Origin of the sequence: Streptomyces sp. PA03-3a, assembly GCF_033792735.1 — a bacterium.
Lineage (GTDB): Bacteria > Actinomycetota > Actinomycetes > Streptomycetales > Streptomycetaceae > Actinacidiphila.
The window spans coordinates 1-56,609 of sequence record NZ_JARAVM010000011.1 but is presented as its reverse complement, the minus strand read 5'-3'; the positions used below and the strand labels follow the sequence as shown (position 1 = coordinate 56,609).

The 56,609-nt window shown below is 72.4% G+C and carries 51 protein-coding genes; 30 read left to right on the top strand and 21 right to left on the bottom strand.

Features of this window, described 5'->3' with window-relative positions:
• Positions 1-110: 110 nt before the first annotated feature.
• The 3 genes from ilvA to PV342_RS15525 all read left to right on the top strand — a co-directional run bounded on the left by ilvA (position 111) and on the right by PV342_RS15525 (position 3,300).
• The gene (gene ilvA, locus PV342_RS15535; RefSeq protein ID WP_500317606.1) at positions 111-1,271 is read left to right on the top strand and encodes a threonine ammonia-lyase; all 1,161 of its coding nucleotides are present in this window, start codon (positions 111-113) and stop codon (positions 1,269-1,271) included.
• 212 nt (positions 1,272-1,483) lie between these two features.
• Entirely contained in the window at positions 1,484-2,446 is a 963-nt protein-coding gene (locus PV342_RS15530; RefSeq protein WP_360998523.1) for an ATP-binding cassette domain-containing protein, read from the top strand.
• Positions 2,443-3,300, top strand: a complete 858-nt coding sequence (locus PV342_RS15525) for an ABC transporter permease (RefSeq protein ID WP_018561351.1) — start codon at positions 2,443-2,445, stop codon at positions 3,298-3,300. Before PV342_RS15530 ends, PV342_RS15525 begins: the two co-directional genes overlap by 4 nt.
• A gap of 85 nt (positions 3,301-3,385) precedes the next feature.
• Here the strand turns inward: PV342_RS15525 and greA are convergent, their stop codons facing one another.
• Together greA and PV342_RS15515 are read right to left on the bottom strand one after the other, a co-directional pair.
• Positions 3,386-3,883 carry a transcription elongation factor GreA gene (greA, locus tag PV342_RS15520; protein ID WP_018561352.1) on the bottom strand — a complete coding sequence of 166 codons (498 nt, stop codon included), beginning with the start codon at positions 3,881-3,883 and terminating at the stop codon, positions 3,386-3,388.
• Between the two features lie 180 nt (positions 3,884-4,063).
• Positions 4,064-4,474, bottom strand: a complete 411-nt coding sequence (locus tag PV342_RS15515) for a DUF4307 domain-containing protein (protein WP_391577503.1) — start codon at positions 4,472-4,474, stop codon at positions 4,064-4,066.
• Positions 4,475-4,580: 106 nt separating this feature from the next.
• Here PV342_RS15515 and mca point away from each other — a divergent pair, with 106 nt between their 5' ends.
• Positions 4,581-5,453: a mycothiol conjugate amidase Mca gene (mca, locus tag PV342_RS15510; protein ID WP_386994237.1), complete on the top strand. Its 873-nt coding sequence runs from the start codon at positions 4,581-4,583 to the stop codon at positions 5,451-5,453.
• A 4-nt stretch (positions 5,454-5,457) separates the two neighbouring features.
• Positions 5,458-5,736, top strand: a complete 279-nt coding sequence (locus PV342_RS15505) for a hypothetical protein (RefSeq protein WP_400798864.1) — start codon at positions 5,458-5,460, stop codon at positions 5,734-5,736.
• A gap of 50 nt (positions 5,737-5,786) precedes the next feature.
• On the opposite strand, the gene PV342_RS15500 is transcribed toward PV342_RS15505, so the two are convergent.
• Both PV342_RS15500 and PV342_RS15495 read right to left on the bottom strand, forming a co-directional pair.
• Entirely contained in the window at positions 5,787-6,098 is a 312-nt protein-coding gene (locus tag PV342_RS15500; protein WP_018561356.1) for a hypothetical protein, read from the bottom strand.
• Between the two features lie 82 nt (positions 6,099-6,180).
• Positions 6,181-9,342, bottom strand: a complete 3,162-nt coding sequence (locus PV342_RS15495; RefSeq protein ID WP_400798861.1) for a tetratricopeptide repeat protein — start codon at positions 9,340-9,342, stop codon at positions 6,181-6,183.
• Between the two features lie 162 nt (positions 9,343-9,504).
• Between PV342_RS15495 and PV342_RS15490 the strand changes: the two genes are divergently transcribed.
• Positions 9,505-9,810 carry a hypothetical protein gene (locus tag PV342_RS15490; RefSeq protein ID WP_500317494.1) on the top strand — a complete coding sequence of 102 codons (306 nt, stop codon included), beginning with the start codon at positions 9,505-9,507 and terminating at the stop codon, positions 9,808-9,810.
• Positions 9,811-9,880: 70 nt separating this feature from the next.
• Here PV342_RS15490 and PV342_RS15485 read toward each other — a convergent pair whose 3' ends face one another.
• The gene (locus PV342_RS15485; protein ID WP_400798856.1) at positions 9,881-10,879 is read right to left on the bottom strand and encodes a helix-turn-helix domain-containing protein; all 999 of its coding nucleotides are present in this window, start codon (positions 10,877-10,879) and stop codon (positions 9,881-9,883) included.
• Between the two features lie 136 nt (positions 10,880-11,015).
• Here PV342_RS15485 and PV342_RS15480 point away from each other — a divergent pair, with 136 nt between their 5' ends.
• Positions 11,016-13,046 carry a thioredoxin domain-containing protein gene (locus tag PV342_RS15480; protein WP_400798853.1) on the top strand — a complete coding sequence of 677 codons (2,031 nt, stop codon included), beginning with the start codon at positions 11,016-11,018 and terminating at the stop codon, positions 13,044-13,046.
• 73 nt (positions 13,047-13,119) lie between these two features.
• Here the strand turns inward: PV342_RS15480 and PV342_RS15475 are convergent, their stop codons facing one another.
• Entirely contained in the window at positions 13,120-13,731 is a 612-nt protein-coding gene (locus PV342_RS15475; RefSeq protein WP_433423311.1) for an acyl-CoA-like ligand-binding transcription factor, read from the bottom strand.
• 97 nt (positions 13,732-13,828) lie between these two features.
• Positions 13,829-14,530 (bottom strand): PAQR family membrane homeostasis protein TrhA, encoded by a 702-nt coding sequence (trhA, locus tag PV342_RS15470; RefSeq protein WP_386994226.1) that lies wholly within the window; start codon positions 14,528-14,530, stop codon positions 13,829-13,831.
• A gap of 254 nt (positions 14,531-14,784) precedes the next feature.
• On the opposite strand from trhA, the gene PV342_RS15465 reads away from it, so the two are divergent.
• Positions 14,785-16,605 carry a phosphoenolpyruvate carboxykinase (GTP) gene (locus PV342_RS15465; protein ID WP_386994224.1) on the top strand — a complete coding sequence of 607 codons (1,821 nt, stop codon included), beginning with the start codon at positions 14,785-14,787 and terminating at the stop codon, positions 16,603-16,605.
• Positions 16,606-16,795: 190 nt separating this feature from the next.
• Here PV342_RS15465 and PV342_RS15460 read toward each other — a convergent pair whose 3' ends face one another.
• The 3 genes from PV342_RS15460 to PV342_RS15450 all read right to left on the bottom strand — a co-directional run bounded on the left by PV342_RS15460 (position 16,796) and on the right by PV342_RS15450 (position 20,146).
• Positions 16,796-17,197 (bottom strand): SCO4983 family protein, encoded by a 402-nt coding sequence (locus PV342_RS15460; protein WP_400798846.1) that lies wholly within the window; start codon positions 17,195-17,197, stop codon positions 16,796-16,798.
• A 92-nt stretch (positions 17,198-17,289) separates the two neighbouring features.
• Positions 17,290-18,501: a pyridoxal phosphate-dependent aminotransferase gene (locus PV342_RS15455; RefSeq protein ID WP_018561365.1), complete on the bottom strand. Its 1,212-nt coding sequence runs from the start codon at positions 18,499-18,501 to the stop codon at positions 17,290-17,292.
• Positions 18,502-18,577: 76 nt separating this feature from the next.
• Entirely contained in the window at positions 18,578-20,146 is a 1,569-nt protein-coding gene (locus PV342_RS15450) for an N-acyl-D-amino-acid deacylase family protein (RefSeq protein ID WP_500317490.1), read from the bottom strand.
• Positions 20,147-20,635: 489 nt separating this feature from the next.
• Between PV342_RS15450 and PV342_RS15445 the strand changes: the two genes are divergently transcribed.
• Complete coding sequence (locus PV342_RS15445; protein WP_400798840.1) at positions 20,636-23,026, top strand: hypothetical protein; 2,391 nt, start codon at positions 20,636-20,638, stop codon at positions 23,024-23,026.
• A gap of 349 nt (positions 23,027-23,375) precedes the next feature.
• Here PV342_RS15445 and PV342_RS15440 read toward each other — a convergent pair whose 3' ends face one another.
• The gene (locus tag PV342_RS15440; protein ID WP_500317488.1) at positions 23,376-24,626 is read right to left on the bottom strand and encodes an alanine racemase; all 1,251 of its coding nucleotides are present in this window, start codon (positions 24,624-24,626) and stop codon (positions 23,376-23,378) included.
• Positions 24,627-24,751: 125 nt separating this feature from the next.
• Here PV342_RS15440 and PV342_RS15435 point away from each other — a divergent pair, with 125 nt between their 5' ends.
• The 3 genes from PV342_RS15435 to PV342_RS15425 are packed head-to-tail and all read left to right on the top strand — an operon-like array spanning position 24,752 to position 26,819.
• Positions 24,752-25,663, top strand: coding sequence for a sugar kinase (locus tag PV342_RS15435; RefSeq protein WP_500317604.1), 912 nt, complete (start codon positions 24,752-24,754; stop codon positions 25,661-25,663).
• The gene (locus PV342_RS15430; protein ID WP_500317487.1) at positions 25,660-26,418 is read left to right on the top strand and encodes an IclR family transcriptional regulator; all 759 of its coding nucleotides are present in this window, start codon (positions 25,660-25,662) and stop codon (positions 26,416-26,418) included. Before PV342_RS15435 ends, PV342_RS15430 begins: the two co-directional genes overlap by 4 nt.
• A complete protein-coding gene (locus PV342_RS15425) occupies positions 26,415-26,819 on the top strand; it encodes a RidA family protein (RefSeq protein WP_386994214.1) in 405 nt (134 codons plus the stop codon). Before PV342_RS15430 ends, PV342_RS15425 begins: the two co-directional genes overlap by 4 nt.
• Positions 26,820-26,954: 135 nt before the next feature.
• On the opposite strand, the gene PV342_RS15420 is transcribed toward PV342_RS15425, so the two are convergent.
• Positions 26,955-28,454, bottom strand: coding sequence for a chitinase (locus tag PV342_RS15420; RefSeq protein ID WP_500317484.1), 1,500 nt, complete (start codon positions 28,452-28,454; stop codon positions 26,955-26,957).
• 231 nt (positions 28,455-28,685) lie between these two features.
• On the opposite strand from PV342_RS15420, the gene PV342_RS15415 reads away from it, so the two are divergent.
• The 12 genes from PV342_RS15415 (at position 28,686) to PV342_RS15360 (ending at position 38,661) form a co-directional block, all read left to right on the top strand.
• A complete protein-coding gene (locus PV342_RS15415; RefSeq protein ID WP_392610123.1) occupies positions 28,686-29,579 on the top strand; it encodes a hypothetical protein in 894 nt (297 codons plus the stop codon).
• A 12-nt stretch (positions 29,580-29,591) separates the two neighbouring features.
• Positions 29,592-30,305, top strand: coding sequence for a Flp pilus assembly protein CpaB (cpaB, locus tag PV342_RS15410; protein ID WP_386994211.1), 714 nt, complete (start codon positions 29,592-29,594; stop codon positions 30,303-30,305).
• Positions 30,302-31,867 (top strand): CpaE/TadZ family protein, encoded by a 1,566-nt coding sequence (locus PV342_RS15405; protein WP_400798827.1) that lies wholly within the window; start codon positions 30,302-30,304, stop codon positions 31,865-31,867. The genes cpaB and PV342_RS15405 overlap by 4 nt, the downstream gene beginning before the upstream one ends.
• Positions 31,864-32,268, top strand: coding sequence for a TadE/TadG family type IV pilus assembly protein (locus tag PV342_RS15400; RefSeq protein WP_500317481.1), 405 nt, complete (start codon positions 31,864-31,866; stop codon positions 32,266-32,268). The genes PV342_RS15405 and PV342_RS15400 overlap by 4 nt, the downstream gene beginning before the upstream one ends.
• Positions 32,265-33,602 (top strand): TadA family conjugal transfer-associated ATPase, encoded by a 1,338-nt coding sequence (locus tag PV342_RS15395; RefSeq protein ID WP_500317479.1) that lies wholly within the window; start codon positions 32,265-32,267, stop codon positions 33,600-33,602. Before PV342_RS15400 ends, PV342_RS15395 begins: the two co-directional genes overlap by 4 nt.
• Positions 33,599-34,537 carry a type II secretion system F family protein gene (locus PV342_RS15390; RefSeq protein WP_500317478.1) on the top strand — a complete coding sequence of 313 codons (939 nt, stop codon included), beginning with the start codon at positions 33,599-33,601 and terminating at the stop codon, positions 34,535-34,537. The genes PV342_RS15395 and PV342_RS15390 overlap by 4 nt, the downstream gene beginning before the upstream one ends.
• Positions 34,538-34,556: 19 nt before the next feature.
• The gene (locus PV342_RS15385; protein WP_400799261.1) at positions 34,557-35,441 is read left to right on the top strand and encodes a DUF5936 domain-containing protein; all 885 of its coding nucleotides are present in this window, start codon (positions 34,557-34,559) and stop codon (positions 35,439-35,441) included.
• A 279-nt stretch (positions 35,442-35,720) separates the two neighbouring features.
• Positions 35,721-35,927: a hypothetical protein gene (locus PV342_RS15380; RefSeq protein ID WP_449707370.1), complete on the top strand. Its 207-nt coding sequence runs from the start codon at positions 35,721-35,723 to the stop codon at positions 35,925-35,927.
• The gene (locus PV342_RS15375) at positions 35,924-36,511 is read left to right on the top strand and encodes a pilus assembly protein TadG-related protein (RefSeq protein ID WP_500317602.1); all 588 of its coding nucleotides are present in this window, start codon (positions 35,924-35,926) and stop codon (positions 36,509-36,511) included. Before PV342_RS15380 ends, PV342_RS15375 begins: the two co-directional genes overlap by 4 nt.
• A gap of 14 nt (positions 36,512-36,525) precedes the next feature.
• Positions 36,526-37,092, top strand: coding sequence for a hypothetical protein (locus PV342_RS15370; protein WP_449707369.1), 567 nt, complete (start codon positions 36,526-36,528; stop codon positions 37,090-37,092).
• Between the two features lie 3 nt (positions 37,093-37,095).
• Positions 37,096-37,749 carry an OmpA family protein gene (locus tag PV342_RS15365; protein WP_500317476.1) on the top strand — a complete coding sequence of 218 codons (654 nt, stop codon included), beginning with the start codon at positions 37,096-37,098 and terminating at the stop codon, positions 37,747-37,749.
• Positions 37,750-38,160: 411 nt separating this feature from the next.
• A complete protein-coding gene (locus PV342_RS15360; RefSeq protein WP_400798811.1) occupies positions 38,161-38,661 on the top strand; it encodes a DUF3592 domain-containing protein in 501 nt (166 codons plus the stop codon).
• On the opposite strand, the gene PV342_RS15355 is transcribed toward PV342_RS15360, so the two are convergent.
• Positions 38,658-39,092: a DUF192 domain-containing protein gene (locus PV342_RS15355; RefSeq protein ID WP_500317475.1), complete on the bottom strand. Its 435-nt coding sequence runs from the start codon at positions 39,090-39,092 to the stop codon at positions 38,658-38,660. The genes PV342_RS15360 and PV342_RS15355 overlap by 4 nt on opposite strands.
• 47 nt (positions 39,093-39,139) lie before the next feature.
• Here PV342_RS15355 and PV342_RS15350 point away from each other — a divergent pair, with 47 nt between their 5' ends.
• Positions 39,140-39,853 (top strand): prepilin peptidase, encoded by a 714-nt coding sequence (locus PV342_RS15350; protein WP_500317473.1) that lies wholly within the window; start codon positions 39,140-39,142, stop codon positions 39,851-39,853.
• A 32-nt stretch (positions 39,854-39,885) separates the two neighbouring features.
• On the opposite strand, the gene mgrA is transcribed toward PV342_RS15350, so the two are convergent.
• The gene (gene mgrA, locus PV342_RS15345) at positions 39,886-40,926 is read right to left on the bottom strand and encodes an L-glyceraldehyde 3-phosphate reductase (RefSeq protein ID WP_086020731.1); all 1,041 of its coding nucleotides are present in this window, start codon (positions 40,924-40,926) and stop codon (positions 39,886-39,888) included.
• 110 nt (positions 40,927-41,036) lie between these two features.
• On the opposite strand from mgrA, the gene PV342_RS15340 reads away from it, so the two are divergent.
• The 4 genes from PV342_RS15340 (at position 41,037) to PV342_RS15325 (ending at position 46,066) form a co-directional block, all read left to right on the top strand.
• Positions 41,037-41,810, top strand: a complete 774-nt coding sequence (locus PV342_RS15340; protein WP_018561388.1) for an isoprenyl transferase — start codon at positions 41,037-41,039, stop codon at positions 41,808-41,810.
• A gap of 438 nt (positions 41,811-42,248) precedes the next feature.
• A complete protein-coding gene (gene phoH2, locus PV342_RS15335) occupies positions 42,249-43,568 on the top strand; it encodes an RNA 5'-3' helicase PhoH2 (RefSeq protein WP_018561389.1) in 1,320 nt (439 codons plus the stop codon).
• 398 nt (positions 43,569-43,966) lie between these two features.
• Positions 43,967-44,635 (top strand): aggregation-promoting factor C-terminal-like domain-containing protein, encoded by a 669-nt coding sequence (locus PV342_RS15330; protein ID WP_360998471.1) that lies wholly within the window; start codon positions 43,967-43,969, stop codon positions 44,633-44,635.
• Positions 44,636-44,746: 111 nt separating this feature from the next.
• Positions 44,747-46,066 (top strand): AI-2E family transporter, encoded by a 1,320-nt coding sequence (locus PV342_RS15325; protein ID WP_018561391.1) that lies wholly within the window; start codon positions 44,747-44,749, stop codon positions 46,064-46,066.
• A gap of 341 nt (positions 46,067-46,407) precedes the next feature.
• On the opposite strand, the gene PV342_RS15320 is transcribed toward PV342_RS15325, so the two are convergent.
• Positions 46,408-46,944, bottom strand: a complete 537-nt coding sequence (locus PV342_RS15320) for an alkyl hydroperoxide reductase (RefSeq protein ID WP_361007384.1) — start codon at positions 46,942-46,944, stop codon at positions 46,408-46,410.
• A gap of 2 nt (positions 46,945-46,946) precedes the next feature.
• Positions 46,947-47,501 (bottom strand): peroxiredoxin, encoded by a 555-nt coding sequence (locus PV342_RS15315; protein WP_018561393.1) that lies wholly within the window; start codon positions 47,499-47,501, stop codon positions 46,947-46,949.
• Positions 47,502-47,799: 298 nt separating this feature from the next.
• On the opposite strand from PV342_RS15315, the gene PV342_RS15310 reads away from it, so the two are divergent.
• Positions 47,800-48,702 carry a hydrogen peroxide-inducible genes activator gene (locus tag PV342_RS15310; RefSeq protein ID WP_400798797.1) on the top strand — a complete coding sequence of 301 codons (903 nt, stop codon included), beginning with the start codon at positions 47,800-47,802 and terminating at the stop codon, positions 48,700-48,702.
• Positions 48,703-48,720: 18 nt separating this feature from the next.
• Here PV342_RS15310 and PV342_RS15305 read toward each other — a convergent pair whose 3' ends face one another.
• From PV342_RS15305 to PV342_RS15285, 5 genes are all read right to left on the bottom strand, one after another.
• A complete protein-coding gene (locus tag PV342_RS15305; protein WP_400798794.1) occupies positions 48,721-51,117 on the bottom strand; it encodes an FtsX-like permease family protein in 2,397 nt (798 codons plus the stop codon).
• A complete protein-coding gene (locus PV342_RS15300) occupies positions 51,114-51,779 on the bottom strand; it encodes an ABC transporter ATP-binding protein (RefSeq protein WP_400799255.1) in 666 nt (221 codons plus the stop codon). Before PV342_RS15300 ends, PV342_RS15305 begins: the two co-directional genes overlap by 4 nt.
• A gap of 17 nt (positions 51,780-51,796) precedes the next feature.
• A complete protein-coding gene (locus tag PV342_RS15295) occupies positions 51,797-52,321 on the bottom strand; it encodes a PadR family transcriptional regulator (protein WP_018561397.1) in 525 nt (174 codons plus the stop codon).
• Between the two features lie 236 nt (positions 52,322-52,557).
• Positions 52,558-54,006, bottom strand: a complete 1,449-nt coding sequence (locus PV342_RS15290) for a catalase (protein WP_386994192.1) — start codon at positions 54,004-54,006, stop codon at positions 52,558-52,560.
• Between the two features lie 162 nt (positions 54,007-54,168).
• Positions 54,169-56,364: an ATP-binding SpoIIE family protein phosphatase gene (locus tag PV342_RS15285; protein WP_500317469.1), complete on the bottom strand. Its 2,196-nt coding sequence runs from the start codon at positions 56,362-56,364 to the stop codon at positions 54,169-54,171.
• Positions 56,365-56,609 lie beyond the last annotated feature (245 nt).

Sequence of the window (56,609 nt, the reverse complement as noted above, 5' to 3'; positions counted from 1 at the left end):
GACTGGGGACCATGGAAAGCCCCGCAAGTCAGGCCCGTCGCACGACCCGCGCGACGATTGGCACGCGGCCGTGCCCGGTCACCATCGACGATGTGCGCGGCGCGCACAAGATGCTGTCCGGCGTGGCCCGTGTGACGCCGATGGAGGGCAGCCGGCAGTTGTCCCGTCTGGTGGCCGTGCCGGTGCACCTGAAGTGCGAGAACCTGCAGCGCACGGGCTCGTTCAAGGTGCGCGGCGCCTATGTGCGGATCGCCGGTCTGCGGCAGGAGGAGCGCGCGGCGGGCGTGGTCGCGGCGAGCGCCGGAAACCACGCGCAGGGCGTCGCGCTGGCCGCGTCGCTGCTCGGGGTGCGCTCCACCGTCTTCATGCCGTCCGGCGCCCCGCTGCCGAAGGTCGCGGCGACCCGCGACTACGGGGCGGAGGTGCGGTTGCACGGGCACGTCTTCGACGAGACGCTGCGCGCCGCCCAGGAGTACGCGGACGAGACGGGCGCGGTCTTCATCCACCCCTTCGACCACCCGGACATCGTCGCGGGGCAGGGCACGGTGGGTCTGGAGATCCTGGACCAGTGCCCGGAGGTGCGCACGATCGTCGTGGGGATGGGCGGCGGCGGCCTCGCGGCCGGTGTGGCGGTGGCGGTGGAGTCGGTGCGTCCGGAGGTGCGGGTCGTCGGCGTGCAGGCGGCAGGCGCGGCCGCGTACCCGCCGTCGCTGGCGGCGGGGCGGCCGGTGGCGCTGGACTCGGTGGCGACCATGGCGGACGGGATCAAGGTGGGCCGCCCGGGGGATGTGCCGTTCTCCATCGTCCGGGATCTGGTGGACGAGGTGCGCACGGTCACCGAGGACGAGCTGTCCGCCGCGCTGCTGCTCTGCCTGGAGCGGGCGAAGCTGGTGGTCGAGCCGGCCGGGGCGAGCCCGGTGGCGGCGCTGCTGTCGCGGCCGGAGTCCTTCGAGGGGCCGGTGGTGGCCGTGCTGTCCGGCGGCAACATCGACCCGCTGCTGATGGAGCGCACCCTGCGGCACGGCATGGCGGCCGCCGGGCGCTACATGTCCTTCCGGCTGCGGCTCACGGACCGGCCGGGGGCCCTGGCGGCACTGCTGGAGATCCTTTCCGCGAGTGACGCAAACGTGCTGGACATCGCACACGTCCGCACCGATCCTCGGTTGGGGCTGACCGAGGCCGAGGTGGAGCTGCACCTGGAGACCCGCGGTCCCGAGCACCGGGCGGCCGTGGCGGAGGCGTTGCGGACGGCAGGGTACGTGCTGCTCTGAGGCTGTTCGGGCCGGATTGTCAGTGGTGTGCGGCATGGTGGAGTCGGGTGTCGTGGACGCGGGACGGCGCGTGAGGGCGGAGCGCGAATAAATCCGCTTGACGCGATATATCGCGTCTGGGATGCTCGCGACACATCGTGGTGCGCTGCCGCATGGCCGTGTGCCGCACCCCATTGTCCCCATGCACCCCAGCCCCGAATCGGAGACATCGCATGCCAGGCGCCATCCATGCCGAAGGTCTGGTGAAGACCTTCGGCGACGTACGGGCACTGGACGGAGTGGACCTCGACGTCCCTGAGGGGACCGTCCTGGGCCTCCTCGGCCCCAACGGGGCCGGGAAGACGACCGCCGTGCGCGTCCTGACCACCCTGCTGCAGCCCGACAGCGGCAAGGCGGTCGTGGCCGGCATAGACGTGCTGAAGCACCCCAACGAGGTGCGCCGGCAGATCGGCCTGTCCGGCCAGTTCGCGGCGGTCGACGAGTACCTGACCGGCCGAGAGAACCTGCAGATGGTCGGCCAGCTGTACCAGATGAGCGCCCGGGACGCGAAGGCCCGTGCGGCGGAGCTGCTCGAGCGCTTCAACCTCGCCGAGGCCGCCGACCGCACGGCCAAGACCTACTCCGGCGGCATGCGGCGCCGGCTCGACCTGGCCGCCGCGCTGGTCGTCAGGCCGCCGGTGATGTTCATGGACGAGCCGACCACCGGCCTCGACCCCCGCAACCGCCTCGCGCTGTGGGAGGTCATCCAGGACCTGGTCGCCGGCGGCACCACGCTGCTGCTCACCACGCAGTACCTGGAGGAGGCCGACCACCTCGCCCACGACATCTGCGTGATCGACCACGGCAAGGTCATCGCCCGCGGCACCTCGGACGAGCTGAAGGCCCGGACGGGCGGCGAGCGCGTCGAGGTCGTCGTCCACGACCGCGACCACCTGGTGACCGCCACCGAGGTGCTGGACGGCTTCGGCAAGGGCGAGACCACCGTCGACAACCACACCCGGCGGATCACCGTCCCCGTCTCGGGCGGCGCCAAGCTGCTCGCCGAGGTCATCCGCGAGCTCGACACCCGCGGCATCGAGATCGACGACATCGGTCTGCGCCGGCCCACGCTCGACGACGTGTTCATGTCCCTCACCGGCCACGCCGCCGAGGAGAAGGAAGAGGAGTCCCAGTGACCACGGTGACCGACGCGGTCTCCACCAGCGCGCCGCGCACCTCCAACGCGATCGTGCAGTCCGTACGCGACTCGCTTGTGGTCGCCCGGCGCAATCTGATCCGCATGCTGCGCATCCCCGAGGTCGTGATCTTCGGGCTCGTGCAGCCGATCATGTTCGTGGTGCTGTTCAGCTACGTCTTCGGCGGCTCCATGAACGTCGGAGGCTCCACCAGCCCCGCGCTCTACCGCGAGTTCCTGATGGCGGGCATCTTCGCCCAGACCGTGACCTTCGCCACCGCGGGCGCCGGCGCGGGCATCGCGGACGACATGCACAAGGGCCTCATCGACCGCTTCCGGTCGCTGCCCATGGCCCGCGGCGCGGTGCTCACCGGCCGCACGCTGGCGGACCTGGTGCAGACGGCCCTCACGGTCGTGGTGCTCGCGATCGTCGCCGTACTCGTCGGCTGGCGCGTCCACGAGGGCCTGCCCAAGGCGATCGCGGCGTTCGGCCTGCTGCTCCTGCTCGGCTACGCCTTCTCCTGGATCGGCGCCCTGATCGGCCTGTCCGTCCGCACCCCGGAGGCGGCCACCTCGGGCGGTCTGATCTGGCTGTTCCCGCTGACGTTCATCTCGAACGCCTTCGTGGACTCCAACCAGATGACCCCCTGGCTGCGGCACATCGCCGAGTGGAACCCGTTCAGCGCCACCGTGCTGGCCTGCCGGGAGCTGTTCGGCAACCTCCCGCCCGGCTACCGGACGCCGGACGTCTGGCCGATGCAGCACCCGGTACTCGCCTCGGTGCTGTGGTCGATCGTGATCATCCTGGTCTTCCGGACCCTGGCGGTGCGCAAGTACCGCTCGGCGACCGCCTGATCCCCGGCCCGCGGGCGCACGCCCGCGGCACGCAACGAGCCCCCGGCCGTGAGGCCGGGGGCTCGTCCGCGTTCCGGGGGCGGCGTCAGCCGCTGTGCGGCTTGGCGTCGAGGATCTTCACCGAGGCCTTCCTGCCGTTCGGCAGCTCGTACGAAGCGTCCTCGCCGATCTTCTTGCCGTTCACACCCGCGCCGAGCGGGGACTGCGGGGAGTAGGTCTCCAGCTCGGAGGAGACGTACTCGCGCGAGCCGAGCAGGAACTTCAGGGTGTCGTCCGGGTCGCCGTCGAAGGCGATCGTCACGACCATGCCGGGCGCCACCACGCCGTTGTCCGCCGGGGCCTCGCCCACCTTGGCGTGCTGCAGGAGCTGCGTCAGCTGGCGGATCCGGAGCTCCAGCTTGCCCTGGTCCTCGCGTGCCGCGTGGTAGCCGGCGTTCTCCTTGAGATCGCCTTCCTGGCGGGCTTCCTCGATCTTGGCGACGATCTCGGCGCGTGCGGGACCCGACAGATGCTCCAGCTCGGCCTTGAGCTGGTCGTACGCCTCCTGGGTCAGCCAGGTGACGTTCTCGCTGGTCTGGGTCACAGGTGCTCCTCGTCGGTACTCGAACTCGCTTGCTTACAAATGAACGCCCTACCCAGAAAGATGCGTCTTCGCGGGAGGGCGAAACCACGAGCGTAACAATTCCCCCCGACAAAGGGCGAGAGGGAAAGCATCAGGAGGCCATAGACCCAGGTCACGGGGCGAATGGCCGGGCAGGTCGGATCAGTCGGCGGGTTGGCAGCCGACCAGTTCCGCGGAAGTGCCGCGACTCGTGGTGCGAATGGTGACGACGGTGTCGATGCGACTGGTGTGCTGATTGAGGCGAACGTCCTTACGGCCGACCTCGCCGTGGTCCTCGGCGAGCGAACGCAGGGTGCACACCGCCGTGACCCCGGCGTCCTTGCGCACCTCGATGTGGGCCTGGACCTCCTGGTCGGTCACGACCTTGAACTTGATCACCTCGGCGCTGACCTCGCTGCCGGTGAGCTTGTCCCAGCCGATCCAGCCGACGAACAGCAGCAGGACGACACCGAGCACCGAGCCGACCAGCCGCAGCCTGCGGTCCGCGCGCGCGTCGGCGTCGGCACCCCGCCCGTAGCGTCCCTCGGGCAGTCCGTCAGGCCCCGCGCTCATCATCCAGTCCTCCCGGGGCCCGCGGAATCCCGCCTTGGAATCAAACAGCCCCTCGCTTCGGTCACTATAGAAGCCGCTACTTACGACCCATGACTGAGGACCGACCTTGACCGAGCAGCTGCGACTGATGGCCGTGCACGCACACCCCGACGACGAGTCCAGCAAGGGCGCGGCCACCATGGCCAAGTACGTCTCCGAGGGCGTCGACGTCCTGGTCGCCACCTGCACCGGTGGCGAGCGCGGTTCCGTGCTCAACCCCAAACTGCAGGGCGACACGTACATCGAGGAGCACATCCACGAGGTCCGCGCCAAGGAGATGGACGAGGCGCGCCAGATTCTCGGCGTCCGGCAGGCCTGGCTCGGCTACGTCGACTCCGGGCTCCCCGAGGGCGACCCGCTGCCCCCGCTGCCCGAGGGCTGCTTCGCCCTCCAGGACGTGGACGAGGCCGCGGGCACCCTGGTGAAGCTCATCCGCGAGTTCCGCCCGCACGTGATCACCACGTACGACGAGAACGGCGGCTACCCGCACCCCGACCACATCATGACCTACAAGATCTCGGTGGTCGCCTTCGACGCCGCGGGCGACCCGGAGCGCTACCCCGAGGCCGGCGAGCCGTGGACTCCGCTGAAGCTCTACTACAACCAGGGCTTCAACCGGCAGCGGACCGTCGCCCTGCACGAGGCGCTGCTCGCCCGCGGGCTGGAGTCCCCGTACGGCGAGTGGCTGGAGCGCTGGCAGACCGCCGACCGCCCGGAGCGCAACATCACCACGCATGTGCCGTGCGCGGACTTCTTCGAGATCCGGGACAAGGCGCTGCTCGCGCACGCCACCCAGATCGACCCCGACGGCTCCTGGTTCCACGTCCCGATGGAGCTCCAGAAGGAGGTCTGGCCCACCGAGGACTACGAGCTCGCCCAGTCCCGGGTGGACACCTCCCTCCCCGAGGACGACCTCTTCGCGGGCATCCGGGAGAATTGAGCGCGTGAACGCGACATTCGGCTCTGCCGCAGCCCAGCTCGTCCCCCTGGCCGCCAAGGACCTGGACGAGAACAAGGTGACGCCCGGTCTCCTCGGCTTCGTCATCTTCGCCCTCATCGGCTTCTCCCTGTGGTGGCTGATGAAGAACATGAACAAGCAGTTCAAGAAGATCGACTTCGAGGAGCAGCCGCAGCGGACGGAGCAGTCGGAGCCGCACTCGGAGCGGGCCGAGGCCGCCTCCGCCGCCTCCGGCTCCGAGGGCCCGGGCAGCCGCAAGGGCTGAGGCACGCCGCCGCACCCCCTTCCCGCCCGGGAGGGGGTGCGGCGGCACGCTCACCGCGGCGCGGCGACCGTCACCCGTGTGAAGAGCAGCGGGACGCCCTCGTCGTCCGAGCGGGTGTACGAGGTCCGCACCGCGACCACCCGCACGTCGTGGCCGTGCACGGCGACGTGCCCGCCGACGGCGGGGACGGGGAGCATGCCGCTGGAGACGATCACGGCGAGGCCGTCGTCGGCGCCGTCCGGTGCCTCCCACGCGAAGGTGATCGTGTGCCGCACCGGGCTCTCGTGGTAGACGCTGGCCTCGCGCGGCAGCGCAAGCTCCCGGTCGCGGATGGGCTGGAGCTCAGCGGGCAGCCGGTCCATGGTTCGTCCTCTCGCGGTCGGTCCCCGTCGCGATTGTCGCCCGCGGGACGCCGCACGGCCGGTGACACGCTGGGCCGGGCCCTCAGCCCTCCACCGCCCGGTCCACCGGTACGGCCATCACCATGCGGGCGCCCCGCGACGGCGCCATGCCCAGCCGCCAGGCCTCCCACGGCGTGCCCGGCTCCACACCCCGCTCCAGCAGCAGGGCGTAGGCCTCCGCGTACTCCTGCAGGTCGAGGTCGCGCCCCACGTACACGTCGTCCGCCAGCCGGGCGAGCCGCTCTCGGGCCTCGGCGGCGCCCTCGCGCGAGAGCAGCGGCAGCAGCGTGCACTGCAGGAACCGCGCCCACGCCAGGCCGCGCCGGTCGTCGATGCCGGCGAAGAGCCGCTCCGCCTCCCGGACGAGTTCCAGGGCCGCCGGGACCCGGCCGTTGCCGGCGTCGATGACGGCGAGCTCCACACAGGACCAGCCCTCACCGTGCGGCACCCCGGCGCGGTGGAAGTCGGCGCGGGCGTCCTGCAGGAGCTGGCGGGCGAAGCCGCTGTTGCGCAGGTTGCCGGTGAGCGCCGCCCGCTGGTCGCGGGTGACGCGCGCCGAGTGGTGGCGGGCGCAGGCCAGCCCGTAGACGTCCCGCATCCGGCTGAACATGGTCCGGGAGCGCTCCAGGGCCCGCAGGGCCGCGTCCAGCTCGCCGCCCTCCTCCAGAGCCTGGCCGAGGTAGTACAGCGACCACGCCTCGCCGCGGGCGTCCTCGTTCGCCCGGTGGCGGGCCAGGGCCTCGCGCAGCAGGTGCTGGGCGGCGCCGGCGTCCCCGCGCAGCAGGCGGGCGCGGCCGAGCTGGGTGGCGGTCCAGGCCTCGCCGCGCGGGTCGCGGGTCGCGGCGTAGCACTCGCCCGCGGTGCGCAGCTCACGCTCGCCGCGCTCGGCGTCGCCGAGCCGCAGCAGCAGCTGGCCCAGTTGCAGGTGCGCCCAGGCCTCGCCGTGCACGCTCTCGCCCTCCCGGTGCAGCGTCAGCGACTCGGTCAGCAGCGCGTGCGCCTCCGCCAGCCGGCCGGCGTCGCGCAGTACCGCCGCCAGCGCGTGCTGCGTCCAGGCCCGGTCGGCCCGCAGCTCGTCGCCGGCCTGCAGCTCCAGCGCCTCCCGCAGTTTGGCCTCCGCCTCCCGCAGGCCGCCCTGCTGGTGCAGGGTGATGCCCAGGCTGCACAGGGCACGGGCCGCGCCCGCCGGGTGCTGCGCCTCGAAGTACAGATCGACCACCGACGACAGCGTGGAGCGGGCCTTGTCCAGCTCGCCGAGCTGCCGCGCGGCGATGCCGGTGCGCCACTGCACCGAGCGCACCAGCACCGACTGGTCCGCCTCCCGCTGGTGCGCCTGGGCCAGCTCGCCGATCTCGCCCAGCCGGTACAGGTCGCCGCGGAGCAGGCAGTAGTCGCACAGCGCGCCGAGCAGGTGCTGCACCACGCGCTGGTCGACGCCGTCGGAGTGCCGCAGCGCCGCGGTGATGAAGCTCGACTCCTCGTCCAGCCAGCGCAGCGCCTGGTCCAGCGAGGGGAAGCCCTGCGGGCCGAAGCGGTCGGCGCGGGTCGAGGTCCGGCCGTCGACCAGCCGGATGACCGCGTCCGCCAGTTCGGCGTAGCTGCGGATCAGCCGCTCCTGGGCGGCCGCCCGCTCGGCCGGTTCCTCCTCGTCGAGCAGGCGCGCGTGCGCGAAGCGCCGTACGAGGTCGTGCAGCCGGTAGCGGCTGCCGCGCACGTGCTCGATCAGACCGGCCGAGGCCAGTTCGCCCAGCCGCCGGGCCGCCTCCTGCTCCTCCGCCCCCAGCAGGGCCGCGGCGGCCGCCGCGCCGAGGCTGGTGCGCCCGGCGAGCGCCAGCCGCCGCAGCAGCCGGCGGGCCGGCTCGGGCTGGTCGTGGTAGCGCAGTGCCAGCGCCCGGTCGACCGGGCCGACCGGCCCGTACGCCGCCAGGTCGGCCGCCAGGCGCTCCGCGCCCCGGTCGGGCAGCGAACTGCCCGCGATGCGCAGCGCGAGCGGCAGGCCGCCGCACAGCCGCCGTACCGCGTCGGCGGGACCGGCGCCGTCCGCGGTGACGGCTCCGGGCGCGAGCCCGGCCAGCAGTTCCCGCGAGGCCTCCGCGCCGAGCGGGTCGACCGGCAGCGCGTAGACGCGGGCCGCCGGTACGTCGAGGTCGAGCGGTTCGGCGGACGTGACGAGGACCAGGCTGTCGGAGCGTTCCGGGACCAGGGCGCGGACCTGCTCGGGCCCGGCGGCGTCGTCGAGGACGATCACGACGGGTACGTCGGTGAGGTGCTTCTGGTACTGGTCGGCCAGGCGCCGCAGATGCTGCTCCTGGGAGGTGCGCTCACGGAACAGGAGCTGTTCACGGGGTGCGCCGAGCCGGTTGAGCAGGTGCAGCAGCGCGTCCCGCACGGGCAGCGGGCGCTCCCCGGGCGCGGCGCCGCGCAGGTCGACGACGCAGGCGCCGCGGAACTGGTCCCTGAGCTGCTGCGCGGCACGCACCGCGAGCGTGGTGCGCCCCGAACCGGCCTGGCCGTGCAGGACGACCACGACGGGCTCCGAGGCGGGGGAGACCCGCGCCTGGTGCACCCACTGGGCGATCTGCCGCAGCGGGTCCCGGCGTCCGGCGAACGGCCCCTCGATGGCGGGCAACTGGGCGAAGGACTGCTCCAGGACGCTGCGCCCCCGCGCGGCGGCGCTGCGGTCGGTGCGGCGCTGCGCCGGCACCTTCGCGGGGGCCGGTGCGGCGCGCCGGCGTTCCAGGAACGGCCGTACGCCGCGCTGTTCCACGGCCTCCAGCCAGGCCTGCCGCAGGTCCTGCGGCCGCGAGCCGCCCCCGCCCGTCGCCAGCGCGGCCGTCACGGCCGCCCCGGCGAGCGCCACCACGCCGCCCACGCCCAGCGCCGTGGACGTCGGGGTGCCCCAGCCGAGGTCCGCCACGCACGCCGCGACGGCGGCGACCGCGGTCACCAGCGCCGGGGTGACCAGCGACGACCGGCGGCCCGCGCGTTCCGCCGCCAGCGCGGCGGTGTACGCGGCGTATTCGTCGGCCGCCTCGGCCGCCAACTCGTCGACCGCCGCCCGTGCCTGCCGCAGCGCCTCCTCCGTCTCGCCGGAGCGGCCGCCCCGCGGCTCACCGGCGACGGCGCGTTCCAGCAGCCGTAACACCTCGGCGCGGTCGGACGTGCTCAGTTGCGTACGCCGTTGCGGCGTCTGCTTCGTCACCACTGGCCCCCTCGGTAGCCGCCCGCCCCCAAGTGTCCTGCCGAACACGCCACATCGCGACACCGCGTGCGCGGCCGGACGGGCCCGGACGGCCGGGTCCGGGGTCCGCGGACCCGACCGCCGTACGGGTTCCCGGCGGCTCAGGCGCCGTGGCGCAAGGGGCGCATGTCGCCCGGGCTGGACGAGTGGAACCGGGCCGAGACAGGACACCGCTTCGACATCCCGGTCCTGGTCCAGCGTCCGGTAGGCGCCGCCGAGTCGCCCGTCCGCACCTTCACCACCGAGGTCTCCTACGACGAGGGCAGGACCTGGCACCCGGCCGAGGTCAAGGGCTCCGGGGTGAAGCGCACCGTGACCGTGGACCATCCGCGCCGCTCCTCGGGCGGTTCGGTCGGCCTGCGCACCCACGTCGAGGACGCGGCGGGCAACTCCTTCCGGGAGACCGTGATCAAGGCCTACCTGCTCAAGTAGCCGCCGCACGGCGCGCACGGCATGGCGGGGCTCGCCGGATCCGTCCGGCGGGCCCCGTACCGCCGTCCGCTCAGAGCCAGTTGCGGCGCGCCGCGTGCCAGCCCAGCTGCATGCGGGTGGCGACGCCCGCGAGGTTCATCAGCCCCTGGACGCGCCGCTGGACGGTGCGCTTGCTCACGCGGAGCTGCCCGGCTATCGCCTCGTCGGTCATCCCGGCGACCATCAGGGACAGCAGGTGCCGGTCCTCCGCGACCGGCGCCGCGGGATCCGCCGGGCCCGCGCCCCCGATCTGCCCCTCCTCGGTCACCCGCAGCGGGGCGGCGACCTCCCAGTAGTGCTGGAACAGGTCGATGAGCGCCTCCAGCAGGCTGCTCTCCCGCACCAGCGCCGTCTTGAGCTGCCGGGGACCGGCCGGTGTGCCGGCGGAGGACAGCGGAAGGACGGCCAGCGACCGGTCGGCCACCGCCATCCGCAGGGGCAGCCGGGGCACCGCCCGGGCGACCTCGCCGGCGCGCACCCCCTTGACGACGTGGTCCACCGCGCCGGGGTCGTCGAAGTAGGCCTGCTCGTACAGGACCCGGTACAGCACGCCCCGCCCCAGCGCGTCGTACTCCTCCCGGTTGCTGCCCGCGGGCATCGCCACGTGGTGGGCCTTGCAGAACCACAGCATCTCGTGGCGGACACCGTCCTGGAGCTGCCGCAGACGCTGACGCAGCGCGGCGGCGCCGCTGATGACCTCGATCGCCTCCCCGGCCCCCCAGGAGCGCGCGCTGCGCCGGTAGGTCTCCACCAGCCCGAGCACCACCGCCCGGTCCTGCTCCAGGGCCTCCGCGTGGCGCTGCAACCGCGGTACGAGGGCCACCTCCGGAGGGATCACCGCGTACGCGCCGGGGCTCTCCTCCACCGCGTACGCCAGCCCCTTGGCCTCCAGGGCGAGCAGCAGGGCGCCGACCGCCGGGGGTCCGAGGCCGGTACGTCCGGAGACCTCCTCGGCCGAGGCCGACTCGGCGTCGAGCAGCAGCCGGTACACCTCGGCCTCGGCGGCCGTGAGACCCACCGTCTCCAGCATGTCGCCCTCTCCCCTCACCGTCCGGCGATCGATTCCATCAGCACGACCGGCCGCGGACAACGTCCGTTGCCGCGGGCAACCGGGATCGCCGCGCGGGTACGGGACGCCGGACGGGGCGATGTGTGAGGGTGGGGGCATGGCCAATCGACTGAGCGGATCCACGTCCCCCTACCTGCTGCAGCACGCGGACAACCCGGTGCACTGGTGGCCGTGGGGCGAGGCGGCCTTCGCGGAGGCACGCGAGCGCGGCGTGCCGGTGCTGCTCAGCGTCGGGTACAGCAGCTGCCACTGGTGCCATGTCATGGCCAGGGAGTCCTTCGAGGACGAGGCCACCGCCGCGTACCTCAACGAGCACTTCGTGCCGGTGAAGGTCGACCGCGAGGAACGCCCCGACGTCGACGCCGTCTACATGGAGGCCGTGCAGGCCGCGACCGGGCAGGGCGGCTGGCCGATGACGGTCTTCCTGACGCCGCAGGGCGAGCCGTTCTACTTCGGCACCTACTTCCCGCCCGCCCCGCGGCACGGCATGCCCTCCTTCCGCCAGGTGCTGGAGGGCGTCGAGGCGGCCTGGCGCGAGCGGCGCGACGAGGTCGGGGCGGTCGCGGCGAGCATCGTGAAGGACCTGGGCGGACGTTCGCTCGCCCTCGACGGGACGGCCGCCCCGGGGGAGGAGCAGCTCGCGGCGGCGCTGCTCGGGCTCACCCGGGACTACGACCCCTCGTACGGCGGGTTCGGCGGGGCGCCCAAGTTCCCGCCGTCGATGGCCCTGGAGTTCCTGCTGCGGCACCACGCCCGCACCGCCTCCGAGGGCGCGCTCCAGATGGTGCGGGACACCTGCGAGGCGATGGCCCGCGGCGGCATCTACGACCAGATCGGCGGCGGCTTCGCGCGCTACGCCGTGGATCGCATGTGGGTGGTGCCGCACTTCGAGAAGATGCTCTACGACAACGCGCTGCTCTGCCGGCTCTACGCCCACCTGTGGCGCGCCACCGGCTCCGACCTGGCCCGCCGGGTCGCCCTGGAGACCGCCGACTTCCTCCTGCGCGAGCTGCGCACCCACGAGGGCGGCTTCGCCTCCGCGCTCGACGCCGACAGCGACAAGCCGGGCGGCGGCCACGGCGAGGGCGCCTTCTACGTCTGGACTCCGGCGGAGCTGGAGGAGGTCCTCGGCAAGGAGGACGCGGCGCTGGCCGCCGAGTACTTCGGGGTGACGGAGGACGGCACCTTCGAGGAGGGCGCGTCGGTGCTCCAGCTCCCCGCCGACGCCGGGTTCGTGGACGCCGAGCGGATCGCCTCGGTGCGCGGGCGGCTGTTCGCCGCCCGGGAGGGGCGGCCCCGCCCCGGCCGCGACGACAAGGTCGTCGCCGCCTGGAACGGACTGGCGATCGCCGCGCTGGCCGAGACCGGGGCGTACTTCGAGCGCCCGGACCTCGTCGCGGCCGCCGTCGAGGCCGCGGACCTGCTGGTGCGGGTCCACATGGACGAGCACGGCCGGCTCGCCCGGACCTCGCGGGACGGCACGGTGGGCGGCAACGCGGGCGTGCTGGAGGACTACGCCGACGTCGCGGAGGGCTTCCTCACGCTCGGCGCGGTGACCGGCGAGGGCGTGTGGCTGGACCTCGCGGGGCTCCTTCTCGACTCCGTGCTGCGGCACTTCACCGGGGAGGACGGCACGCTCTTCGACACCGCCGACGACGCCGAGACGCTGATCCGCCGGCCGCAGGACCCGACCGACAACGCCGCCCCCTCGGGCTGGACGGCCGCGGCCGGCGCGCTGCTGTCGTACGCCGCGTACACCGGATCCTCGCGCCATCGCGAGGCCGCGGAGCGGGCGTTGGGCGTCGTGGGCGCCCTCGGCGGCCGGGTGCCGCGGTTCATCGGCTGGGGCCTTGCGGTCGCGGAGGCGGCGCTCGACGGCCCGCGCGAGATCGCCGTGGTCGGCCCGGCGGGCGACCCGGGCACGGCGGCGCTGCACCGCACCGCGCTGCTGGGCACCGCACCGGGCGCCGTGGTGGCCGTGGGGGAGCCCGGCGCCGGCGAGTACGCCCTCCTGGCCGACCGCCCGCTGCTGGGCGGCCGCCCCGCGGCCTACGTCTGCCGCCACTTCGTGTGCGCGGCGCCGACCGCGGACCCGCAGGCCCTGGCGGAGCAACTGGGCGCGCGCTGAGGTCGGGCGGGCGCCGCGCCTTTCCGCGCGGCGCCCGCCACGGACCCCGGGGACCCGTCTGCGCCGACACGGCCTAACGGCAGAGGCCGGCCGCGAGCAGTTCCAGCGAGCGGTCGAGGACGGCGCCGGGGTCGGCGGTGCCGTCCGAGTCGAGCCAGTGGAAGACGGCCTCGGACCAGGCACCCATCACAGCGGCGACGACGACCCGGACCTCGAGGTCGTCGTCGGGGCGCCCGAGCCGCTCGGCCGTGACGGAGGCCAGCAGCCGGCCTGCCTCCCGGATGCGCTCGCCCATGCGCGCGCGGACCGCGGGCACCGAGCGCACCAGGCGCAGCCGCTGCCGCAGCTCCTCCAGCGCGCCCTCGTCGGCGAGGACCCCGCGCAGCGGGCACAGCAGGGCGTGCCGCAGGGAGGCGACGACGGGCTCCTGCGCCGGACGGGCGCGCAGTTCGGCCACCATGACGGGGTCGTGGTCGTCCGAGAGGACGATGTCCTCCTTGGTGGGGAAGTACCGGAAGACCGTGCTGGCCGAGACCTCGGCCGCCTCCGCGATCCGCTCGACGGTGGTGCCGTCGTACCCCTGCGCCTCGAAGAGCCGGAGGGCGGCGCGGCGGATGTCCCGCCGGGTCCGGATCTTCTTGCGCTCGCGGAGGCTCGGTCCGGTCGGTACGGTCACGCTCGTCATTGTCGGGCATCGACGGTGCGCGCGGCCCCGTGGGCTGCGGCGGGCACGGGCGCCGGCCGCACTGGTGACAGTGACTACCAAAAAGGAGCGACTGTCACTACGCGTGGTTGTAGGCGACCAGCGAGATGCCCACGTAGTGGACGATGAACGCGGCCAGCGTGAACGAGTGGAAGACCTCGTGGAAGCCGAAGAAGCGCGGTGAGGGGTTGGGGCGCTTGGTCCCGTAGACCACCGCTCCGACGCTGTACAGCAGGCCGCCCACGACGATCAGGACGAGCACGGCGACGCCGCCCTGCCGCAGGAAGTCGGGCAGGAAGAAGACCGCCGCCCAGCCCAGCGCGATGTAGCAGGGCGTGTAGAGCCAGCGCGGCGCGCCCACCCAGAAGACCCGGAAGGCGATGCCCGCCAGGGCGCCCGCCCAGACCAGCCAGAGCAGGACCTCCTGCTTGCCGTCCGGCAGCAGCAGGAGCGTGAAGGGCGTGTACGTCCCTGCGATGATCAGGAAGATGTTCGCGTGGTCCATCCGGCGCAGCACCGCCGAGGCCCGGGGGCCCCAGTCGCCGCGGTGGTAGAGCGCGCTCACGCCGAACAGCGCGCAGGCGGTGAGCGTGAACACCGCGCAGGCGATCCGCCCGCGGGTGCTCTCGGCGAAGGCGGTCAGGACGACCCCCGCGACGAGGACGGCGGGGAACATCCCGGCATGGAGCCACCCCCTCAGCTTCGGCTTCAAGGGGGCGGCGGCGGATGCGAGTTCTTCAAGGGCGGCGGGCACAACGGGAGTCTCGTCCACGGAGCTCATGAAATCAATGCTACCTACGGTTGCGTAGGTTACCGATACGTAGTAGGTGGTGTCGCCGGGCGTTGGGAGTGGCGATGCTCACCCCACGCGCCCTGGACAGATCGCGTTTCCTGTCCTGATACTCATATGAGTGCGGACGGCACCGGATGAGCATCCACGACAGCAGCATCCGGGTCGCAGCCCCCAAGGGGCCGACAACAACACCCTCGGAATCTGACGCCAGGTGAGTGCACACCGGGCGGAACGGAGCGATCGTGGCGCGCGTCAAAGCGGCTCCCACCAATCACCAGGACCTGATCGCATGGGTCGGCGAGATCGCCGAGCTGACCCAGCCGGACGAGATCGTGTGGTGCGACGGCTCCGAGGAGGAGTACCAGCGCCTCGCGGACGGGCTCGTCTCGAAGGGCACCTTCAAGAAGCTCGACCCGATCAAGCGCCCCAATTCGTACTACGCCGCCTCCGACCCGACCGACGTCGCTCGTGTCGAGGACCGCACCTTCATCTGCTCCGAGCAGGAGCAGGACGCCGGCCCGACCAACCACTGGAAGGCCCCCGCCGAGATGCGGGAGATCTTCAGCGGCGAGAAGGGGCTGTTCCGCGGCTCCATGCGCGGCCGCACCATGTACGTCGTCCCGTTCTGCATGGGCCCGCTCGGCTCCGAGCTGTCCGCGATCGGCGTGGAGATCACCGACTCCGCGTACGTCGCCACCGCCATGCGGACCATGACGCGCATGGGCCAGGACGTGCTCGACGAGCTCGGCGAGGACGGCTTCTTCGTCAAGGCCGTGCACTCCGTCGGCGCCCCGCTGGAGCCCGGCCAGGAGGACGTCCCGTGGCCGTGCAACTCCACCAAGTACATCTCGCACTTCCCGGAGAGCCGTGAGATCTGGTCCTACGGCTCCGGCTACGGCGGCAACGCCCTGCTCGGCAAGAAGTGCTACGCCCTGCGCATAGCCTCGGTCATGGCCCGTGACGAGGGCTGGCTGGCCGAGCACATGCTCGTCCTCAAGCTCACCCCGCCGCGCGGTGGGGCCGAGGCCGTCAAGTACGTCGCCGCCGCCTTCCCGAGCGCCTGCGGCAAGACCAACCTCGCCATGCTGGAGCCGACCATCCCCGGCTGGACCGTGGAGACCATCGGCGACGACATCGCCTGGATGCGCTTCGGCGCGGACGGCCGCCTCTACGCGATCAACCCCGAGGCGGGCTTCTTCGGCGTCGCGCCGGGCACCGGCGAGCACACCAACGCCAACGCCATGAAGACCCTGTGGGGCAACTCCGTCTTCACCAACGTCGCCCTCACCGACGACAACGACGTCTGGTGGGAGGGCATGACCGAGGAGCTTCCGGCCCACCTCACGGACTGGAAGGGGAATTCCTGGACGCCGGAGTCCGGGACCCCGGCCGCCCACCCCAACGCCCGCTTCACCGTCCCCGCCGCGCAGTGCCCGACGATCGCGCCGGAGTGGGAGGACCCCAAGGGCGTGCCGATCTCGGCCATCCTCTTCGGCGGCCGCCGCGCCTCCGCGGTGCCGCTGGTGACCGAGTCCTTCGACTGGCAGCACGGTGTCTTCCTCGGCGCCAACGTCGCCTCCGAGAAGACCGCCGCCGCCGAGGGCAAGGTCGGCGAGCTGCGCCGCGACCCCTTCGCGATGCTGCCCTTCTGCGGCTACAACATGGGCGACTACTTCGGCCACTGGGTGGAGCTCGGCCAGAAGCACGACGCCGACAAGCTCCCGAAGATCTACTACGTGAACTGGTTCCGCAAGGACGCGGACGGCCGGTTCGTGTGGCCCGGCTTCGGCGAGAACAGCCGCGTGCTGAAGTGGATCGTCGAGCGACTCAACGGCCAGGCCGAGGGCGTCGAGACCCCGATCGGCATCCTGCCGGCCGAGGGCTCCCTGGACACCGACGGCCTGGACATCTCGCAGGAGGACCTCGACCTGCTGCTCTCCGTCGACGTCGAGACCTGGCGGCACGAGGCCTCGCTCATCCCGTCCCACCTGGAGACCTTCGGCGACCACACGCCGAAGGAGCTGTGGGACGAGTACCGGGCCCTGGTCGAGCGCCTGGGCTAGCCTTCGCCGGAATCCGGGCGGCCCGGCCCTCCCCGCGTGTGCGGCGCGGGCGGGCGGTCCGGTGGGGGGCCTGGCCCGGCCGCGGGGGTCCCCGACCCTGACCGTCGCCCCGCGGGCGGACCGAGCCGACCCTCACACCGAGGGCCGGGGCCGGAGGCGACGACCTCCGGTCCCGGCCCTCGGGCGGTTCCTAGGCGGCTGCGGTGTGGACCGCGATGTGGCGCTCGGCGAGCGCCGCGGCCTCCGCGTTCTGGCGTGACTCGGCGACCACCAGGGCCCGGCCGGCGAGCGCGCGCGCCCTACGGTGCAGGGCCGCCACCCGGGCCGCCTCCGCGTGCCCCCGTCCGGCCGGAGCCGTCGAGAGCCGCAGCGGGGGATGCCCGTGGTGCAGACCCGCCACGGCCTCGGCGAGCTGCTCCGCGGCACGGTCGAGCTCGGGGCAGGGCTCCAGCGCCCGCAGCTCGTCGGTGACGGTCAGCAGTGCGGCGAGGTGTCCGGCAAGCTGGAAGTCCAGCTCCTCGTCACGACTCCGACGCGGAAGGGTGGGCGCCACCGCCGTATGGACCGATTTGGTGCGGATCGGTTCGTACATGGATGCACTCCTCCTGCAAACAGGAGTACATCCTACCTTGGACTCAGTCTAAGGAGGGAGTGTTTCGAGCCATCGGGACGACCGGCGCCCGGTTACGGCTGCCCGTAACCGTCCAGGAAGCGCGCGATCCGGCCCACGGCGTCCGCCAGATCCTCCTTCGCGGGCAGCGTGACCAGGCGGAAGTGATCCGGCTCCGGCCAGTTGAAGCCGGTGCCCTGCACCACCAGGATCCGCTCCGCCCGCAGCAGGTCCAGCACCATCTGCTGGTCGTCCTTGACCTTGTAGACCTTCGGGTCCAGCCGGGGGAACGCGTACAGCGCGCCCTTGGGCCGCACGCAGGTCACCCCCGGGATCTGCGTCAGCAGGTCGTACGCCACGTCCCGCTGCTCGGCCAGCCGGCCGCCCGGCAGCACCAGGTCCTTGATCGACTGCCGGCCGCCCAGGGCGGTGGCCACCGCGTGCTGTGCCGGGACGTTCGCGCACAGGCGCATGTTCGCCAGGATCGTCAGGCCCTCGAGGTAGCTGGTCGCGTGCTCCTTCGGGCCGCACACCGCGAGCCAGCCGCTGCGGTAGCCGGCCACCCGGTACGCCTTCGACAGCCCGTTGAAGGTGAGCGTCAGCAGGTCGGGGGCGATCGCCGCGGTCGGGGTGTGGGTCACGTCGTCGTAGAGGATCTTGTCGTAGATCTCGTCCGAGCAGACGATCAGGTTGTGCCGGCGGGCGATGTCGGTCAGCTGCCGCAGCAGCTCGTCGTCGTAGACCGCGCCCGTGGGGTTGTTCGGGTTGATGATCACCAGCGCCTTGGTGCGGTCGGTGATCTTGCGCTCGATGTCGGCGAGGTCGGGGAACCAGTCCGCCTGCTCGTCGCAGCGGTAGTGCACCGGGGTGCCGCCCGACAGCGACACGGCGGCCGTCCACAGCGGGTAGTCGGGCGCCGGGATCAGCACCTCGTCGCCGTCGTCCAGCAGCGCCTGCATCGACATCTGGATCAGCTCGGAGACGCCGTTGCCGAGGTAGACGTCCTCGACGTCCAGCTCGATGCCCTTGGTCTGGTAGTGCTGCATGACCGCCCGCCGAGCCGGGAGGATGCCCTTGGAGTCGCCGTAGCCGTGCGCGCCGCCGAGGGAGCGCAGCATGTCCTCCAGGATCTCCGGGGGGCACTCGAAACCGAAGGCGGCGGGGTTGCCGGTGTTCAGCTTCAGGATGCGGTGACCTGCCGCCTCCAGCCGCATGGCCTCCTCCAGCACCGGGCCGCGGATGTCGTAGCAGACGTTGGAGAGCTTCGTGGACTGGATCACCTGCATGTCCGCGAGCTTACGGCCACGTACCGGGGACCGCCCCGTGTTCTTGGCCACGTATGCGCCGAAAGGTGAAGTGGCGCTACCTTCGCCGCCCTTTCTCGTTGCGCACGGAACGACCGGCCAGGACGTCCGTCCGGCGGCCGTCCTCGATGACGAACCGCCCGTCGACGAGTACGTGCGGGATGCCGGTGGGCGGTGTGCGCGGCGCCTCGTACGTCGCGCCCGCGGCGACCGTCCCCGGGTCGAAGAGCACCAGGTCCGCGCGGTGGCCCACGCGGACCAGGCCGCGGTCGGACAGCCCCAGCCGGGCCGCGGGGCGGCCGGTGAGGTGCGCGACGCACTCCTCCAGCCCGAGCACGCCGAGCTCGCGCACATAGCGGCCGAGGTAGTGCGGGAAGGTGCCGTACGCCCGGGGGTGCGGCTTGTCCCCGACGAGCAGGCCGTCGCTGCCGCCGGTGTGGGCGCGGTGGCGCATGATCGCCCGGACGTTCTCCTCGTGGCCGACGTGCTGCAGGACCGTCGTGCCCAGGCGGTCCTCCAGCAGCAGTCGGCGCGCCGTCGCGAAGTCCGCCAGCCGGCGCCCCACATGGCCCGCCAGGGCGGGCTCGCACACCCCGGAGACCTCCAGCGTCCGCCACTCCACGGGCACGCCGTGGCAGCCGTCCGAGCCCACCACCTCCATCGCGTGCCGGATGCGCTCGGCCTGCGCGTCGTCCCGGAGCCGGGCGAGGGTCGCCTCCGGACCGCCCTCCGTCGCCCAGCTCGGCAGGGTCGACGCGAGCGTCGTGCAGCCCGGCAGGTAGGGATACGTGTCGAGGGTGATGTCCGCCCCCGCGGCGAGCGCCTCGTCCAGCAGCGCGAGCAGCTCGGGGGCGCGGCCCGCGTTCACGCCGAAGTTCATCGTGGCGTGCGCCAGGTGCAGGGCGCAGCCCGCCTCCCGGGTCACCGCGATCATCTCCGCGTAGGCCTCCAGCGCGCCGGCGCCGTAACTGCGGTGGTGCGGGCAGTAGTAGCCGCCGTGGGCCGCCACGACCCGGCACAACTCGGTCAGTTCGGCGTCCGAGGCGTACATCCCCGGGGTGTACGTCAGCCCGGACGACATCCCCACGGCGCCCTGCGCCAGCCCCTCGGCGACCAGTTCCCTCATCCGGTCCAGCTCCGCCGGGGTCGCCGGGCGGTCCTCCCACCCGACGGCCAGCATCCGCACGGTGCCCTGCGGGACCAGGTAAGCGGCGTTGACGGCGATGCCCCGGTCCAGGCGGTCCAGGTACTCGCCGACGGTGCGCCAGTCGTACTCCAGGCCCTGGGGGTCGCCGTTCCACCCCGCGATCTGGCGGCGCAGCTCGGCCAGCGTGCGGTCGTCCACGGGGGCGTACGACAGCCCGTCCTGGCCCAGCACCTCCAGGGTCACGCCCTGCGCCGCCTTCGCCTCGTGCGCGGGGTCCGTGAGCAGGGCCAGGTCGCTGTGGGCGTGCATGTCGATGAACCCGGGGGCGAGCACGAGCCCGCGGGCGTCCAGGGTGCGGCGTGCGCCGCGTACCGTGCCGATCTCCGTGATGCGGCCGCGCTCGATGCGGACGTCCGCCGGGTACGCCGTGGTCGTCCCGGTCCCGTCCACGACGGTCGCGCCGCGAATCGCCAAGTCCATGCGGGCCTTCCCTCTGCCGGTCGGTCTGTGTCGCGGCCGGTTGTCGGGGCACCGACGAAATGCGCCGGCCCCGCATGCCGGAGTAGCCAGTCGCACATCAAAATCACTTCCCCGCACCCCGGGTCACACCTGCGCCAACGCGGGTCTCCCGGAGCTGAATTCCGCGGGCCGCACCCACGACCCGCCACTGCGGACCAGGCCGGCTCTTGAACGAGGCCCCGCGGTGGGTTCGTCGACAGCGCGGTCTTAGGGTGTCCGCCGGCGGGTTCGCATCGGACGAGCTCGAGGGACAGCAGGGGGAGGACGCAGATGGCGTCAACCGTACGGGCGGGTCGCAGAAGACACGGAACATCCCGCGTGGTGAGGCTGGCAGTCCTGGCGGGCGCTGTGGCCACGGCATCGGCTCTGGTTGTCTCGGGCGTCGGCGCCGAGTCGGCGGCGGGGTCCGAATCCGCTCAGGGCCGTGGAGGGGTCGGCACGGTCGCGCAGATGAAGGACGCCCGGGACGTCGCCCGGCTGGCGACGGGGGAGCGGGTGGAACTGGTCGACGGTAAGTATCTCGACATCGCGCAGCGAAACGGGCAGGACGCGGGGCACTACGCCATCACTTCGACGGACGGCTCAATCGGCGTCCGCCCGATGGGCCGACAGCGGCCCACCGCCGGGACGCGGATGCGCGTCGACGCGACGCCGGCAGTCGCGCCCATGGCGGCGGTCCAGGCGACGACGTACTCGGTGAAGTTCTCCATCACCAATGCGGACGTCACGACCAAGTCGATCGCTCTGTGGAACCGTTCCACCTGGGCCGCGGTACCGGTGGACGACGACGGCTACGGCCCGGACGCCACCGCCAAGCTCGCGCCGGGCAGCTACTTCGCCGTCGCACTGCACTCCGACTACGGGCAGCCCAGTTACCTCCTCACCCGTGCGTTCACCGTGACGACCTCCGGTCTGACGGTGAAACTCGACCAGAAGCTGGCCAAGGAGACGGCCATCAGGACCGACGACACCACCGCCGCCCGCGACGCGGCCGCGGTGTGGATCTCGGTCCCCGGCGGCAACCTGGCGGGCTTCGCCGGCCGCGGTATGGACAAGGTCTACACCACGCCCTTCTCGGTCACCGGGGCTTCCCTGCGCGTTCACGAGGTGCTGACCGAGAAGGGGTCCTCCGCCTCCGCCCCCAGCCCGTACCGGTACGACCTGACGCACTCCTTCGACAACACCGTCCCCTCTTCGCCGATCGCGTCGGTACGACAGGCGAGTCTCGCCAAGGCCACCACCCCGATCCGCGCCCAGGGCGTCGCCATGCGGGCGTATCTGCAGACCGTGCCGCAGACCGGCGAATGGACCGGCGTCTTCATCGGCGACTGGGTGAAGACCGGCGCGACCACCACCGAATACGTCACCCCGGGCATCTCGTACTCGCGCCTGGTCGACTACGGCACCGGCGACCACTCCCTTTCGCTGCCCGACCGCACCCTGGCCGCCGGCACCACCACGGCCGGACCCACCGTGGGTGCGGCCCCCTTCGGCCCCGGCCCAGCGGGCAACCGCTCCACCCGCAGCTCCACGAAGATGAGCCTGACCGAGTCGGCGACCCTGAGCGACGCGGCCGGCAACCCCGGCACCGACGGCCGCTCGATGTCCTCCTACCGGCTCACCTCCGGTGGGCAGACCCTCGCGTCGGCCGACGGCCTGTCGCCGTATTCCGGGCTGTCCGCCACCGTTCCGAGCACCACCGCCACCTACCAGCTGACACACACCGTCACGCGCAGGACCGGTTACTCACGCCTGTCGACGCTGGTACGCAACGAATGGACGTTCACCTCCACGGGCAGCAGCACCTCCCGCGCGCTGCCCCTGATCGACACGTCCTTCGCCGTATCCGCACTGAACGCCCGCAACGCGGCCGGCACCGCCCCCGTGACCGTGGACGTCACAGCCGCGACCCGCGACTCCGAGGCGGTGGAGACCGTCACCGCCCTGGAGTACTCCACGGATGACGGCACCACCTGGACCCAGCTCCCGCTCACCACCACCGACACCGGCACCGCCGCGACTCTGACTGTCCCGATCACCGCGGCATACGTCTCGCTGCGCGCCACGGCCGTCAACGACGAAGGCGGCAGCGTCCGGCGCACCGTGATCCGCGCCTTCGGCGGACCGGGAATTCAGGGCGACGAGCAGGTCGGCACGACGAAGATCTCGAACCTGGTCGTCAACGGCGGGAAGCCGGTGGTTCTCACCACCGACGAGCTCCAGGAGTTCAAGGCGACCTTCACCGCCACCGATCCCTCCGGCATCGCCGAAGGCGACCTGTTCCTGTACCACGGCTCATACGGCGCACCTGACGGCGTACTCCTCGGAACCTGGCCCGCGACCTGCACCGCGCAGTCCGCCACCACCTCGATCTGTGAGACGCAGCTGGCTTACGTTTGGCCGCGTTCCACCCTGGGGTTCAACTCTCTCGCGGGCACCTGGAAGGTCGCCGCCTGGGCATGGTCGAAGGACGGCACCAGCCACACCGACCTGCATGCTGCCGAAAGCGTCCTCGTGCAGCGCCACTCCAAGCTCACGGTGAACGCTTCTCCTGAGCCGATCGCCAAGGGCAAGACGCTCACGGTCACCGGGACCTTGACCCAGGCGAACTGGCAGTCGGACACGAAGGCCTACGTGGGCTACGGCAGCCAGTCGGTGAAGCTGCAGTTCCGTAAGAAGGGCACGACCACCTACACGACCGTCAAGACGGTCATGTCGTTCGCTGGAGCGCTGAAGACCACCGTCACCGCCTCCACCGACGGCTACTGGCGCTTCAGCTTCGCCGGAACGACCACCACCCCGGCGGTCTCCGCAGCCGGCGACTACGTCGACGTGCAATAGCGAGCAGCCCCCCGACCGTGCGCGGACGCTGTTGGTCAACCCGCCCCGCCGGATCTCATCCGGCGGGGCGGAGTGCTGCGAAGATGTGACGCGGGTGCGGGCGAGGGGTCTGCCGATGAGCCGGTCATCGAGCCGGGCGAGGCGGACCACTGCGGTATGACACGTCTCCCCGAGGACGCCCGGGCCCGCCGGTGTGGGGTGACGCTGGAGCCCGTCTCGTCGGTACTCCTCGGCGTGTGCGGGTTGTTGCGCCTGCGGCGGACATCCCCCACCCACCCGCCCTCCCCCAACCTTCGGCCGGGGACGCCCCCAACTCCCCGGCCCCCTCCGTATGCGTGGGCGATTGCCGTCAGAAGAACGTGCGGACGAAGTCCGTGACGACGCCGCCCTCGCCCACGACAGGCACAAGCTGCCACTTGTCGAACGCCGTGCACGGATGCGACACCCCCAGCCCCACCCAGTCGCCGACCGCCAGGTCCCCCGCCCCGGGGGCGACCTCCACGAACGCGTGCTGGTCGGCCAGCCTGGTGACCGTGAGCCCGGCCGCCGGGACGGCGGAACCGTCGGCGCGGCGTACGACCTGCGGCACCGGCAGGTCGAGGTCGTACGGCGCGTCGCGCTTGCCCGCGTTGAGGAGGGCGAGCCCCGGCTCGGGCCGGGAGAGCACCTGGGTCCACAACCGGAACGCGGGTTCGAGCGAGCCCTCCGAGGGGATGCGGTCGCGGAACGGCGTCAGATCGCGGTAGTGGACGTCGTCGTGGGTGACGTACGCCCCGGACCGCAGAAGCCCCAGCACCGGCAGGGACAGGTCCCCGAGCGTGCCGAACGCGTCCGCCACCGCGTCGAACCACTCGCTGCCGCCCGCGCTCACCACGATCTCCCCGGCTTCGGCGAACCGCCCGGCCGCGTCGAAGTCCCGGGCGAGCGCGACCAGTTCATCGAGCCAGCCGCGCGGGTCCGGGGCCGCCGCCTCGTAGCCCGCGACGCCTACGAGGCGCAGGTGCCGCGCCGCGCCGACCGCGTCGGCGACGCGCGCCGCCTCCGCGGAGCCGCGCACGCCGGTGCGGCCTCCCTCCGCGCCGAGTTCGACGACGACGTCCACGACGGCCGTGAGGGCCGCGTCCATCAGCTCCACCCCGCGCACGGAGTCCACGTAGCAGACGAAGCGGAACTCCGGGTCGCCCGCGAGCTCGCCGGACAGCCAGCGCAGCGCCGCCGCGTCGACGAGCTCGTTGGCGAGGAAGACGCGCCGCACGCCGAACGCCCGGTAGACCCGCACCTGGTGCGGGGTCGCGGCGGTGATGCCCCACGCGCCGTGGGCGAGCTGGCGGGCGAAGAGCTGCGGGGCCATGGAGGTCTTGCCGTGCGGGGCGAAGGCGAGGCCGTGCCTGCCGGCCCAGTCGGCGAGCTGGGCGAGGTTGTGTTCCAGGGCGGGCTCGGAGAGCGTGAGCAGCGGCGTGGTGAAGCCGCCGTCGAAGACGGTGCGGCGCTGGGCGGCCAGTTCGCCGACGGTCAGGCCGTCGGCGTCCGGCGGGAGTCCCTTGAAACGGTGGTCCACCCGCTCCCGGTGCAGCTCGTCGATGCCCGTGACCTGGTCCATCCCGCCTCCGTCCGGAGCTGTTGCAGTATGTGCAACGGCCGTTGCGTGCTGTGTTTCCCGCTGTCTAACATCCCGGCCAGCACCGGGTCAACGGTGCGCGGAGAGGAGCGGATGTGACCGGCACCATGGCCGTGGACGTCGTGTGCGTGGGCGAGTCCATGATCACCTTCGTTCCCTCCGCGCCCGGGCAGCGCCTCGCCGACGCGGCCGTCTTCGACCGCGGGACGGGCGGCGCGGAGTCCAACGTCGCCTGCGCGCTGGCCCGTCTGGGCCATGCCGTGCGCTGGATCAGCCGGGTGGGCGCCGACCCGTTCGGGGACCATCTGGTGACGGCGATCGCCGCGGCCGGCGTCGACGTCTCGGAGGTGCGCCGCGACCCCGGCCGCCCCACCGGGGTCTACTTCCGCACCGGCGACGGCGAGGTCGCCTACTACCGGTCCGGTTCGGCCGCCACCGCCATGGACCCGGGGAACGTCGACCGGCGCGACGCCTGGGCCGGCCGGGTGCTGCACCTGTCCGGCATCACCCCGGCCCTCTCCCAGGGGTGCGCGGACCTCGTCCACGGGCTCACCGCCCCCGGGCCGGACCGCCCGCTGGTCTCCTTCGACGTCAACCACCGTCCCGCCCTATGGCGTTCGGCCGACCCCGGACGGCTCGCCGTCCTCGCCGCCCGCTGCGACCTCGTCCTGGTCGGCGAGGACGAGGCCGCGGCCGCGTGGGGCCTGCCGGACGCCGACGCCGTGCGCGAGGCCCTGCCGGAGCCGGCCGTCCTCGTCGTCAAGCAGGGCGCGCGCGGTGCCACCGCGTACGAGGGCGGCGCGGACGGGGTGTTCGTGCCCGCGCCGGACACACCCGTCGTCGACCTCGTCGGGGCCGGTGACGCCTTCGCCGCGGGCTTCCTGTCGGCGACGCTGCGCGCGCTCCCGCTGCGGGACCGGCTCGCCCGGGGCCACGCCCTGGCCGCCGCGGTGATCGGGGTGCGGGGCGACTCGCTCGCCGCCCTCGGCGAGGAGGCATGGGGGAGACTGCGCGCATGAGCCAGACCGTGGACCGCGCACTGCGCATCCTGCCCCTGCTCGCGGAGGGGCCCGCCAACCTCGAACAGGTCGCCACCCGCCTGGACGTGCACAAGTCCACCGCGCTGCGCCTGCTGCGCACCCTGCACGAGCACGGCATGGTCTACCGCCAGGACGACCAGCGCTACCGCCTCGGCGCCCGGCTGTTCGCGCTCGCCCAGGAGGCGATGGAGAACCTGGACGTCCGCGGTATCGCCCACCCCCACCTCGTGGCCCTCAACGAGCTGACCGGGCACACCGTCCACCTCGCGGTGTACGAGGAGGGCGAGGTGGTCTACATCGACAAGGTGGAGAGCCGCTACGCGGTGCGCATGTACTCGAGGATCGGCAAGCCCGTCGCCATCACCGTGGCCGCCGTGGCGAAACTGCTCCTGGCCGACCTGCCCGAGGCGGAGCGGCGCGCGGTCGCGCGGAGCCTGGAGTACCCGCGCTACACCGCGCGTTCGATCACCGACCCCGCCGCCCACCTCGCCGAACTCGCCCGGGTCCGCGAGCAGGGCTGGGCGAGCGACCTCGGCGGCCACGAGGAGTCCATCAACTGCGTCGCCGCGCCGATCCGCGGAGCCGACGGGCGCGTCGCCGCCGCCTGCTCCATCTCCGCCCCCAATGTGGTCGTCAGCGCCGAGGAGTTGCTGAAGCTGTGTCCGCAGGTCCAGCGCACCGCGGAGGCCATCAGCCGCGAGTACTCCGGAAGACCGAGCGAAGGAACCAGATGAGCGAGAAGACCGCGATCACCCCGGCCGGCCACACCACCCCGCCGGCGAGGTTCTCCCACGGCGTCCGCAAGGGCGGCATCCTGCAGGTGGCCGGCCAGGTCGGCTTCGGCCCCGCCGTGCCGGGGCAGGCACCCGCACCGGTGGGGCCGGGTCTGCGGGAGCAGACCCTGCAGACCCTCGCCAACGTGCAGGCGGTGCTGGAGGAGGGCGGCTCCTCGTGGGAGGACGTCGTCATGGTCCGGGTCTACCTCACCGACACCGCGCACTTCCCCGAGTTCAACGCCCTCTTCGACGAGTTCTTCGCCGGCCTGAAGGGCGCCCCCGCCGCCCGTACGACGGTCTACGTCGGTCTGCCCGCCGGGCTGCTCGTCGAGATCGACGCGCTCGCCGTCCTGGACTGACCTCCCGCCGTTCCTCGTCATCCAGGCGCGGCCGCAGCCATTCGCCGCCGGCCTGGCGGCGGCCGGCGGGACACCGCACCCCGGGGGGACGGGACCTCTCCCGGGGGTGCGGTGCGTCGGTGACGGTCCCGCCGGTTACGGCAGCCCGTGTACGTGGGGGCCGACGGTGTTCGAGAAGGCGTTGCCGTTCGTCGCGTCCCAGTTGGTGGACCAGGTCATCGCGCCGCGCAGCCCCGGCCAGGTCGTCGGGGGCTTGAAGGAACCGCAGTTGGTGCCCTTGGTGAGGCAGTCCAGGGCGTTGTCGACCACGGCCGGCGACACGTAGCCGCTGCCGGCCGCCCGGGTCGAGGCGGGCAGGCCGATGCCCACCTGGGAGGGGGCGAGGCCGCTCTGCAACTGGATGCAGGCCAGCGCCGTGATGAAGTCGACCGTGCCCTGCGCGTACACCTTGCCGTCGCAGCCGTTCATGGTGCCGCTGTTGTAGTACTGGGTGTTGACGACGGTCAGGATGTCCTTGATGTTCAGCGCGGTCTGGAAGTAGCCGAAGGAGGTCGACTGCATGTCGATGGTCTGCGGGGCCATCGTGATGACCAGCCCGGAGCCGGCCTTGGCCGAAAGGGAGCGCAGCGCCTGCGTCATGTAGGTCGCGTTGATCCCGTTCTCCAGGTCGATGTCGACGCCGTCGAAGCCGTACGTCTGCATCAGCGAGTAGACGCTGCTGGCGAAGTTGTTCGCCGAGGCGGAGTCGCTGACGCTGATCGTGCCGTTCTGGCCGCCGACCGAGACGACGACCTTCTTGCCGGCCGCCTTCTTCGCCGCGACGTCCGCCTTGAACTGGCTGACCGAGTAGTTCAGCGCCGGGTCGAGGGTGAAGGAGACCGCGCCCGGCGTGGTCGTGGCGTCGGCGAACGCCACCGCGATGATGTCGTACTGGCCCGGCACCTGGGCGATGGTCTGGACGGCCGCGCCGTTGTCGAAGTTCTGCCAGTAGCCGGTCAGTGCGTGCTTGGGCAGCGAGCCGCCGCCGGTGGGCGTGGGTGTCGGTGTGGGTGTGGGTGTCGGAGTCGGCGTCGGGGTGGGGTCCGTCGGGGTCGGGGTCGGGGTGGGCGTCGCGGTGCCGGGCGCGCCCAGCAGGCTCACGTCGTCGGCGAGGAAGGCGGGCTGGGCGTACCAGCCGTGCACGTAGACCGTGACCGAGGTGGTGGTCGCTCCGGTGGTGAAGCCGGTGGACAACTGCTGGTACGAGGACGCCGACGGAGTCCAGGTGGAGACCTCGGCCATCCCGCTGCCGGTCGCGCCGAGGTAGACGTAACTGCCCTGGACGAAGGCGCTCAGCCGGTACGTGGAGCCCGGCCGGACGCTGATCGTCTGCGAGCAGCGGGCGTTGTCCGAGGAGGACGGGGTGGCCTGCAGGGCCTTTCCGCCGCCGTGCACCGGGCCGCTCACGGCCGCGCCGCTGGAGGCGGTGCAGGTCCAGCCGGACAGGCCGCTCTCGAAACCGCCGTTGGTCACGAGGTCGGGGTCCGCGGCACTGGCACTGCCGGACGTGGCGATGAGCCCCGCCACCGCGAGGGCGGCGGCGCCGACGGCCGCCGCGGCTCTGAGGGCGGTGCTCCGTGGGCGTGCGTGTTCCACTACTGCCTCCTGGGGGCGAGGAGTTGGGCGGGTACGCGAGTGGCCACTCTTGTGTGGACGCAGTTTGGTCCAGACCAATCCTGTGGTCAATACCTCTGCCGGCGTGCGTAGTCCCGCGTCCCGCGGGTACCACCGACTTCATCAACTGTTCGGCGACTTTCCGCACTGCTCCGGCTACGCAGGGATAAGCTCTCCGGGCAGGGACTGGGCGGGAGTTCCGGGAGGTCGCGGGTGTCGAGCGTCATAGCGGTCACGGCGGACGATCTCGCGCTCCCGCTGGAGCAGCACGTGATGCGCACCGCCGCGGCCCTGGAGGCCCACGGCCACCTCGTCGTACTCGTCCCGCCGGAGCCCACCGATCCCTTGCGCCGCCGCGTCCACACCGTGCGCGCGGCCCTGGAGGCGGACCGGGTGGCGATCGTCCCGGTCGACCTGCCGCCGCTGGCCGCCCTGCTTCTGGCCGAGCAGCTGCGCCAGCTCGCCGCCACCGACCTCGGGCCCGGTGTGCTCGCCGGTGCCGCCCGGCTGCTGTCGCACTACCTCCACTCCGGCGCCCTGCTCGGCTCGGTCTCCCGGCTCGACCGGGTGGACGTGCCCGTCGGCGCCCACCTGAAGTCCCTGGTGCCCGGCCGCCACTTCGCCGTCCTCGCGCACCCCGAACCGCACCTGTCCGAGGCCCGGGCCGACGCCGTGCCGGCCGGGCCGGCGTTCCTGACCCAGCTCGCCGTCGCCCACGGCCACGGCGTCGACGCCGGCTGGGTCACCGGGCCGCTGGCCCGCGCCTGGCGGAGCCTGCACGTGCGGGAGGTGCCGCTGCCGGCGGACTCCGCGCGCTGGTGGGGCACCGGCAGGCTCGTCGAGTTCACCGCCTACATCGCCGACGTGGGCGTGCTGTACCAACTGGTCACCTCGGTCCGCCGGGACACCTGCGGCTGGTGCGGGCTGGCCGTCATCGGCGACCGCTGCCTGTTCTGCTCGGCCACGGTGGACGGGCAGCAGCGCGTCCGGCCTCCCGAGCGGCCGCGTCAGGTCGTGCACCCCGGCCCCCGCGCGCCCTCCCTGGCGCCCAGGGCGTCCCCGGCCCCGCAGGTATCCCCCCACCAGCACTCGGCACTTGAGCGATAGGGCCCCACCTCTATGAACTCACGTCAGCGTCGCGGCGTCGTCCTCCTCGTGGTCTCCGCGCTGTGCGCGCTCGCCGCGTTCGCCGGGGTCGTCAGCATCATCGGGGACGCCCGCTCCCAGGTCGGGCCGAAGGTGACCGCGTACCGGCTGGCCGCGGACGTGCCCGCGTACGAGGCCGTCGGCCGCGGCCAACTGCAGGCGGTCCGGATACCCGAGCGGTGGCTGCCCGCCACCGCCGTCCGCGACCTCGGCCGGCTGGACGGCAAGATAGCCGCCGTCCCGCTGCACCGCGGCTCCCTGCTGCAGACGGACATGGTCGCCGAACGGCCCGCGCTGCGGGCCGGGCAGATGGAGATCGCGATCATGATCGACGCGGAGACCGGCGTCGCCGGGAAGATCACCCCGGGGGCGAGGGTCAACATCTTCGCCACCTTCGCACCGCGCAGGGACACCGACCCCGAGGTCTCGAAGATCATCGTCGCGGGCGCCCGGGTCATCGACGTCGGCGAGATCAAGGCCTTCGACACCGGGGCCGACAACCGCCGCGTCAGCAGCCAGGGAGTCCCCATCACCTTCGCCCTCGACGCCGCGGACGCCCAGCGGGTCGCCTTCGCCGAGTCCTTCGCCCGGCACGTACGCCTCGCCCTCGTCGCCCCGGGGGACGCGACCGCCCCCGCCGAACGGGACCGCACCTACACCCTCGCCCGCGACGGAGCCGCCTCGTGACCGGCGTACGCATCCTGTCGGGCACCCCCGACCCCGACACCGCCCGGGCCCTGACCGGCGTGCTCCACCAGTTGCCGGGAGCCGAACCAGGGCCGGCCGTCCCGGACTCCACCACGCTGCTGGACGTCCTCGCGCGCGCCGCCGAGACCGGGATCGACGAACTGCCCGAGGTCGTCGTCGTCCACGACCGCATCACACCGGTGCCCGCGCTCGAGGTCATCCGCGAGATCGCGCTCCGCTTCCCCGCGGTCGGCGTCATCCTGCTCACCGCCGACCCGAGCCCGGCCGTCCTGTCCGGCGCCATGGACGCCGGGGCGCGCGGCGTCGCCGGGGTGCCGCTGTCCTACGAGGAACTCGGCACCCGCGTCGAGGCGGCCGCCGCCTGGGCGGCCGGCGTACGCCGCCACCTCAGCCCCCAGCAGCCCGCACTGCCCGCCGTGCCCGGGGGCAGGCTGGTCGCCGTGGCCGGAGCGAAGGGCGGGGTCGGCACCACCGTCGTCGCCGTCCAGCTCGCCCTCGCCGCGCAGGCCGCCGGCAAGTCCACCGCCCTGGTCGACCTCGACCTGCAGGGCGGCGACGTCGCCTCCTACCTCGACGTCCAGTTCCGCCGCTCCGTCGCCGACCTCGCGGACATCGCCGACGTGACCACCCGCGTGCTGCAGGACGCCATGTACGCCCACGAGTCCGGGCCCGCGCTGCTGCTCGCGCCCGGCGAGGGGGAACGCGGCGAGGAGGTCACCGACCGCGCCGCCCGGCACGTACTGCACGCGCTGCGGCAGCGGTACGAGGTCGTGGTCGTCGACTGCGGCACCCAGATGACCGGCGCGAACGCGGTCGCCGTCGAGACCGCGGACACCGCGCTGCTGGTCACCACGCCCGACGTGGTCGCCGTGCGGGCCGCCAAGCGCATGGTGCGGATGTGGGACCGGCTGCAGATCCGCAAGCCCCAGGACGTCGTCGCCGCCGTCAACCGACACACCCGCGGCAGCGAGATACAGCCCTCGCTGATCGCCCGGATCACCGGCACCCGGATCGCCTCCGCCGTGGTCCCCGCCGCCTTCCGGGAACTGCAGTCGGTGGTGGACGCCGGACGGCTCCAGGACCTCGACAACCGCTCCACCGTCAAACAGGGCGTGTGGACGCTCGCCGCGGAGATCGGCCTCACGGGGCCCGGGCAGGCCGTGCCGGCCCGCCGCGGCCGCCGCGGGCGCGGCGAACAGGGCCAGGTCACCCTGGAGACGCTCGGCATGACACCGCTGATCCTGCTGGTGCTCGTCCTGGTCTGGCAGGCGGTGCTGACCGGGTACACCTTCACCCTGGCCGGCCACGCCGCCGACCGGGCCGCCCGCGCGGCGGCGGTCGGCGAGGACGCCCGGGCGGCGGCCGCCGAGGACCTGCCGGGCGCCTGGCGGATCGCGGACTTCGGCACCACCGGGGCCGACGGCATGGTCGGGGTCACCGTGGGCCTGAAGGTCCCCGTCCTCTTCCCCGGCGCGATCGACTTCCCGCTGACCGTCCACGGCCACGCCTCGGCCGTCGACGAAGAGGCGGTCACACCGTGACGGCCCGCGCCCGCCGCGCCCGCGCCCGCCGCCGGCGCGACCGGGGCAGCGCCTCCCTGGAGTTCCTGGGGATGCTGCCGATCCTGCTGCTGATCGCCCTCGCGGGCGTGCAGCTGGGCCTCGCCGCCTACACCGCGGCCCAGGCCGGCACGGCCGCCCGCGCCGCCGCGCGCATGGCCGCGCTGCACGACCCTCCCGTGAGCGGCCCCGTCGCGGGCACGGAGGCGGTGAGCTCCTGGCTGCAGGACGGTACGCAGGTCAGCACCACCGGCGACACGGGGGACTCCGTGCAGGCGACGGCGACCGTGGAGATCCCGTCGGTGCTCCCGGGCCTCAGCCCGGGCTCCGTCACCCGGACCGCCACGATGCCCAGGGAGGACGACGAAGGGGCCGACGAATGAGCCTGCGCGACCGCATCGCCGCGAACGAGGACACCGCCCCGCAGACGCAGGAGGGCCACCTCGTCGCCGTCTACCGGGCCAAGCTCCTCCAGGAGATCGACCTCGCCGAGATGTCGGCGCTCGCCGCCGCCGAGCGCCGGGTGCGCCTGGAACGCGTCCTCGGCCACATCATCAGCCGCGAAGGCCCGGTGCTCTCCACCAAGGAGCGCACCGGCGTCATCCGCCGTGTCGTGGACGAGGCCCTGGGCCTGGGCATCCTCGAACCGCTGCTGGAGGACGCCTCCATCACCGAGATCATGGTCAACGGCCCGGACCGCATCTACATCGAGCGCGCCGGCCGGGTGGAGCCCGTCGCCGCCCGGTTCAGCAGCCCCGAACAGCTGCTGCAGACCATCGAACGGATCGTGTCGACCGTCAACCGCCGGGTGGACGAGTCGAATCCGATGGTGGACGCCCGGCTGCCCTCCGGCGAGCGCGTCAACGTCATCATCCCGCCGCTGTCGCTGACCGGCCCCGTCCTCACCATCCGCCGCTTCCCGCGCGCGTACACCCTGCACGAGCTGATCGGCCTCGGCACCCTCGACGAGCACATGCTGATGCTGCTCTCCGCGCTCGTGCGGGCCAAGTTCAACATCATCGTCAGCGGCGGCACCGGCTCGGGCAAGACCACGCTGCTCAACTCGCTGTCCGGGCTCATCCCGGACGGCGAGCGCATCATCACCGTCGAGGACGCCGCCGAACTCCAGCTCCAGCAGGAGCACGTCGTACGTCTGGAGAGCCGGCCGCCCAACGTCGAGGGGCAGGGTCGGATCACCATCCGCGACCTCGTGCGGAACTCGCTGCGCATGCGCCCCGACCGGATCATCGTCGGCGAGGTCCGCGGCGGCGAGACCCTCGACATGCTGCAGGCCATGTCGACCGGCCACGACGGCTCGCTGGCGACGGTGCACGCCAACTCCGCCGAGGACGCGGTGCTCAGGCTGCAGACGCTGGCCTCCATGTCGGAGGTGAAGATCCCCTTCGAGGCGCTGCGCGACCAGATCAACAGCGCCGTCGACGTCATCGTCCAGCTGCGCCGCGACGTCGACGGCACCCGCCGGATCGCCGAGATCGCCGTGCTGTCCTCACGCGGCCGCGACACCTTCCGGCTGACCACCGCGAGCCGCTTCCGCGCCGAGCCGATGGGGCCCGACCGGATCGTGCGGGGGTGGTTCCACCACCAGCCCGTACCGCGGGAACTGGCCGAGCGCTTCCACCTGGCGGGCGAGTCCGTCCCGGCGGCGTTCGGGATCGGCGAGACGGAACTGGAGCTGTCGAGCAGGGAGGCGAAGTGAACACGCCAACGATGGCCCTGGCCGTGCTCGGCGTGACCGGCCTCGCGCTGGTGCTGGGCGTCTGGGGCCTGCACGCCTGGAGAGGCGGACGTGTCGACCGCGCCGCGCTCGTCGACCGGCTGGCCGACGTCCCGGCCGCGGAGCGGCATGCGGTGCCCTTCGCCGGCCTCGACCGGCGGGTCCGGCGCACCGACTGGGGCCGGCGGCTGGCCGCGCGGCTCGCCGCCACCGGCACCGGCCTGACGCCGGGACAGTTCACCGCGGCCGCCGTCGGCGTCGTCGGCGGCGCCTGGCTGGTCGCCGACATCGTGCTGGCGCCCTTCTTCGGGCCGATCGCCGGGCTCCTGGCGGCCTGGGCGGTCAGCTCCTTCCTCGGGTGGCGGCGACGGGTGCGCACCGAGCGCTTCATCGCCCAGTTGCCCGAACTCGCCCGCGTCCTGGCCAACGCCACCCAGGCCGGGCTGGCGCTGCGCACCGCCGTCGGCATGGCCGCCGAGGAACTGGAGGCCCCGGCCGGCGAGGAACTGCGGAAGGTCGCCGACGCCATGACGCTCGGGCACTCCATCGAGGACGCCATGGCAGAACTGCAGGAGCGGCTGCCCAGCCGGGAACTGGTGGTGCTGGTCACCACGCTGGTCCTGTCCTCCCGGGCCGGCGGCTCGGTGGTGGAGTCACTGCGCAACCTCACGGTGACGCTGGAGGAGCGCAAGGAGACCCGGCGCGAGGTCCGCACCCAGATGTCCCAGGTCACGGTCACCGCGTACGCCGTCCCCGTCATCGGCATCGGGTCGCTGCTGCTGCTCGACCGGATCATGCCCGGCTCCCTGGGCGCGATGACCGGCTCCGGGGCCGGGCGGATCGCCGTCCTCGTCGCCCTGGGCCTCTACGTCGTCGGCTTCGCGCTCATCCGCCGCATGTCGCGGATCGACGTGTGAGGGGGGTGGAGGAACGTTGATCGCCGTCGTGCTGGCCGCCGTCGCCGCCCTCGGAGCCGTGGGCGTCTGCTACGGCATCGGCCTCTACCGCTCCGAGGTCAAACTGCCCGGCGACCTCCAACTGGCCCTGGAGGTCGGACGGACCCGCACCACCAAGGTCGGCAACGCCGTCGACCGCCTCGGGATGCGCTGGGCGCCCCTGGTGCTGCGCCTCATGGGCCCCGCCCGGGTCAACCGGATCCGCACCCGCATCGACCACGCCGGGCACCCCTACGGCCTCACCGTCGACCGCTACGCCGCCCGGCGCGCCGTCTACGGCGCCCTCGGAGCCCTGGCGGCCCTGGTGCTCCTCCAGGCCGGCCACTGGTTCGCCGCCCTGCTGATGGTCGCCTACGGCCTCGGCTGGACGGACCTCGGCATCCGGCTCGCGGTCCGCAGACGACGCGACGAGATCGAGCGCACGCTCCCGGACTTCCTCGACGTCCTCGCGGTGGTGGTGAGCGCCGGCCTCGGCTTCCGCCAGGCCCTCGAACGCGTGGCCTCCGTCTACAAGGGGCCCTGGAGCGACGAGATCCGCATCGCCCTGCGCCAGATGGACGTCGGCGTCAGCCGCCGCGACGCCTTCGACCAGCTGCGCAGGCGCAACGGCAGCGAACAGGTCGGGCAGTTCGTCACCGCCCTGCAGCAGGGCGAGGAGCTGGGCGCACCCATCGCCCGCACGCTGCTCCAGATCGCCACGGACATGCGCCGCACCGAGGCCCAGAACGCCCGCCGCCGCGCGGCCCGCACCGTGCCGCGCGCGACCGGTGTGGTCACCACGCTCCTCGTCCCCGCGACGATGATCCTGCTGATGACGGGCACGATCCTCGGGTCGCGCATCAACTTCGGCGACCTGCTGGGGTGATGGGGGTGACGGGGTGGTGAACGCATTCTCGGTGCGGGTGGTGGGTAGTGACGGGAGCCGTCATATTGGGTGCGGAGCCCAGGGTTGCGGTGTACATTTGCAGTCGCAACCACATTTGCACCTGCAATCAGGCACGAATCGCAGCGGGTTGACCCGATGGGAGGCGGTGCGCCGTGGACCTCACCGGCACCGCGACCGCCCGCGGCGATAGCCAGACCCCGGCCGACGCAAGGGGCGCGGCCGGCGCACGTCTCGTGACTACGGTTTGGGGCACGGAAGATGAGCAGGTGGGTTGTGAAGCGACTGACCGCGCTGCGCACGCGTGTGCGCGTCCGCGGCGACTCGGGGCAGACGTCGTTCGAGTACCTGGGCATCGCGGTGGTGATCGCGGTCATCATCGGTGTGCTGGCGGGAACGACGGACATAGGCGACGCCGTGCTCGAGGGAATCCTCGACAAGATCTCGGACATCGTCGACGCCGGCTGACCGGGCGGGGGCGCGGCGATGGAGGCCAGACCCTCGGGCTCTACATCGTGGCCGTCGGCGCCCTGTTCTTCCTGGCGTTCGCGTATTTCGCGGTCGGGCAGGCCTCATCGGTGAGGAACACGGCGCAGACCGCGGCCGACGCCTCGGCCCTCGCGGCCGCACGGGAGGTTCGCGACAGCGTCAGGGAGTCATTCCTCGATGCCCTCGAGGCGAGAGACCTTGAGCGGCTGGCGGACCTGCTGGCCCTTGACGGGATGACCGCCGACGGCGCCTGCGGCGCTGCAGCGGACTACGCGGCGCGGAACGGGGCGGTCGTCGACGAGTGCGACGTGGGTGGTCCGGACAGTGCCACGGTTGCCCTTCACTCTTCGGGCACTGTCGGGAGGTCCGTCGTGCCGGGCACCGAATCGATGCACGCGAACGCCACCGCGACGGCGGTCGTCGAGAGCCGCTGCGACGTCGATGACGAGAGCGGCGACGCGATCACGTTCATCTGCGACGGAGACCGGTTCGCCGTGGATCCGACGGCCGACGACTTCGACCTGAAACTGGCGGAGTTCTACTCCGTCCATCTCAGTGAGTGAGGAACGGGGGACCGATGCGAATCCGGAAGCATGGCCCGGCCGCAGTCACCGTTGCCGTGGCCCTCGCCGCGGTTCTGGCGGGCTGCGGTGGCGGAGGCGACGAGGGCAAGGGCGAGGCCTCACCGTCCGCGAAGACAAGTACGTCGGGGAAGTCGAGTCCGACGGCGTCCGACGCGCCGACGCAGGTACTCGCCCAGATGAAGGGCGCGAAGGACATCACCGTCACGATCAGCGAGGCGACCCGGGATCCGGGCGGTTTCGTCACGGTGAAGGGTTCGATCACCAACAACGGTGACGATACGTTCAACGCCGCCACGTGGCGAGGCGACGAGCTTGCGGTTGCCAAGTCCGGAGCGTCCGTGGCCGGTGCCGTGTTGGTCGACTCGGTCGGAAAGAAACGCTACTACGTGCTGCGCGACACTGACGGCATCTGCCTTTGTACGACCAAGCTGATCGGCATCCGGCCCGAGGAGACGAGGCCGTTCTTCGCCCAGTTCCCGGCACCGCCGGAAGGCACCACCGAGATGGAGTTCCAGCTGCCGACGATGCCCCCGGCCAAGATCACGATCGCGGAGGGGTGAACCGTGCACCGTCCCCGTCCGCACACCCGCCCCGGCGTCGCGGTCGTGCTCGGCCTCGCGCTCGTGCTCACGCCGCTCACCGCCGCGAGCGCGCGGGCGGACGACGACCCGACGGCGCAGCCCACCCCGTCCGCGCCCGTGAAGGTGGACGCGGACGACGAGGACCTGCAACTGCCCGAGGGGGCGACGCTGGCACCGCCGAAGGTGCTGGACATCGTCTCCGTGACCGACGCGTCGTCCTCCGAGAACGCTTCCGCCGACGACGGCGAGGAGCGGCACGAGGAGTCGAATTCGTCCGTCACCTACGCCCTCCAGTCGGACGTCCTGTTCGGCAAGGACAGCGCCAAGCTGAACGCTGCGGCGACCGACCGGCTCAAGGCCATCGCGGCCGACATCGACGCCAAGGGCGTCACGCAGCCGATCCGTGTCTTCGGCTTCACGGACGACCTGGGGTCGTACGAGCACGGCAAGGTGCTGTCCAAGAAGCGGGCTGACGCCGTCTACAAGATCCTCGCGGAGGAGCTGGGCTCGCTCGGCAGCTCCGGCCACGCCTTCCAGGTGCGCGGGTACAGCGAGGACTACCCGATCGCGGACAACTCCACCGAGGCGGGTCGCAAGCAGAACCGCCGCGTGGAGATCACGTTCCGTCCCTCGTAGCGCGCCGGGCCGCGGTCAACAGAACGGCTCACCTACACGGGTGGGGCCCGGTGACGGGGTCCTTGATTTCCGCGCCGAGGAGCCGGTGCGTTCCGTGACGGAGCGTGTGCGGTGCGGATGTGACGTGAGGGGGCGAGTCATGCCATTCGCGGCCATTCGGACTAATCACCCGCCGTTCGCGCAACTTCTTCGGGGGAACCTTCACATCTCCCTCATGACCTTGGACCGGGAGAGCGGTTCCGGCGCGGTACCTTGGAAACCCCCCCTCGGGCCGGTCCGCTCTCCCCCCCTGCGGACCGGCCCGTCTTCTTTGCCCCCCGCGCCCCGCTCCGGCGGGAACCGCCCGGGCGTGCCGGGTGTCTCCGTACGACGACGGGGGCGTGCGCCCCCTCGCAGTGACGGGGGATGCCGATGGACGCTGCGATACCGGTGGTCTTCACCTTGGTGGCCGTGCTGATCACGCTCGTACCGCTGGCGATCGCGGTACGCGCCGGCCACCGCCTGCTGTGGATCCGGCGGGCCGTGCACGGCGGGTCGCGCGCCGAGGGGCGTTGCGTGCGGGTGTACACGACCGTGGGCTCGACGAGCGAGGGCCCGGCCCGCTCACGGCAGCACTTCGTCTTCGAGTTCCGCACCGCCGACGGCCGCGACGTGCGCTTCGAGGACCCGGGCGCGCCCAGCACGACGATCGAGGGCGATCGCCTGACGGTCGCCTATGTCCCCGGGGCGCCGGAGCGGGCGCTGGTCGTCCCGGCCGGCTACCGGGTGCCGTACGGCCAACTCGCGCTGACGCTCGCGTTCCTGGGGCTCTTCGTCGCCGTGGGCATCGTGCTGGTCGTGGGTGGTGTGCAGTTCGCCGACGCCTTCGGCGGCGTCTCCGACCCGAACGACTTCGGGGGCGAGGGCTTCTAGGCCCCGAACCGGTGTCCGCCCGCCCCGTCCCGCCCCGCCTGCTTCTCCACGGTCACCTCCGTACCCGGCACCAGGCCCCAGGCCGCCATCGCGCCGGCCTCCGCCTCCAGCACGTGACGGGCCCGCAGCCGCGGGCGGCCGAGCCGGCCCGGCGGCATGGTGCGGACGGCGAGCACCCGCAGCCGGCGGTCGAGGTAGGCCACGTCGATGGCGAAGCGCATGCCCAGGGTGTGCACGCTCGCCGCGGGAGTGAGCAGCAGCGCCCCGGCGATGCCCGTACGGCCCAGCAGCCCCCGGGTGCGGGCCCGGTAGGAGGCCGCGATCTCCAGCGGTATCCCCGCGCCGTCCGCCCGCCCCGCGCCGTCCGTGGCCCCGTCCGTGGCCCCGGCGAGACGCAGAAGCGCGGTCCCGTCGCGGCGGAGGTCACCCATGCGGCTCACGTCCCTTCGCGTGGTGCGCCCGTGTACGGTCGGGCGCGATGCATGTCTATCCGATCGCCGCGGCCGTCGTGTGGGGAACCGTCACGGGGCTCGCCCTGCCGCGCGCGGCGTACCGCCTGTCCGTCGCGCCGGAGCGGCCCCGGCTGGACCGGTGCCCGGCGGACCTGCCCTATCCGGGCGGATGGCGCGGCTGGGCGGGGCCGGTGCGCAACGCGGGGCATCCGGCGTCCGGTTGGCGCTCCGCGCTGCTCACCGCCGTGGTCTGCGCGGCGGTGGCGGCGGCGACCGGGCCGCGGCCCGAGCTGACGGTGTGGCTGCTGCTCGTCCCGCTCGGAGTGCTGCTCGCCCGCGTCGACCTGACGGTGCTGCGGCTCCCGGACGTGCTGACACTGCCCTCCGCCGCGGGGACGGCCGCGCTGCTCGGGGCGGCCGCACTGCTCCCGGGCCACGAGGGCTCCTGGCCCCGGGCGCTGCTGGGGGCGGCCGCGCTGGGCCTGTTCTACCTCGCCCTGCACCTGGTCAACCCGGACGGCATGGGCTTCGGCGACGTCAAACTCGCCCCCACCGCGGGCCTGGTCCTCGCCTGGTACGGCTGGGGGACGCTCGCCGTCGGCACCTTCGCTGCCTTCGCGCTGGGCGCGGTCACGGGCCTGGTGCTGCTGGCGGCCCGCCGCGCGGGGCGCCGGACGCCGCTGCCCTTCGGGCCGTTCATCCTGGCCGGCGCCCTGGCCGGACCGCTGCTGCCGTCCTGACCAGGGCGCCCGCCGACGTCACGCGTCGCTTGTCACGCGTCGCTGCTGCGGGACCAGAGGTTGACGCCCGACTCGAGGGCGAACTCGTCGATCTGGGCGAGCTCCTCGGCCGTCAGCGGGGCGGCGCCCACCGCGGCGACGTTGGCCTCCAGCTGGGCCACGCTCGACGCCCCGATGAGCGCGGAGGTGATCCGCCTGTCGCGCAGCACCCAGCTCAGCGCGAGCTGCGCCAGCGACTGGCCGCGCCGGGAGGCGATGTCGTTGAGGCCGCGCAGCCGCCGCACGACCTCGTCGGTGATCAGGGTGGGGTCGAGGGACTTGCCCTGGGCGGCCCGCGATCCCTCGGGGATGCCGTTCAGGTACTTGTCCGTCAGGAGGCCCTGGGCCAGGGGGACGAAGGGGATGCAGCCCATGCCCTCCTCGTCCAGGACGTCCAGCAGCCCGTCGTCCTCGACCCAGCGGTTGATCATCGAGTACGAGGGCTGGTGGATCAGCGCCGGCACACCCATCTGGCGCAGCAGTCCGGCGGCCTCGCGGGTGCGCTGCGCGCTGTACGAGGAGATGCCGACGTAGAGCGCCTTGCCCTGGTGGACGGCGGACGCGAGGGCGCCCATCGTCTCCTCCAGCGGGGTGTCGGGGTCGAACCGGTGCGAGTAGAAGATGTCGACGTAGTCCAGGCCCATCCGGCCCAGGGACTGGTCGAGCGAGGAGAGCAGGTACTTGCGGCTGCCCCACTCGCCGTACGGGCCGGGCCACATGTCGTACCCCGCCTTGGTCGAGATGACCAGTTCGTCGCGGTACGGCCGGAAGTCCTGGGCGAGGATGGTCCCGAAGTTGCTCTCGGCCGAACCGTAGGGCGGGCCGTAGTTGTTGGCCAGGTCGAAGTGGGTGACGCCGAGGTCGAAGGCGCGGCGCAGGATGGCGCGCTGCGAGTCGAGGGTGCGGTCGTCACCGAAGTTGTGCCAGAGCCCGAGCGAGATCTCGGGGAGCTTCAGGCCGCTGCGGCCGGTACGGCGGTACGCCATGGCGTCGTAGCGCTCGTCGGCGGCGCGGTAGAGAGAACGAATATCCACAGAAACGGTCCTATCACGACGGTGGTCCACAGCCTCGCACCCGGTTCGGCGGCCCGCAGACGCGCGCAGTAGGGTGGCGAAGGGGTGACGACCGCAGGAGGGGCCCGCCAATGAATCTGCGCGACCTGGTACGTCTGAGGTTGACCGACCTGTACGCCCACCGTGTGGAGCGTCGTCTCGACCTGGCCCAGGCCCCGAAGCACATCGGCGTCATCCTCGACGGCAACCGCCGCTGGGCCAAGGCCGCGGCGCGCACGACCGAGCAGGGCCACCGGGCCGGCGCGGACAAGATCACCGAGGTCCTCGGCTGGTGCGAGGAGACCGGCGTCGGGGTCGTGACGCTCTGGCTGCTCTCCACGGACAACCTCGACCGCCCGGCGGAGGAGCTCGTCCCGCTGCTCGGCATCATCGAGGACGCGGTCAGCGGCCTCGCCGCGACCGGCCGCTGGCGTGTCCACCACGTCGGCGCGAAGGACCTGCTGCCCGCCCGCACCCAGTCCGTCCTCAAGGAGGCCGAACAGGCCACGGAGGGCGTCGAGGGCATACTCGTCAACGTCGCCGTGGGCTACGGCGGCCGCCAGGAGATCGCCGACGCGGTCCGCTCCCTCCTCCACGAGCACGCCGGCCGCGGCACCTCCATCGAGGACCTCGCGGAGATCCTCGACATCGACCACATCGCGGAGCACCTCTACACCCGCGGCCAGCCCGACCCCGACCTCGTCATCCGCACCTCCGGCGAGCAGCGCCTGTCGGGCTTCATGCTCTGGCAGAGCGCGCATTCGGAGTACTACTTCTGCGAGGTGTTCTGGCCGGCGTTCCGCCGGGTGGACTTCCTGCGGGCGCTGCGTGACTACGCGGCGCGGCACCGACGCTACGGGTCCTGAGCGCGGGACCCCGCCTTCCGGTGTCACCCGAACGGCGGTACCGGGAGAGATGCGCCACACCGTGGTCGCGGTGAACGGTGGAAGGCGCGGTGGCCTGATTACGTCCCGGCTAAGGGCCCGGGAACGCACGGCGACGGGACGGCAAGGGTAGGGCCCGGGCCAACACCTGTCATATGCAGTCGCATAGGCCTCCACTTTCGAGGGAATAGACCCGTCAGACCGACATCCGGCCCATGGATGTCGGACAGAAGCGGACGGCACCTGGCCCGTCCGCCCGGGAGGCCCTTTGCTCACGGACGTGCCGTTGTCAACCCTTGACTCGGACGGCATCGACCGCGTCGACTCGAAGGGCCGCGGTCCGGCCCTTCCGGTCGGTCCCGGCCCTGTCCCGCGCGACGCCGTCGCACCCGCACCTCTTCCGAGGGGGTTCGTCCACACGTGGTGACCAGCAAGAATCGCCGTGAGCACGACCGGCGCACTTACGTACTCGACACCAGCGTGCTGCTTGCCGACCCGCATGCCCTCCTCCGCTTCGACGAGCACGAGGTGGTCCTGCCGGTCGTGGTGGTGACCGAGTTGGAAGCCAAACGCCACCACCCCGAGCTCGGCTACTTCGCCCGCCAGGCGTTGCGGCTGCTCGACGAGTACCGGATCCGGTACGGGCGGCTGGACGCACCCATCCCGATCGGCGAGCTGGGCGGCACCCTGCGCGTCGAACTGAACCACTCGGACCCGGGCGTGCTGCCCGCGGGGTTCCGGCTGGGCGACAACGACTCGCGGATCCTCGCGGTCGCCCGGAACCTCCAGGCCGAGGGGTACGACGTCACCGTCGTCTCCAAGGACCTGCCGCTGCGCGTCAAGGCCTCCTCCGTCGGCCTGCTGGCCGAGGAGTACCGGGCCGAGCTGGCGATCACCTCCGGGTGGACGGGCATGCACGAGCTGCAGATCGCGGCCGAGGAGGTGGACGAGCTCTTCCAGTCGGAGACCGTCGACCTGCCCGACGTGGAGGGGCTGCCGGTGCACACCGGTCTGGTCCTGCAGTCCGAGCGCGGCAAGGCGCTCGGCCGGGTGACGGCCGACGGCCGGGTCCGGCTGGTGCGCGGCGACCGGGAGGCCTTCGGCATCCACGGCCGCAGCGCCGAGCAGCGGATCGCGCTGGACCTGCTGCTCGACCCGGACGTCGGCATCGTGTCGATGGGCGGCCGGGCCGGCACCGGCAAGTCGGCGCTGGCGCTGTGCGCGGGGCTGGAGGCGGTGCTGGAGCGTCAGCAGCACCAGAAGGTCATGGTCTTCCGGCCGCTGTACGCCGTGGGCGGTCAGGAGCTCGGCTACCTGCCGGGCTCGGAGGCCGAGAAGATGAGCCCGTGGGCCCAGGCGGTCTTCGACACCCTGGGCGCGGTGACGTCGAAGGAGGTCATCGAGGAGGTCGTGGCGCGCGGCATGCTGGAGGTCCTGCCCCTCACGCACATCCGGGGCCGCTCCCTGCACGACGCCTTCGTGATCGTCGACGAGGCGCAGTCCCTGGAGCGCAACGTCCTACTGACCGTGTTGTCCCGAATCGGGCAGAATTCCCGGGTCGTCCTGACCCATGACGTCGCCCAGCGCGACAACCTGAGGGTGGGTCGGTACGACGGCGTGGTCGCCGTCGTCGAGAAGCTCAAGGGCCACCCGCTCTTCGCGCACATCACCCTGACCCGCTCCGAGCGCTCGCCGATCGCCGCGCTCGTGACGGAGATGCTGGAGGACGGCCGGGCGTAACAGGCGAGTTGGACGGTCCGCTAGGCTGCTGCGCCGCAAGGGCGCAGCAGCCTAGCGCCGTCCGCGGAGGCTACGGATGCGTAACGGAAATTTCTGTGGCCCACGTGGCGTGTGAGCTTTGACACGCAACGGGGAATTGCGTTGACGCGTCCCGCTACGGCAGGCTGTCGGTTCTGTCAGGCCCCCGCCCTCGGCACACCCGTACCCGCAAACGTACGGAACCTCAGAACTGAACAGCGTTCGCCGTGGGCCGCCCGAGTTGAATCAGCGGACTCCCGCCCCGTCGGGGGGAGCCCCACCGGGCCAGTGCTTCTGTGACCGGTGCAGTAGGAGCCAGTGCGAAGGGGCACGATCGCGTCCGCGAGGTCACCAAGCGGGCGACGCTGGAAGGAAACCGTGTGAGCCGGATCTCGGTCCGGGGATTCGCGGTGGCTTCGGCCACTGCGGTCACCACTGTGGGCGCCGTCGTCGGTGTCGCCTCCGGCAGCGAGGGTGTCGTACAGCCCGTCGCCGCCGCCGATGCGCCGACCGTCCTCGCGGACATACCTGCGGGACAGCAGGTTCAGCAGGCTTCCCTGACCCAGCAGGTGCAGGCGCAGTCCGACGCCGCCGACGCCGGGGCCAAGAAGGCCGCCGAGGAGTCGGCCCGCAAGCAGGCCGCCAAGGACGCCTCTGCCCGCAAGAAGGCGGAGGAGAAGGCCGAGGCCGAGCGCAAGGCCAAGGAGGCCTCCCGCGCCGCCGAGCGCGCCGCGCTGGTCGTCAAGGCCTCGTACACCGTCGCCGAAGTCCAGGCCATGGCGCAGGGGATCGTCGGCGACGCCTCCCAGTACCAGTGCTTCTCCAACATCGTGACCCGTGAGAGCGGCTGGAACTACACCGCGACGAACGCCTCTTCCGGCGCCTACGGCCTCGTCCAGGCCCTGCCCGGCACCAAGATGGCCTCCGCGGGCGCCGACTGGCGCACCAACCCCGGCACCCAGATCAAGTGGGGCCTCAACTACATGAACAGCCGGTACGGCAGCCCCTGCGGTGCCTGGTCGTTCTGGCAGGCCAACCACTGGTACTAGGCCGCCTGTCCACAAAACGCCGACGAGCCCCCGACCCCTTGAGGGATCGGGGGCTTGTTGCGCGTACGGTGGTGCGGTCGGACAGGCCGGGGGCGGGGGACAGGGGAAGTGATGTCGGAGAAGCGCCAATGGGGCTCCGGGCTGGCGTCGGAGCTGGCCAAGCTCGCCGGGAGGCTGGAGGAGCAGCGCCGTGCCGCGGCCGCGGGCGCCCGCGAGGAGGCCCGCCGCCAGGAGGAGCAGATCGCGCGCCGGCACGTGCCGCGCGCCTCCGGCCCCGGCGACCCGGTCGCCCAGGTGCCGTGGAGCATGCGGGTCGCCGCCGAACTCGCCTGGCGGTTGCTGGTGCTGGCCGGCACCGTCTGGGTGCTGATGCGGGTGATCGGCACGATACAGCTCGTCGTCCTCGCCTTCGTCGCCGCGCTCCTGATCACCGCGCTGCTGCAGCCCTTCGTGGGCCGGCTGAAGCGGATGGGGGTGCCGCGCGGGTTCGCCACGGCCATCGTCTTCATCGGCGGCTTCGTGATGATGGGCCTGGTCGGCTGGTTCGTGGTCTGGCAGGTCATGGAGAACGTCGACAACCTCTCCAACAGCCTCCAGGACGGCGTCACCGAGCTGAAGCGCTGGCTGCTCAACAGCCCGTTCCACGTGACCGAGGACCAGATCAACCAGATCGCCAAGAACCTCCAGGAGGCGATCGGCACCAACTCCAAGGCGCTGACCGACGCCGGGCTGCAGGGCGTCACCGTCGTGGTGGAGATGCTGACCGGCATCCTGCTGGCGATGTTCAGCACGCTGTTCCTGCTCTACGACGGCCGGAACATCTGGAACTGGTTCCTCAAGCTCTTCCCCGTGGCCGCCCGCGACGGGCTCGGCGGCGCCGGGCCGCGCGCCTGGCGCACGCTCACCCTCTATGTGCGCGGCACGGTGATAGTGGCCCTGATCGACGCCATCTTCATCGGCATCGGCATCTTCTTCCTCGGGGTGCCGATGGCGGTGCCGCTGGCCGTGATCATCTTCCTGGCCGCGTTCGTGCCGCTGGTCGGCGCGGTCGCCTCGGGCGCCATCGCGATGGTGGTGGCGCTGGTGACGGAGGGTCCGTTCACGGCGCTGATGGTGCTCTTCGTCGTCCTGCTGGTGCAGCAGATCGAGGGCCACATCCTGCAGCCGTTCATCCTGGGCCGGGCGGTGCGGGTGCACCCGCTCGGTGTGATCCTCTCGGTGGCGGCGGGTTCGCTCATCGCCGGGATCGGCGGGGCGGTCGTCGCCGTGCCGCTGGTCGCGGTCGCCAACACCGTCGTCGGCTACCTGCGCGCCCACGCCCGGGAGTCGGCGATGGCCGACGAGCCCCCGCCGCACGGCGCGACGGCCGCCGAGGTGGCGCCGGTCGGCGCGCCCGGGCTGCCCGACGGCACGCCGGAGGGGACCGCCTGACGGCGTGACCACCCGGTGCCGCGGCCGCCCCTCGGGGCGGCCGCGCGCGTGTGCGCTCCCCGGGAATCGCACCGCAGCGCGCCGATGTGACCGGCGCATGGGACGAGATGTTCGAGCGGCCGGGTGCGGCCAGGACCGCCCCGGCGGGTCAGGGCACCGGAGGCCCGCCTCGCCGACGCCTACGGCCCGGCCCGCGCCTTCGAGGACGGCGTGGTCCCCCGGCGGCTGCCGCAGTCCCCGCACTTCCACCGGGTTGTCAGGCGTCGAGCGCGGTCGCCCGACGCCTGACAACCCGAGGGCCCGGTCGCCGCAAGGGTGGCCGGGCCCTCGAGGGGCATGCGTCACGCGTCGGCGAGGACCGCCTCGGCGTCCAGGGTCGCCGCGACCGCCTGCACGACGGCGGCGATCTTGAAGGCCTCCTGGACCGTCTCGCGCTCGACACCCGCCTTGCGCAGCACCTGCTCGTGCGAGTCGAGGCACATCCCGCAGCCGTTGATCGCCGAGACCGCCAGCGACCAGAGCTCGAAGTCGGTCTTGTCGACGCCCGGGTTGCCGATGACGTTCATCCGCAGACCGGCCCGCAGGTTGCCGTACTCCGGGTCCGACAGCAGGTGCCGGGTCCGGTAGTAGACGTTGTTCATCGCCATGATGGCGGCGGCGGCCTTGGCGGCCTCGTACGCCTCCGGCGAGAGGTTCTCCCGGGCCTCGGGCTCCAGCGCGCGCAGCACGATCGCCGAGCGGGAGGCGATGGCGGTCGCCAGCACCGTGCCCCACAGCTGCTGCTGCGGGAGCTCGGAGTTGCCGATCACGGAGCCCAGGTTGAGCTTGAGGTCCTTGGCGTAGTCCGGCAGCGCGGACTTCAGCTCATCGAGCGCCACGGTCACTCACCGGCCAGCAGCTTGACGACGTCGAGGGTCTCGTCGCCCTTCTTCCAGTTGCAGGGGCACAGCTCGTCCGTCTGCAGCGCGTCGAGGACCCGCAGGACCTCCTTGGGGTTACGGCCGACGGAGCCGGCGGTCACCATGACGAACTGGATCTCGTTGTTCGGGTCCACGATGAAGGTGGCGCGCTGGGCGACGCCGTCCTCGCCGAGGATGCCGAGGTCGGTGCACAGCTCGCGCTTGATGTCCGACAGCATCGGGAAGGGCAGGTCGCGCAGGTCCTCGTGGTCCTTGCGCCAGGCGTGGTGCACGAACTCGGAGTCCACGGAGAAGCCGAGGATCTGCGCGTCACGGTCGGCGAACTCGTCGTTCAGCTTGCCGAACGCCGCGATCTCCGTCGGGCAGACGAAGGTGAAGTCCTTCGGCCACGCGAAGTAGACCTTCCACTTGCCCTCGTACGACTTGTGGTCGATCTGGGCGAAGGCCTTCTCCGGGTCGAGGTCCACACAGGCGGTCAGTTCGAACGTGGGGAACTTGTCACCGACGGTGAGCACGCGCACTCCTTGTGAGGGTGGGGAGCCGGCTGCGGGGTGGCGCACCGGTCCCTTGTCTGGTCCCGATCACCCTGCCATGAGCCCTTTGATCAGTGAAATCGCCGCAGCGGGTGGCATTGATCGGCTGCACTTATCGAACCCTGAGGTCGCTGCGGAGAGTGACGGCTTCGGCGAGGGTCCGCGGCCGCCGTGGGCCCCCGGGGCCATTGATCGGGTGCGCGACTAGACTGGAGCTTCTTGATCGGAGGCGGTTATCGCCAGTCAGCGCGCGACCCAGCGCCAGCCCAGTCTGTCCCAGTTGCGGGCCTTCGCGGCGGTCGCCGAGCACCTGCACTTCAGGGACGCGGCCTCGGCGATCGGGACGAGCCAGCCGGCGCTGTCCGGGGCGGTCGCCGCGCTGGAGGAGACGCTCGGAGTGGTGCTCGTGGAGCGCACGACCCGCAAGGTTCTGCTGACCTCGGCGGGGGAGCGCGTCGCGGTCCGGGCGCGGGCGGTGCTGGAGGCGCTCGGCGACCTGCTGGACGAGGCGGAGGCGGCGCGCGCGCCCTTCACCGGTGTGCTGCGCCTCGGGGTGATCCCCACGGTCGCGCCCTATCTGCTGCCGACCGTGCTGCGGCTGGTCCACGACGCGTACCCGGAACTCGACCTCCAGGTGCACGAGGAGCAGACGTCCTCGCTGCTGGACGGCCTCGCGGCGGGCCGCCTCGACCTGCTGCTGCTCGCCGTCCCGCTCGGTGTTCCCTCCGTCACCGAACTACCGCTCTTCGACGAGGACTTCGTCCTGGTCGCCCCGCGGGGCCACTGGCTGGCCGGACGGACGGACATCCCGCGGGAGGCCCTGCGGCAGCTGGACCTGCTGCTGCTGGAGGAGGGCCACTGCCTGCGCGACCAGGCGCTGGACGTCTGCCGGGAGGCGGGCCGCACCGAGGGGGCGAGTGCGACCACGACCGCGGCGGGCCTGTCCACACTGGTGCAACTGGTGGCCGGCGGGCTCGGGGTGACGCTGCTGCCGAGGACGGCGGTCCCGGTGGAGACCGGGCGCAGCGCGGACCTCGCCACGGGGTACTTCGCGGACCCGGCGCCGTCGCGGAGCATCGCGCTGGCGATGCGCGCGGGCACCGCGCGCGCGGAGGAGTTCGAAACCTTCGCCTCCGCGCTGCGCGGTGCCCTGAAACCGCTTCCGGTGCGGTTCGCCCGCTGACGGGCGAACCGCCCGGGGTCACTCGGTGCGCAGCCCGTCCGGCCGCATCATGCGCCACAGCGGCGGCATGGCCAGCAGGGTCACCAGCAGGACGACCCCCGCGGCGATGCCGCTCATCGCGGCGACGCTGCCCCAGGCGAGGTCCAGTGGTGCGCCGACCATTTTCAGCAGGGCGGCGCCCAGCCCGGCACCGCCGACGACGGCCAGGGCCATACCGAGCGCGACCGGGAGCGCGGTCTGCCACAGCACGGACAGTCCGAGCACCGAGCGCCGGGTGCCGAAGGCGACCAGGACCGCCAGCAGCTTCCTGCGCTCGCGCAGCTGCTCCAGCATCGAGACGAGCAGGCTCGCGCCGATCAGGGCCAGGGTGGCGGCAGCGCCGACGAGCAGGCCGCGCCGGATGTTGGCGAACTTCGAGTCCTCACTCTTCGCCTGGAGCTGGAACACGTCGGCCCAGGGGTCGAGGCGCTCCGTGGTGTTGCGGATCTGCTCGACCGCGTCCGGCGCGTGCGGGTCCGTCCGCAGCATGACCTTCACCTCCGGGCTGCGCAGCGATGCCACGTCCAGGGCCCGGGGGGTGGCCAGCACACCCGACTCCTGGTCGCCGTCCGGCGCGGTGATCGAGGTCACCTTGCGGGCGCCGGCCGGCACCGTCCACAGACGAGGCGTGCCGGTGTAGTGCTCCCCCTGCGGCACGTTGAGGTCGATCGGGCGACCGGGCCGCACGAACGAGTGGGCGTCGCCGACGACGTGCGGGTCGTCGGCGAGGAACACGTCGCCGTCCGCGCAGCCGTGACTGAGGTCCACCAGCTGGCGCAGGGTGGCGCAGTCGGCCACCAGGACCCGCTCCGAATGCATGTCGGCCGTGGATTTCTTGGTGGAGGTGTCCGCCGGCACGGCGTACGAGGAGAGGACGGAGAGCGTGTCCCGCACCCCCGGGGTGGCGGCGAAGGCCTGCTCGACCCGGTGGGCCTCGGCTCCGCTCGCGACGCTCAGATTGGCGACCATCTGCGCCCGGTGCGGATCCATGCCGGAGTCGCGGACGAAGTCGCTCTGCACCCCGGTGAAGAGGGTCTGCAGGGCGATCGCCCCGGCCACCGCAGCCGTCACGCCGCTGACCATGCGGGCCGAGGCGCTGCTGTGAAGCTGGATCCGGCGGGTGGCCAGCTGCCACGCCACCGGGCCGCCGCGGAGCCGGCCGACGACGGACTCGACCACCCAGGGGAGCAGGGCGGTGAGCCCCACGAGCAGCAGGACCACACCGGCGGTCACCTGGTACGGGTTGATCCCGGCGTCGTCCTGGGAGACGGTCCCGAACAGCGGGGCCAGCAGCCCGACGCCGGCCAGCGGGATCAGCAGGCGCCACCAAAGGCGCCGCGGTCGCGCCGTCGCGTTGCGCACGACGCCGAGCGGCTCGATGGCGATGCCGCGCATGGCCAGCAGGGTGACCGCGACCGCCGCCGCCGGCACCGCCAGGCCCACGAGCAGGGCGAGGCCGATGCTCGGGGTGATGTCGGAGGGGTACACGCTGATGTCGTACAGCGTGACGTCGGCCGCGAACTGCCGGGTGCCGAGGAACAGCGCGGTGCCGACGGCCAGTCCGAGCAGGGAGCCGAACAGCGCCTCCCCGGCCGCGACCCGCCGGGTCATCCGGCTGTCCGCGCCGACCAGCCGCAGCGCGGCAAGCCTCCGGTCCCGGCGTTCGCCGCCGAAGCGGACGGCGCTGCCGATGAAGACCGCGACCGGGAGCAACAGCACCACGAAGATGATGATCACCAGCAGGGACAGCACGCCCCCGAGCGGCTCCGGCTTGACGGAGCCGCGTCCGAAGTACGGGATGCGGGTGGCGTTGCCCGTCGAGCCGTCGGCGGACCGCGCGACGAGCTCGTCGCTGCCCGCGTAGTAGGCCATCTCGGCGGGGCCGACCAGGCCCTGGTCGCCGATGACGCCGGTGATCCGGTAGTGCAGGCGTTCGCGCAGCAGCTTGCTGCCGGGCTGGTCGAGCAGCTTCTGCAGCGCGGGGGAGACGACCATCTCGCCGGGGGCGGGCATCTTCGTGAGGCCGGGCGGCAGCGCGGGCCGGTCGCCTTCGGCCTTGAGGAGCAGGCCCCGGATCTCGTCGTCACGGAAGGTGGTGTTCGCCACGGCGAACAGCACAGTGCTCGCGCTGACCTTGGGCGGCTCCTTGAACCAGGAGTAGTCCCGCTCGTAACCGCGGTCGCTGCGGGCGCCCAGCATGGCCGGGACGGAGGCGGACACCAGCAGCAGTGCCACGCCGAGGCCGACGCCGACGGCGGTGAGCGCGGTACGGGTCCAGCCCTCGCGTCCGCCGGTGGTGGCGAAACGCAAGCCCAGGCCCACATCGCGGACCCAGCCGGACAGGGTGCCGCCCCGCGTCGTGGTTCCGGAACTCATGCCACCTTCTCCAGGTCGCGGGACTTGCCGTCGCGCACGACGACCTCGCGGTCGGAGTAGGCGGCCACCCGCGTCTCGTGCGTGACGAGGACGACGGCGGCGTCGGTGTCGCGGGCGGCGTCGGTGAGCATGCGCATCACGCGCTCGCCGTTGAGGGAGTCCAGGGCGCCGGTCGGCTCGTCGGCGAAGATCACCCGCGGGCCGGTGACCAGGGCCCGGGCCACCGCGACGCGCTGGCCCTGGCCGCCGGAGATCTCGCCGGGCCGCTTGCCCGCCAGTTCGTCGACCTCCAGCCGGACCAGCCACTCCGAGGCCCGGGCCTCGGCCTCCTTACGCCGGGTCCCGTTCAGCCGCAGGGGTAGCGCGACGTTCTCCACGCAGGTCAGCTCCGGGACGAGCTGGCCGAACTGGAAGACGAAGCCGAACTCGCCGCGGCGCAGCGCGCTGCGCTCGGCGTCGCTCATCGCGGTCAGGTCGCGTCCCCGGTACAGCACGCTGCCGGAGTCCGGCCGGACGATGCCGGCCAGGCAGTGCAGCAGCGTCGACTTGCCCGAGCCGGACGGCCCCATGACGGCGACCACCTCACCGGCGCGGATCGCGAACTCCGCGCCGTCCAGGGCGGGGGTCGGGCCGTACGCCTTGTGCAGGTCGACGGCTTCCATCAGGTTGTCCGTGGTGCTCACTCGGCTACCTCCGCCGCGAGTAGGTCGAGGCGGGCGGCGGTGAGTTCCAGCCACCGCAGGTCCGCCTCCAGGTGGAACAGGGCGTGGTCGCAGACGAGCTGGTCCGCGAGGTCGCCGTGCCGTTTGCGTTCGGTCAGTTCCCGCATCAGCCGCAGATGCTCGGACCGCTGGGTGTCGAGCAGACCGGCGGCGCTGCGCCCGGTGAGCAGCGCGAGGACGACCTTGGTGTAGAGGGTGTTCTGCAGATAGGGCTCGGGCTTCTCCGGCTGCGCGAGCCACTTGTCGACGTCGGTGATCCCGGCGTCGGTGATCGCGTACCGCTTGCGCTCCGGGCCGCCGCCGGGCTCGATGCCCTCGACCTCGACCAGCCCGTGCTTCAGCAGCCGCGCCATCGTCGAGTAGACCTGCCCGTAGTGCAGCGGGCGGTCGTGGCCGAACTTGCCGTCGAATGCCCGCTTCAGGTCGTAGCCGTGGCGCGGGCCGGACTCCAGGAGTCCGAGCAGGGTGTGGCCGATGCTCATGACCGAGGACTCTACACGACGCGTATACCTACGGTGTATAGATCTTGTGCATAGTGACGCACCGGTGACCTGACCCCTCCTGAGCAGGTCCTTTCCCATTCCGTGCCCGGGACGCGTCTGATACGCGGTGGGCTCGCAGCCCGGCCCGCCCGGTTCCGTCCCGGCCGGCGCGATGCAGCCCCGAGGCACGGACGGACATCACGTGCTCCGGGGCTGCGGCCGTGGGGAGGTGCGGCCTACAGGCCGTTGACGTTGGCGGCGATGCGGTCGCCGACCTCCTTGTCGATGTTGCGCCAGTACTCGACCGCGCGCGCCAGGACGGGGGCGCTGACCCCGTTCTTCAAGTGGCCCGACACGTTGGAGACCAGCCGGTCGCGGGCGGCGTCGTCCAGGACCTTCCGGACCATCGTCCCGGCCTGGCCGAAGTCGTCGTCCTCGCGGTGCAGCTTGTACGGCTCGTGCACCATGTTCCCCGCGACCTCCCAGCCGGCCGGGTCGCCGAAGCGGGCGATGTCGGCCTCCGGCCCGCCCACGGAGTTCGGGGCGTAGGGGGCGGCGGCGCGCGACGGCTCGTAGCGCATCGGGCCGTCCTTGGCGTACGAGCGCACCTCGGTGTGCGGCCGGTTCGGCGGCAACTGGGCGTAGTTGGGGCCGATCCGGTAGCGGTGGGTGTCGGCGTACGAGAAGAGCCGGCCGAGGAGCATCTTGTCCGGCGAGGGGCCGATGCCGGGCACCATGTTGCTGGGCTCGAAGGCGGCCTGCTCGATGTGGATGAAGTAGTCCTCGGGGTTCCTGTTCAGGGTCATCCGGCCGACCTCGATCAGCGGGTAGTCGCCGTGCGGCCACACCTTGGTGAGGTCGAAGGGGTTGAACCGGTAGTCCGCGGCGTCGTCGAACGGCATGACCTGCACGTACAGCGTCCACGAGGGGTGTTCGCCGCGCTCGATGGCCTGGAAGAGGTCCCGGCGGTGCAGATCGCCGTCGGCGCCGGCGAGGTGGTCGGCCTCCTCCTGGGTGAGGAAGTCGATGCCCTGGTCGGTCTTGAAGTGGTACTTGATCCAGTGCCGCTCGCCGCCGCCGTTGACCCACATGTAGGTGTGGGAGCCGTAGCCGTTCATGTGGCGGTAGGTCCTCGGCACGCCGCGGTCGCCCATCAGCCAGGTGACCATGTGCGCCGACTCGGGGGACAGCGTCCAGAAGTCCCACTGCATGTTGTTGTCACGCAGGCCGGAGTCGGGACGGCGCTTCTGGCTGCGGATGAAGTCCTGGAACTTCATCGCGTCGCGCACGAAGAAGATCGGGGTGTTGTTGCCGACCAGGTCGTAGTTGCCGTACTCGGTGTAGAACTTCAGGGCGAAGCCGCGCGGGTCGCGCCAGGTGTCGGGACTGCCCAGCTCGCCGGCGACGGTGGAGAAGCGGGCCAGCATCTCCGTGCGGCGTCCGGGCTGGAAGAGGTCGGCCTTGGTGAACTGGCTGACGTCGTTCGTCACCTCGAAGACGCCGTACGCGCCCGAGCCCTTGGCGTGCACCACACGCTCCGGGACCCGTTCGCGGTTGAACTGCGCCATCTTCTCGATCAGGTAGTGGTCCTGGAGAAGGACCGGGCCGTCCGAGCCCACCGTGAGCGAGTGCGCGTCGCTCTCCACCGGGATCCCGGCGTTGTTGGTGGTGTAGGGGGTGCTCATGTGAGTGTGTCCTCCCGTCGATCTTCGGAAGAGTCCGTCGGGGGCTCCTGGTCGCTAACGACCACACAAACACTGAATCACCGGCTCGGCACGCCGGACAATGGCTTCACGCCATGGATCTGGACAATGTCCAAAAATAAAGTGTGTACGGACACGGAGTGTCTACCGGTCGACACCGCCCGGAATGCCCATTTCGAACCAGACCACCTTCCCGGCGCTCAGCCGGGTCGCTCCCCAGCGCTGCGCCATCCGGTTGACCAGGTAGAGCCCCCGCCCGCCCTCGTCCTGCGGCTGGGCCTGGCGCATCCGCGGCAGCGTCGGGGCGTCGTCGCCGACCTCGCAGCGCAGCACGTCGGTGCGGAGCAGCCGCAGGGTGATGGGGCGCTCGGCGTACCGCACCGCATTGGTCACCACCTCGCTGACCAGCAGCTCCGTCGCCTCGGCCAGCGGCTCCAGGTTCCAGCGGCTGAGAGCCTGGCGCACCAGCCTCCGGGCCCGGCCGGCCGTCTGTGCCCGCGGCTCCAGGAACCAGTAGGCGACGTCGCGCGGCGCGATGCCGTCGAAGCGGGCGGCCAGCAGCGCGATGTCGTCGTCCCGGTCGCCCGGGCCGACGATACCCAGCACCTCGTCGCACAGCGGCTCCAGCGGCGGCGGACACACCACCGCCGACGCCGTGTGCAGCCGCTCGCGCAGCATCTCGATGCCGCCCCACACGTCACGGGCCCGGGACTCCACCAGGCCGTCGGTGTACAGCAGCAGCGTCGCCCCGGCCGGGGCGGGCAGCTCCACCGCCTCGAAGGGCACGCCGCCCACGCCGATCGGCGCGCCCGGCGGCACGCGCAGCACCTCGGCCAGGCCGCTGGCGTGCAGCAGCACCGGCGGCGGGTGGCCCGCGTTGGCGATGGTCACCCGGTGCGCTATCGGGTCGTAGACCGCGTAGATGCAGGTGGCCATGCGGTCCTGGCCGAGCCGCTGGGCCTGCTCGTCCAGGTGGTAGAGCACCTCCTGCGGCGACAGGTCCAGGCCCGCCAGGGTCTGCACGGTCGTCCGCAGCTGGCCCATGATCGCCGCCGAGGTCATGGAGTGGCCCATGACGTCGCCGACCACCAGCGCCACCCGGCTGCCGGGCAGCGGGATCGCGTCGTACCAGTCGCCGCCGACCCGGGCCGACTCGGCGGCGGGCAGGTAGCGGCTCGCCAGCCGGACCCCGGTGGGCTCCGGCAGGGAGTCCGGCAGCATCTCGCGCTGCAGGGAGTCGGCGATGGACGCCTCGCGGTCGTAGAGCACCGCCTTGTCCACGCCGAGCGCGGTGTGGGTGGCCAGCTGGGCCGCGATCAGCAGGTCGTCCGGGTCGAACGGGGCGCGCTCGGGACGGCGCAGCAGCACGGTCGCGCCGATCACCCGGCGGCGGCCGCGCAGTGGTGCCAGGATCGCCCGGCGTCCGGCCGGAAGGTCTAACGTCCCGCCGAACTCGGCCTCCCGGCAGCCTCCGACCAGCTCGTGGAGGGCCGCCGTGGACTGCGCGTTCTCGGAGAACACCGGCCGCACCCCGCGCAGCACCTCGGCCAGCGGGCCGTCCGGGGGGACGTTCACGACCTCGGCGGCCGAGCCGTAGGCGCCCTCCGTGGAGGGGACGACCGGCATGAGCAGGCCCTCGACCGGCTCCGGGGCGTCCTCGTCCGGCACCCGGTCGGTGCGCCGCAGCCGCAGCACCAGCGGACCGGAGGGGCGCTCGTCTCCCACCGGCAGCGGGTCGCGCAGGTAGACCAGGATCGCGTCGGCGAAGGCGGGCACCGCGGAGCGGCACAGGCCCAGCACGATCTCGTCCAGGTCCAGGCCGCGGGCGATGCGGCGGGTGGCCGCGCCGATGTAGCGCAGCCGATCGGTCTCGGCCTGTCCCGCCCGGCCGCGGTTCTGCGGGCCGATCTTCTTCAGCGGCTGGCCGCCGGTGGAGTCCTCGTCGACGGGGTGCCCGCCCGCGGGGCCTCCGCGGCCGCCCTGCCGGCCGGTCGCCCGGGAGGTGGGCAGCGTCGTGTCCGGGGTGCGCTGACGGGCGCGCGACTCGCCGCCCTCCGGCTGCGCGGGGCCGGGAACGCCCGGGACGCCCGGGGTCCCGCCGCCCGCGGTGGCCCGGCGGCCGGGCTCCACGGGGGCGGCCATCGCGGTGGCGGCCCGCCGGTCCCGGCCCGCGGAGCGGTTCCAGGACTCGCCGGTCGCCGGGGCGCCGTCGGGGGCCTCGGCGGTGCGCAGCCGTACCGTCTGCCGTCCGCGGGAGCCGTCGGCGGGGACGGCGGTCATGTGCTGGACGGCGGCCACCCCCTCCCCGGCCACCACCCGGGCGGCCTGACGGTCCCGCACCTCGGAGGACTGCCGCGTGGAACGTCCGCCGCGCGCGCGCCCTCCGCCGCGGCCGGGCTTGGCGGGGGCGGGAGCCGACGTGGGGGCGTCGGAGGGGCTCTGACGCTGCGCCGGCGGCGTGGCCGCGCCGCCGGGATCGCCCGTGCCGCCGGCGGCCGCGCTCGTCTCCTCGTTCTCGCTCGCCGCGGGCGGCTGGATGCCTGTCTCTTATACACATGGCCGAGCCCACGAGACTAGTAGGAATC

What these genes read in the sequence shown, in the direction of transcription:
- ilvA (WP_500317606.1), top strand. Translation starts at nt 111, where the DNA reads ATGCTGTCCGGCGTGGCCCGTGTGACGCCGATGGAGGGCAGCCGGCAG.
- PV342_RS15530 (WP_360998523.1), top strand. Translation starts at nt 1,484, where the DNA reads ATGCCAGGCGCCATCCATGCCGAAGGTCTGGTGAAGACCTTCGGCGAC.
- PV342_RS15515 (WP_391577503.1), bottom strand. Translation starts at nt 4,474, where the DNA reads ATGAGCGCGGGGCCTGACGGACTGCCCGAGGGACGCTACGGGCGGGGT.
- PV342_RS15500 (WP_018561356.1), bottom strand. Translation starts at nt 6,098, where the DNA reads ATGGACCGGCTGCCCGCTGAGCTCCAGCCCATCCGCGACCGGGAGCTT.
- PV342_RS15490 (WP_500317494.1), top strand. Translation starts at nt 9,505, where the DNA reads ATGTCGCCCGGGCTGGACGAGTGGAACCGGGCCGAGACAGGACACCGC.
- PV342_RS15485 (WP_400798856.1), bottom strand. Translation starts at nt 10,879, where the DNA reads ATGCTGGAGACGGTGGGTCTCACGGCCGCCGAGGCCGAGGTGTACCGG.
- PV342_RS15480 (WP_400798853.1), top strand. Translation starts at nt 11,016, where the DNA reads ATGGCCAATCGACTGAGCGGATCCACGTCCCCCTACCTGCTGCAGCAC.
- PV342_RS15475 (WP_433423311.1), bottom strand. Translation starts at nt 13,731, where the DNA reads ATGACGAGCGTGACCGTACCGACCGGACCGAGCCTCCGCGAGCGCAAG.
- trhA (WP_386994226.1), bottom strand. Translation starts at nt 14,530, where the DNA reads ATGAGCTCCGTGGACGAGACTCCCGTTGTGCCCGCCGCCCTTGAAGAA.
- PV342_RS15460 (WP_400798846.1), bottom strand. Translation starts at nt 17,197, where the DNA reads ATGTACGAACCGATCCGCACCAAATCGGTCCATACGGCGGTGGCGCCC.
- PV342_RS15455 (WP_018561365.1), bottom strand. Translation starts at nt 18,501, where the DNA reads ATGCAGGTGATCCAGTCCACGAAGCTCTCCAACGTCTGCTACGACATC.
- PV342_RS15450 (WP_500317490.1), bottom strand. Translation starts at nt 20,146, where the DNA reads ATGGACTTGGCGATTCGCGGCGCGACCGTCGTGGACGGGACCGGGACG.
- PV342_RS15445 (WP_400798840.1), top strand. Translation starts at nt 20,636, where the DNA reads ATGAAGGACGCCCGGGACGTCGCCCGGCTGGCGACGGGGGAGCGGGTG.
- PV342_RS15440 (WP_500317488.1), bottom strand. Translation starts at nt 24,626, where the DNA reads ATGGACCAGGTCACGGGCATCGACGAGCTGCACCGGGAGCGGGTGGAC.
- PV342_RS15435 (WP_500317604.1), top strand. Translation starts at nt 24,752, where the DNA reads ATGGCCGTGGACGTCGTGTGCGTGGGCGAGTCCATGATCACCTTCGTT.
- PV342_RS15430 (WP_500317487.1), top strand. Translation starts at nt 25,660, where the DNA reads ATGAGCCAGACCGTGGACCGCGCACTGCGCATCCTGCCCCTGCTCGCG.
- PV342_RS15425 (WP_386994214.1), top strand. Translation starts at nt 26,415, where the DNA reads ATGAGCGAGAAGACCGCGATCACCCCGGCCGGCCACACCACCCCGCCG.
- cpaB (WP_386994211.1), top strand. Translation starts at nt 29,592, where the DNA reads ATGAACTCACGTCAGCGTCGCGGCGTCGTCCTCCTCGTGGTCTCCGCG.
- PV342_RS15395 (WP_500317479.1), top strand. Translation starts at nt 32,265, where the DNA reads ATGAGCCTGCGCGACCGCATCGCCGCGAACGAGGACACCGCCCCGCAG.
- PV342_RS15380 (WP_449707370.1), top strand. Translation starts at nt 35,721, where the DNA reads ATGAGCAGGTGGGTTGTGAAGCGACTGACCGCGCTGCGCACGCGTGTG.
- PV342_RS15370 (WP_449707369.1), top strand. Translation starts at nt 36,526, where the DNA reads ATGCGAATCCGGAAGCATGGCCCGGCCGCAGTCACCGTTGCCGTGGCC.
- PV342_RS15360 (WP_400798811.1), top strand. Translation starts at nt 38,161, where the DNA reads ATGGACGCTGCGATACCGGTGGTCTTCACCTTGGTGGCCGTGCTGATC.
- PV342_RS15355 (WP_500317475.1), bottom strand. Translation starts at nt 39,092, where the DNA reads ATGGGTGACCTCCGCCGCGACGGGACCGCGCTTCTGCGTCTCGCCGGG.
- PV342_RS15350 (WP_500317473.1), top strand. Translation starts at nt 39,140, where the DNA reads ATGCATGTCTATCCGATCGCCGCGGCCGTCGTGTGGGGAACCGTCACG.
- PV342_RS15340 (WP_018561388.1), top strand. Translation starts at nt 41,037, where the DNA reads ATGAATCTGCGCGACCTGGTACGTCTGAGGTTGACCGACCTGTACGCC.
- PV342_RS15325 (WP_018561391.1), top strand. Translation starts at nt 44,747, where the DNA reads ATGTCGGAGAAGCGCCAATGGGGCTCCGGGCTGGCGTCGGAGCTGGCC.
- PV342_RS15305 (WP_400798794.1), bottom strand. Translation starts at nt 51,117, where the DNA reads ATGAGTTCCGGAACCACGACGCGGGGCGGCACCCTGTCCGGCTGGGTC.
- PV342_RS15300 (WP_400799255.1), bottom strand. Translation starts at nt 51,779, where the DNA reads ATGGAAGCCGTCGACCTGCACAAGGCGTACGGCCCGACCCCCGCCCTG.
- PV342_RS15295 (WP_018561397.1), bottom strand. Translation starts at nt 52,321, where the DNA reads ATGAGCATCGGCCACACCCTGCTCGGACTCCTGGAGTCCGGCCCGCGC.
- PV342_RS15290 (WP_386994192.1), bottom strand. Translation starts at nt 54,006, where the DNA reads ATGAGCACCCCCTACACCACCAACAACGCCGGGATCCCGGTGGAGAGC.